51 protein-coding genes (2 of these 51 only partly in view) are annotated in these 56,886 nt (G+C 71.4%); 23 read left to right on the top strand and 28 right to left on the bottom strand.

What is annotated here, in order from left to right; genetic code table 11:
• The 5 genes from ABKA17_RS28160 to ABKA17_RS28140 form a co-directional block, all read left to right on the top strand.
• A protein-coding gene (locus ABKA17_RS28160) for a subtype B tannase (protein ID WP_353695055.1) crosses the window boundary here: on the top strand, window positions 1-104 show its final stretch. The gene continues 1,525 nt to the left of window position 1, outside the view; the window shows 104 of its 1,629 coding nt (coding positions 1,526-1,629); the start codon falls outside the window, past its left edge; the stop codon is at window positions 102-104.
• A 232-nt stretch (window positions 105-336) separates the two neighbouring features.
• Entirely contained in the window at window positions 337-1,527 is a 1,191-nt protein-coding gene (locus ABKA17_RS28155) for a flavin-containing monooxygenase (protein WP_353695054.1), read from the top strand.
• Between the two features lie 173 nt (window positions 1,528-1,700).
• Window positions 1,701-3,185 (top strand): flavin monoamine oxidase family protein, encoded by a 1,485-nt coding sequence (locus tag ABKA17_RS28150; protein ID WP_353695053.1) that lies wholly within the window; start codon window positions 1,701-1,703, stop codon window positions 3,183-3,185.
• A gap of 142 nt (window positions 3,186-3,327) precedes the next feature.
• Window positions 3,328-5,553: an acetate--CoA ligase family protein gene (locus tag ABKA17_RS28145; protein ID WP_353695052.1), complete on the top strand. Its 2,226-nt coding sequence runs from the start codon at window positions 3,328-3,330 to the stop codon at window positions 5,551-5,553.
• Window positions 5,553-6,386: an enoyl-CoA hydratase/isomerase family protein gene (locus ABKA17_RS28140; protein WP_353695051.1), complete on the top strand. Its 834-nt coding sequence runs from the start codon at window positions 5,553-5,555 to the stop codon at window positions 6,384-6,386. The genes ABKA17_RS28145 and ABKA17_RS28140 overlap by 1 nt, the downstream gene beginning before the upstream one ends.
• On the opposite strand, the gene ABKA17_RS28135 is transcribed toward ABKA17_RS28140, so the two are convergent.
• A complete protein-coding gene (locus ABKA17_RS28135; RefSeq protein ID WP_353695050.1) occupies window positions 6,373-7,275 on the bottom strand; it encodes a hypothetical protein in 903 nt (300 codons plus the stop codon). The genes ABKA17_RS28140 and ABKA17_RS28135 overlap by 14 nt on opposite strands.
• An 82-nt stretch (window positions 7,276-7,357) precedes the next feature.
• Between ABKA17_RS28135 and ABKA17_RS28130 the strand changes: the two genes are divergently transcribed.
• A complete protein-coding gene (locus ABKA17_RS28130) occupies window positions 7,358-7,975 on the top strand; it encodes a flavin reductase family protein (RefSeq protein ID WP_353695049.1) in 618 nt (205 codons plus the stop codon).
• A 243-nt stretch (window positions 7,976-8,218) separates the two neighbouring features.
• The gene (locus tag ABKA17_RS28125; protein ID WP_353695358.1) at window positions 8,219-9,622 is read left to right on the top strand and encodes an AAA family ATPase; all 1,404 of its coding nucleotides are present in this window, start codon (window positions 8,219-8,221) and stop codon (window positions 9,620-9,622) included.
• Window positions 9,623-9,679: 57 nt separating this feature from the next.
• Here ABKA17_RS28125 and ABKA17_RS28120 read toward each other — a convergent pair whose 3' ends face one another.
• Window positions 9,680-10,984, bottom strand: a complete 1,305-nt coding sequence (locus tag ABKA17_RS28120; protein ID WP_353695048.1) for an MFS transporter — start codon at window positions 10,982-10,984, stop codon at window positions 9,680-9,682.
• A gap of 71 nt (window positions 10,985-11,055) precedes the next feature.
• Here ABKA17_RS28120 and ABKA17_RS28115 point away from each other — a divergent pair, with 71 nt between their 5' ends.
• Window positions 11,056-12,072 (top strand): GlxA family transcriptional regulator, encoded by a 1,017-nt coding sequence (locus tag ABKA17_RS28115; RefSeq protein WP_353695047.1) that lies wholly within the window; start codon window positions 11,056-11,058, stop codon window positions 12,070-12,072.
• On the opposite strand, the gene ABKA17_RS28110 is transcribed toward ABKA17_RS28115, so the two are convergent.
• The 4 genes from ABKA17_RS28110 to ABKA17_RS28095 form a co-directional block, all read right to left on the bottom strand.
• Window positions 11,983-13,224, bottom strand: coding sequence for an MFS transporter (locus ABKA17_RS28110; RefSeq protein ID WP_353695046.1), 1,242 nt, complete (start codon window positions 13,222-13,224; stop codon window positions 11,983-11,985). The genes ABKA17_RS28115 and ABKA17_RS28110 overlap by 90 nt on opposite strands.
• A 111-nt stretch (window positions 13,225-13,335) precedes the next feature.
• Window positions 13,336-14,385: a Zn-dependent alcohol dehydrogenase gene (locus tag ABKA17_RS28105; protein ID WP_353695045.1), complete on the bottom strand. Its 1,050-nt coding sequence runs from the start codon at window positions 14,383-14,385 to the stop codon at window positions 13,336-13,338.
• Window positions 14,385-15,536, bottom strand: a complete 1,152-nt coding sequence (locus ABKA17_RS28100) for an acyl-CoA dehydrogenase family protein (RefSeq protein ID WP_353695044.1) — start codon at window positions 15,534-15,536, stop codon at window positions 14,385-14,387. Before ABKA17_RS28100 ends, ABKA17_RS28105 begins: the two co-directional genes overlap by 1 nt.
• Before the next feature lie 108 nt (window positions 15,537-15,644).
• Window positions 15,645-16,550 carry an SDR family oxidoreductase gene (locus ABKA17_RS28095; RefSeq protein ID WP_353695043.1) on the bottom strand — a complete coding sequence of 302 codons (906 nt, stop codon included), beginning with the start codon at window positions 16,548-16,550 and terminating at the stop codon, window positions 15,645-15,647.
• A gap of 84 nt (window positions 16,551-16,634) precedes the next feature.
• Between ABKA17_RS28095 and ABKA17_RS28090 the strand changes: the two genes are divergently transcribed.
• The gene (locus ABKA17_RS28090; RefSeq protein WP_353695042.1) at window positions 16,635-17,570 is read left to right on the top strand and encodes a cyclase family protein; all 936 of its coding nucleotides are present in this window, start codon (window positions 16,635-16,637) and stop codon (window positions 17,568-17,570) included.
• A gap of 374 nt (window positions 17,571-17,944) precedes the next feature.
• On the opposite strand, the gene ABKA17_RS28085 is transcribed toward ABKA17_RS28090, so the two are convergent.
• From ABKA17_RS28085 to ABKA17_RS28070, 4 genes are all read right to left on the bottom strand, one after another.
• A complete protein-coding gene (locus ABKA17_RS28085) occupies window positions 17,945-18,433 on the bottom strand; it encodes an ATP-binding protein (RefSeq protein ID WP_353695041.1) in 489 nt (162 codons plus the stop codon).
• Between the two features lie 493 nt (window positions 18,434-18,926).
• Window positions 18,927-19,793, bottom strand: coding sequence for an acyl-CoA dehydrogenase family protein (locus ABKA17_RS28080; RefSeq protein ID WP_353695040.1), 867 nt, complete (start codon window positions 19,791-19,793; stop codon window positions 18,927-18,929).
• 1 nt (window position 19,794) lies between these two features.
• The gene (locus ABKA17_RS28075; RefSeq protein ID WP_353695039.1) at window positions 19,795-20,928 is read right to left on the bottom strand and encodes an acyl-CoA dehydrogenase family protein; all 1,134 of its coding nucleotides are present in this window, start codon (window positions 20,926-20,928) and stop codon (window positions 19,795-19,797) included.
• Window positions 20,928-22,124: an amidohydrolase family protein gene (locus tag ABKA17_RS28070; RefSeq protein WP_353695038.1), complete on the bottom strand. Its 1,197-nt coding sequence runs from the start codon at window positions 22,122-22,124 to the stop codon at window positions 20,928-20,930. Before ABKA17_RS28070 ends, ABKA17_RS28075 begins: the two co-directional genes overlap by 1 nt.
• Window positions 22,125-22,223: 99 nt before the next feature.
• Between ABKA17_RS28070 and ABKA17_RS28065 the strand changes: the two genes are divergently transcribed.
• The gene (locus ABKA17_RS28065) at window positions 22,224-23,732 is read left to right on the top strand and encodes a class I adenylate-forming enzyme family protein (RefSeq protein ID WP_353695037.1); all 1,509 of its coding nucleotides are present in this window, start codon (window positions 22,224-22,226) and stop codon (window positions 23,730-23,732) included.
• 9 nt (window positions 23,733-23,741) lie between these two features.
• Here the strand turns inward: ABKA17_RS28065 and ABKA17_RS28060 are convergent, their stop codons facing one another.
• Window positions 23,742-24,254 (bottom strand): EF-hand domain-containing protein, encoded by a 513-nt coding sequence (locus ABKA17_RS28060; protein ID WP_353695036.1) that lies wholly within the window; start codon window positions 24,252-24,254, stop codon window positions 23,742-23,744.
• 162 nt (window positions 24,255-24,416) lie between these two features.
• Window positions 24,417-24,797 (bottom strand): STAS domain-containing protein, encoded by a 381-nt coding sequence (locus ABKA17_RS28055; protein WP_353695035.1) that lies wholly within the window; start codon window positions 24,795-24,797, stop codon window positions 24,417-24,419.
• A gap of 329 nt (window positions 24,798-25,126) precedes the next feature.
• Between ABKA17_RS28055 and ABKA17_RS28050 the strand changes: the two genes are divergently transcribed.
• Both ABKA17_RS28050 and ABKA17_RS28045 read left to right on the top strand, forming a co-directional pair.
• A complete protein-coding gene (locus ABKA17_RS28050; RefSeq protein ID WP_353695034.1) occupies window positions 25,127-25,711 on the top strand; it encodes a sigma-70 family RNA polymerase sigma factor in 585 nt (194 codons plus the stop codon).
• A complete protein-coding gene (locus ABKA17_RS28045; protein ID WP_353695033.1) occupies window positions 25,708-27,111 on the top strand; it encodes a zf-HC2 domain-containing protein in 1,404 nt (467 codons plus the stop codon). Before ABKA17_RS28050 ends, ABKA17_RS28045 begins: the two co-directional genes overlap by 4 nt.
• Window positions 27,112-27,222: 111 nt before the next feature.
• Here the strand turns inward: ABKA17_RS28045 and purU are convergent, their stop codons facing one another.
• Window positions 27,223-28,104: a formyltetrahydrofolate deformylase gene (gene purU, locus ABKA17_RS28040; protein WP_353695032.1), complete on the bottom strand. Its 882-nt coding sequence runs from the start codon at window positions 28,102-28,104 to the stop codon at window positions 27,223-27,225.
• Window positions 28,105-28,150: 46 nt separating this feature from the next.
• The gene (locus ABKA17_RS28035; RefSeq protein ID WP_353695031.1) at window positions 28,151-28,651 is read right to left on the bottom strand and encodes an SCO4402 family protein; all 501 of its coding nucleotides are present in this window, start codon (window positions 28,649-28,651) and stop codon (window positions 28,151-28,153) included.
• Window positions 28,652-28,768: 117 nt separating this feature from the next.
• Here ABKA17_RS28035 and ABKA17_RS28030 point away from each other — a divergent pair, with 117 nt between their 5' ends.
• Entirely contained in the window at window positions 28,769-30,076 is a 1,308-nt protein-coding gene (locus ABKA17_RS28030; protein WP_353695030.1) for an ABC transporter substrate-binding protein, read from the top strand.
• A 39-nt stretch (window positions 30,077-30,115) separates the two neighbouring features.
• Here ABKA17_RS28030 and ABKA17_RS28025 read toward each other — a convergent pair whose 3' ends face one another.
• On the bottom strand, window positions 30,116-31,840 hold the full coding sequence (locus ABKA17_RS28025) for a hypothetical protein (protein ID WP_353695029.1): 1,725 nt from the start codon (window positions 31,838-31,840) through the stop codon (window positions 30,116-30,118).
• A 202-nt stretch (window positions 31,841-32,042) separates the two neighbouring features.
• Window positions 32,043-33,428, bottom strand: a complete 1,386-nt coding sequence (locus tag ABKA17_RS28020) for an NsdA family TPR-like regulatory protein (RefSeq protein ID WP_353695028.1) — start codon at window positions 33,426-33,428, stop codon at window positions 32,043-32,045.
• 481 nt (window positions 33,429-33,909) lie between these two features.
• Between ABKA17_RS28020 and ABKA17_RS28015 the strand changes: the two genes are divergently transcribed.
• From ABKA17_RS28015 to ABKA17_RS28005, 3 genes are read left to right on the top strand one after another with little or no spacing between them, the layout of a single operon-like run.
• Entirely contained in the window at window positions 33,910-34,572 is a 663-nt protein-coding gene (locus tag ABKA17_RS28015) for a bifunctional DNA primase/polymerase (protein WP_353695027.1), read from the top strand.
• Between the two features lie 47 nt (window positions 34,573-34,619).
• On the top strand, window positions 34,620-35,393 hold the full coding sequence (locus ABKA17_RS28010; protein ID WP_353695026.1) for an ABC transporter ATP-binding protein: 774 nt from the start codon (window positions 34,620-34,622) through the stop codon (window positions 35,391-35,393).
• Complete coding sequence (locus ABKA17_RS28005; RefSeq protein WP_353695025.1) at window positions 35,390-36,982, top strand: transporter; 1,593 nt, start codon at window positions 35,390-35,392, stop codon at window positions 36,980-36,982. The genes ABKA17_RS28010 and ABKA17_RS28005 overlap by 4 nt, the downstream gene beginning before the upstream one ends.
• An 83-nt stretch (window positions 36,983-37,065) precedes the next feature.
• Here the strand turns inward: ABKA17_RS28005 and ABKA17_RS28000 are convergent, their stop codons facing one another.
• Window positions 37,066-38,007, bottom strand: coding sequence for an alpha/beta fold hydrolase (locus ABKA17_RS28000; RefSeq protein WP_353695024.1), 942 nt, complete (start codon window positions 38,005-38,007; stop codon window positions 37,066-37,068).
• A 573-nt stretch (window positions 38,008-38,580) separates the two neighbouring features.
• A complete protein-coding gene (locus ABKA17_RS27995) occupies window positions 38,581-39,273 on the bottom strand; it encodes an iron-dependent transcriptional repressor DtxR (protein ID WP_351683104.1) in 693 nt (230 codons plus the stop codon).
• Between the two features lie 250 nt (window positions 39,274-39,523).
• Here ABKA17_RS27995 and ABKA17_RS27990 point away from each other — a divergent pair, with 250 nt between their 5' ends.
• Window positions 39,524-40,279, top strand: a complete 756-nt coding sequence (locus ABKA17_RS27990; RefSeq protein WP_353695023.1) for an SIS domain-containing protein — start codon at window positions 39,524-39,526, stop codon at window positions 40,277-40,279.
• A gap of 239 nt (window positions 40,280-40,518) precedes the next feature.
• On the opposite strand, the gene ABKA17_RS27985 is transcribed toward ABKA17_RS27990, so the two are convergent.
• From ABKA17_RS27985 to ABKA17_RS27975, 3 genes are all read right to left on the bottom strand, one after another.
• Entirely contained in the window at window positions 40,519-41,919 is a 1,401-nt protein-coding gene (locus ABKA17_RS27985) for a PAS domain-containing protein (protein ID WP_353695022.1), read from the bottom strand.
• Window positions 41,920-42,052: 133 nt separating this feature from the next.
• Window positions 42,053-42,457: a GNAT family N-acetyltransferase gene (locus ABKA17_RS27980; protein WP_353695357.1), complete on the bottom strand. Its 405-nt coding sequence runs from the start codon at window positions 42,455-42,457 to the stop codon at window positions 42,053-42,055.
• A gap of 61 nt (window positions 42,458-42,518) precedes the next feature.
• A complete protein-coding gene (locus ABKA17_RS27975; protein WP_353695021.1) occupies window positions 42,519-42,917 on the bottom strand; it encodes a RidA family protein in 399 nt (132 codons plus the stop codon).
• Window positions 42,918-42,990: 73 nt separating this feature from the next.
• On the opposite strand from ABKA17_RS27975, the gene ABKA17_RS27970 reads away from it, so the two are divergent.
• Window positions 42,991-43,875: a LysR family transcriptional regulator gene (locus ABKA17_RS27970; RefSeq protein WP_353695020.1), complete on the top strand. Its 885-nt coding sequence runs from the start codon at window positions 42,991-42,993 to the stop codon at window positions 43,873-43,875.
• On the opposite strand, the gene ABKA17_RS27965 is transcribed toward ABKA17_RS27970, so the two are convergent.
• A complete protein-coding gene (locus tag ABKA17_RS27965) occupies window positions 43,859-44,758 on the bottom strand; it encodes a LysR family transcriptional regulator (protein WP_353695019.1) in 900 nt (299 codons plus the stop codon). The two genes, ABKA17_RS27970 and ABKA17_RS27965, sit on opposite strands and share 17 nt — an antisense overlap.
• A gap of 133 nt (window positions 44,759-44,891) precedes the next feature.
• Between ABKA17_RS27965 and ABKA17_RS27960 the strand changes: the two genes are divergently transcribed.
• The 4 genes from ABKA17_RS27960 (at window position 44,892) to ABKA17_RS27945 (ending at window position 49,790) form a co-directional block, all read left to right on the top strand.
• Window positions 44,892-45,803 (top strand): SDR family oxidoreductase, encoded by a 912-nt coding sequence (locus ABKA17_RS27960; RefSeq protein ID WP_353695018.1) that lies wholly within the window; start codon window positions 44,892-44,894, stop codon window positions 45,801-45,803.
• Window positions 45,804-45,851: 48 nt separating this feature from the next.
• Complete coding sequence (locus ABKA17_RS27955; protein WP_353695017.1) at window positions 45,852-46,421, top strand: DUF4240 domain-containing protein; 570 nt, start codon at window positions 45,852-45,854, stop codon at window positions 46,419-46,421.
• A gap of 506 nt (window positions 46,422-46,927) precedes the next feature.
• Window positions 46,928-48,283, top strand: coding sequence for an RNA-guided endonuclease IscB (gene iscB, locus ABKA17_RS27950; protein ID WP_353695016.1), 1,356 nt, complete (start codon window positions 46,928-46,930; stop codon window positions 48,281-48,283).
• Window positions 48,284-48,758: 475 nt separating this feature from the next.
• The gene (locus ABKA17_RS27945) at window positions 48,759-49,790 is read left to right on the top strand and encodes an isopenicillin N synthase family dioxygenase (protein ID WP_353695015.1); all 1,032 of its coding nucleotides are present in this window, start codon (window positions 48,759-48,761) and stop codon (window positions 49,788-49,790) included.
• Between the two features lie 80 nt (window positions 49,791-49,870).
• On the opposite strand, the gene ABKA17_RS27940 is transcribed toward ABKA17_RS27945, so the two are convergent.
• Window positions 49,871-50,983, bottom strand: coding sequence for a citrate synthase 2 (locus ABKA17_RS27940; protein WP_353695014.1), 1,113 nt, complete (start codon window positions 50,981-50,983; stop codon window positions 49,871-49,873).
• A gap of 251 nt (window positions 50,984-51,234) precedes the next feature.
• Here ABKA17_RS27940 and pdxH point away from each other — a divergent pair, with 251 nt between their 5' ends.
• Window positions 51,235-51,921, top strand: a complete 687-nt coding sequence (pdxH, locus tag ABKA17_RS27935) for a pyridoxamine 5'-phosphate oxidase (protein WP_502994402.1) — start codon at window positions 51,235-51,237, stop codon at window positions 51,919-51,921.
• Between the two features lie 6 nt (window positions 51,922-51,927).
• Here pdxH and ABKA17_RS27930 read toward each other — a convergent pair whose 3' ends face one another.
• The 5 genes from ABKA17_RS27930 to ABKA17_RS27910 form a co-directional block, all read right to left on the bottom strand.
• Window positions 51,928-52,545, bottom strand: a complete 618-nt coding sequence (locus ABKA17_RS27930; protein ID WP_353695013.1) for a TetR/AcrR family transcriptional regulator — start codon at window positions 52,543-52,545, stop codon at window positions 51,928-51,930.
• Window positions 52,533-53,267: an enoyl-CoA hydratase family protein gene (locus tag ABKA17_RS27925; RefSeq protein ID WP_353695355.1), complete on the bottom strand. Its 735-nt coding sequence runs from the start codon at window positions 53,265-53,267 to the stop codon at window positions 52,533-52,535. Before ABKA17_RS27925 ends, ABKA17_RS27930 begins: the two co-directional genes overlap by 13 nt.
• 2 nt (window positions 53,268-53,269) lie before the next feature.
• Entirely contained in the window at window positions 53,270-54,838 is a 1,569-nt protein-coding gene (locus ABKA17_RS27920) for a 4-coumarate--CoA ligase family protein (protein WP_353695012.1), read from the bottom strand.
• A gap of 27 nt (window positions 54,839-54,865) precedes the next feature.
• Complete coding sequence (locus ABKA17_RS27915; protein ID WP_353695011.1) at window positions 54,866-55,999, bottom strand: acyl-CoA dehydrogenase family protein; 1,134 nt, start codon at window positions 55,997-55,999, stop codon at window positions 54,866-54,868.
• Between the two features lie 82 nt (window positions 56,000-56,081).
• A protein-coding gene (locus ABKA17_RS27910) for an acetyl/propionyl/methylcrotonyl-CoA carboxylase subunit alpha (RefSeq protein WP_353695010.1) crosses the window boundary here: on the bottom strand, window positions 56,082-56,886 show its 3' end. 1,061 nt of this gene lie beyond the right edge of the window; 805 of the gene's 1,866 nt are visible here — the last part of the coding sequence; the start codon falls outside the window, past its right edge; its stop codon occupies window positions 56,082-56,084.

Genomic DNA, 56,886 nt, shown 5'->3' with positions numbered 1-56,886 from the left:
ACGTCAACCACCTCTACTACTGGGACCAGGGCCACGGCGCGAACACCGACCCCGGCGACTTCATCACCTGGATCGCCAAGGTGACCGGCCACAAGAAGCGGTAACCCCCCAAGAACGCGGTGCCGGTTTCCCGTCATAAGAACCTGGCCACCGCACCCACGGCGCCGAGCCCCGCGTACGCGGCCTCGGCGCCGTGGCCTTTCCGCACTCCTCCGGCACAACCAGGTGACGTACGCCACGAGTCCCACCCACTCCTCCTACAGGCGTGATCAATCCGAAACCAATTCCGGTCTTGACCGAGACCCATCAACCGGAAGCCTGATTACGCTCGCGGACATGGCCGACTCCGCCGACACCACCGCGCCCTCCGCCGCCCACCCCGTGTACGTCATCGGCGGCGGCCCCGGCGGGCTCGCCGCCGCGTACGCGCTGCGGGCCCAGGGCATCCGTGCCGTGGTGCTGGAGAAGTCCGACCGCGTCGGGGCGTCCTGGCGGCGCCACTACGACCGGCTCCATCTGCACACCACCCGCCGTCTCTCGGCCCTGCCCGGACTCGCGATGCCGCGCCGGTTCGGCCGCTGGGTGGCCCGCGACGACGTGGTGCGCTACCTGGAGAAGTACGCCGAGCACCACGAACTGGAGACGGTCACCGGCGTCGAGGTCTCCCGCGTCGAGCGCTCCCCCGACGGCACCGGCTGGCTCCTGCACGCCACCGGCGGCCGTGAACTGACCGGCGCCGCGGTGATCGTCGCGACCGGCTACAACCACACCCCGCTGATCCCCGACTGGCCGGGCCGCAAGGCGTACACCGGCGACCTCGTCCACGCCGCCGAGTACCGCAACCCCGAGCCCTACGCCGGCCGTGACGTCCTGGTCGTCGGCGTCGGCAACACCGGCGCCGAGATCGCCGTGGACCTGGTGGAGGGCGGGGCCTCCCGGGTCCGGCTGGCGGTGCGCACCGCCCCGCACATCGTCCGCCGCTCCACGGCCGGCTGGGCCGCGCAGTACACGGGGGTGCTCGTACGACGGCTCCCGGTCGGGCTCGTCGACCGCCTCGCCCGGCCCATGGCGAAGCTCAGCGTGCCGGACCTGTCCGCGCACGGTCTGCCCCGCCCCGACACCGGCCTCTACAGCCGGGTCAAGGAGGGCGCCATCCCGGTCCAGGACGTCGGTCTCATCGACGCCGTTCGCAAGGGCCGGGTCGAGGTCGTGGCCGCCGTCGACAGCTTCGACAAGGCCGAGGTGGTCCTCGCCGACGGCACCCGTGTCGACCCGGACGCGGTGATCGCGGCCACCGGCTACGCCCGCTCCCTGGAGGACCTCGTCGGCCACCTCGACGTCCTCGACGCACGAGGGCTGCCGGTCGTCAACGGGCCGCGCTGCCCCGACAACGCCCAGGGCCTGTTCTTCACCGGGTACGTCACTCCCATCAGCGGCACCTTCCGCGAAGTGGCGCTGGACGCCGAGCGGATCGCGAAGAGGATCGCCAAGGACCGGGCCGGGCAGGTCTCCAGACTCCCCGTCTGACGCAGGAACCCCCGACCGACGCAGAAACCCCCAACTCGCTGACGTGCGCCTTTCGTTACTCCTGAGTCAGAAGTGACGAGAGAGCTGTACGGCGCCACCGCATGGGGCCAGAATGTGAGCACTGTTCATGTTCTGGCTCCACTCCAACCTCTCGCTCCCGACGGAGGATGCACGTGGCACGCGAAAGACAGCTCTCCCGCCGCTCCCTGCTGGGCGGTGCCGCCGCGGCCGGCGCCGTCACCCTGACCGGCACCGCCGCCTCGCCCGCCGCCGCGGCCACCCGTGAGGCCGACGTGGTCGTCGTCGGCGCCGGGCTCGCCGGGCTCACGGCCGCCCGCGACCTGGTGGCGGCCGGCAAGTCCGTGATCGTCCTGGAGGCCCGGAACCGCGTCGGCGGCCGGGTCGTCAACCTCTCCCTCGCCAACGGCGGGGTCACCGAGGGCGGCGGCGAGTTCATCGGCCCGACCCAGGACCGTATGAAGGCGCTCGCCGACTCTCTCGGCGTGGAGACCTTCGCGACCTACAACACCGGCAAGAACCTCCTCTACAAGGACGGCAAGAAGACCGCGTACGCCACCGACGGTCTGCTCGGCTCGGTCCCTCCCATCGACGCGGCCGGTCTCGCCAACGCCGCGATCGTGCAGGCCACCCTGGACGACCTGGCCAAGCAGATACCCGTCGACGCGCCCTGGACCGCGGCGAAGGCCGACGAATGGGACCGCCAGACCTTCGAGACCTGGCTGCGCGCCAACGCCGTGATCCCGTCGGCGAAGTTCCTCTTCGACGTGGCCTGCACATCGATCTTCTCGGCCGAACCCCGCGAACTGTCCTTCCTGTTCGTGCTCTTCTACATCGCTGCCGCCGGCAACGAGACCAACGTCGGCACCCTGGAGCGGCTCACCGAGACCGCGAACGGCGCCCAGGAGCTGCGTTTCGTCGGCGGCTCCCAGCTGGTGCCGATCAAACTCGCCGCCACCCTCGGCGACCGGGTGGTACTCAACGCCCCGGTGCGCTCCATCGCCAAGTCCGGCGCCAAGTACGTCGTCACGGCCGATGGCACCACCGTCACCGCGAAGAAGGTCGTCGTCGCCGTACCCCCGCCTATCGCCGCCCGCATCACCTACGACCCGCTGCTTCCGGCCGCCCGGGACCAGCTCACCCAGCGTCTGCCGATGGCCTCGGTCGGCAAGGCGATCGCGATCTACGACACCCCGTTCTGGCGTGCCGACGGTCTCAACGGCCAGGTGGTCAGCGACACCGGCGTGGTGAGCTCCACGTTCGACAACTCCCCGCCCGACGCGTCCTACGGCGCGCTGATGGGCTTCATCGAGGCCGACGAGGCCCGCAAGTACGACGGGGCGAGCGAGGCGGAGGTCAAGGCGGCCGTCCTGAAGGACTACACGACGTACTTCGGCGCGAAAGCGGCCTCCCCCACCTCGTTCGTCCTGCAACGCTGGAACAACGAGGCCTACACCCGCGGTGGCCCGGTCTCCATCGCCGCGCCCGGCGTCCTGACCCAGTACGGCCCGGCTCTGCGCGCCCCGGTCGGCGGCATCCACTGGGCCGGCACGGAGACCTCCATCCACTGGATGGGGTTCATGGACGGTGCGGTGCGGTCGGGCGAGCGGGTGGCGAAGGAGGTCGTGGCGGTGCTGTGAGCGGTGCCGAGGCGGGCCTTCTCGCCGACCCGGTGGACGGTCCTGCCCAACTTTGTGTGCACAGCCATTCCTGACACAGCGTCAGTTCCTTTAATCTGACACTGCGTCAGTTAATCGCTGTCACACAGGAGCGGGCGGACCGATGCTTGGATCAACCCACGGCACCCTCACCACCGACTCCCGCCGGGCCCGGGTCATCGCTTGCGGCGAGCAACCCGGGCCCGCCGTCCACGGCAGGCCGGCCGACGTCGACGACCTCGACGTCAGCGGCCGCCCGCTGTACGGCGACGTCCCCGATCTGGACCGCTTCTTCCGGCCGGAGTCGGTCGCGGTCATCGGCGCCTCGGACACCGAGGGGCGCCCGAACACCGGCGTCACCCGCCAGCTCCTCGACTGGGCCGAACGCGTCGGGGCCCGGCTGCACCCGGTGCATCCCAGCCGGCCGTCCGTCTTCGGCATCCCCTGCGTACCGTCCGTCGCCGACCTGCCCGAACAGGTCGACCTCGCCGTCCTGCTGGTCTCCGATCCGCTGCCGGTGATCGAGGAACTGGCCGAGGCCAAGGTGAGGTTCGCGGTCGTCTTCGCCTCCGGCTTCGCGGAGACCGGCGAGGCGGGCGCGGCCGCACAGGCCCGACTGGCCACGGCCGTACGGCGGTCCGGGATGCGGCTGCTCGGGCCCAACACCAACCTCAACGCCTTCGAGCGGTTCCGCGACGACCTCGAAGGACCGGGAATCGCTCTGATCACCCAGTCCGGGCACCAGGGCCGCCCGGTCTTCGCCCTCCAGGAACTCGGAATCCGCCTCACCCACTGGGCGCCGACCGGCAACGAGGCCGACCTGGAGACCGCCGACTTCCTCTCGTACTTCGCCGAGCGGCCCGAGGTCGGCGCGATCGCCTGCTACGTGGAGGGCCTGAAGGACGGCCGCTCCTTCCTCCTCGCCGCCGACCGGGCCGCCCGCCGCAAGGTGCCGGTGGTCGCGGTCAAGGTGGGCCGCACCGAGACCGGCGCCCGCACGGCCGCCTCCCACACCGGCAAACTGACCGGCGCGGACGCGGTGGTGGACGCGGCGATGCGGCAGTACGGCGTGATCCGGGTCGACGGTCTCGACGAACTCCAGGACACGGCCGCCCTGTTGGCCCGCGCCCGCCCGCCGCAGGCCGACGGGGTCGTCGTCTACTCCATCTCGGGCGGCACCGGAGCGCACTTCGCCGACCTGGCGACGGGGGCGGGCCTGAGGCTGCCCACGCTCACAGCCGCCAAGCAGGCCGAGCTGCACCAGTGGATACCCGAATACCTGAACGTGGCCAACCCCGTCGACAACGGCGGCCACCCGGTCGGCGACGAACGCGGCCGGAAGATCATCGACGCCATCCTCGACGACCCCTCGGTCGGCGTGCTGATCTGCCCGGTCACCGGCCCCTTCCCACCCCTCAGCGACAAGCTGGTCCAGGACCTGGTGGACGCGGCCGAGCGCACGGACAAGCTGGTCTGCGTGGTCTGGGGCTCCCCGGTCGGCACCGAACCGGCGTACCGCGAGGTACTGCTCGGCTCCTCCCGGGTGGCCACCTTCCGCACGGCCCGCAACTGCGTCACCGCGGTCCGCGCCTATCTCGACCACCACCGCTTCGTCGCGGGCTACCGCTCCCCGCTCGACGAGGCCCCGCGCACCCCGTCCCCCTCCTACCGCAAGGCACAGGCCCTGATGCGGCCGGGCCAGCAGCTCAGCGAGCACGCGGCGAAGCAGCTGCTGCGGGCGTACGGCATCCGGGTGCCGCGCGAGCAGCTGGTGACCAGCGCGGCGGCGGCCGTCCGGGCTGCGGGACTGGTGGGCTACCCGGTGGTGATGAAGGCGTCCGGCGCGCAGATCGCCCACAAGACCGAGCTGGGCCTGGTGAAGATCGGCCTCACCTCCGCCAGCCAGGTCCGGGACGCCTACCGGGAGCTGACCGACATCGCCCGCTACGAGGGCGTCTCCCTGGACGGCGTGCTGGTCTGCCAGATGGTCGAGCGGGGCGTCGAGATGGTCGTCGGCGTCACCCACGACGAGCTCTTCGGACCGACCGTGACGGTGGGCCTCGGCGGGGTCCTGGTCGAGGTGCTGCGCGACACCGCCGTACGCGTACCGCCCTTCGGGGAGGAACAGGCCCGGGACATGTGCGGGGAACTGCGCGGGCGGGCCCTGCTGGACGGGGTCAGGGGGCGTCCACCGGCGGATCTGGACGCGCTCGTCGAGGTCGTCCTGCGGGTGCAGCGGATGGCGCTGGAACTCGGGGACGAGCTGGCCGAGTTGGACATCAACCCGCTGATGGTGCTGCCGCGCGGCCAGGGTGCCGTGGCGCTGGACGCGCTGGCGGTGTGCCGTTGATGGCGCGGGAAGGGGCACGGCAGGAGAGCGGTGTGCCGTTGGTGGCGCCGGTGGGGGTACGGCAGGAGACCCGCGACCACGTCCTGCACCTCACGCTCGACCGGCCCGAGGCCCTCAACGCCCTCGCCCCCGAGCACCGGGACCACCTCATCGCGTGGCTCGGCGAAGCCTCCGGTGACCCGGACGTACGGGCCGTGGTGCTGACCGGCACCGGCCGGGGGTTCTGCGCGGGCGCGGATCTGCGCGGCTCGGCCGCGACGGGCGACCGGGTCCCCGGTGACGTGGCCCGTACGATCCGGCTCGGCGCCCAGCGGCTGATCGCGGCCGTCCTCGACTGCGAGAAACCGGTGATCGCCGCGGTGAACGGCACCGCGGCGGGCATCGGCGCGCACCTCGCGTTCGCCTGCGACCTGGTCCTGGCGGCGGAATCGGCCCGTTTCATCGAGGTGTTCGTCCGGCGCGGTCTGGTGCCGGACGGCGGCGGCGCGTATCTGCTGCCCCGTCTGATCGGTCCGCAGCGGGCGAAGGAGCTGATGTTCTTCGGCGACGCGCTCACCGCTTCCGACGCCGAGCGGCTGGGCCTGGTCAACCGGGTCGTGCCGGACGGGGAGTTGGCGAAGACCGCCGCCGAGTGGGCGGCCCGGCTCGCCACCGGCCCCACCCGCGCCCTCGCCCTGACCAAACAGCTCGTCAACGCCTCCCTAGACACCGACCGCACCACCGCGTTCGCCGCGGAGGCCGCCGCACAGGAGATCAACATGACGACCGCGGACGCCCAGGAGGGGGTGGCGAGTTTCGTGGAGCGCAGGAGCCCGGAGTTCAGGGGCCGGTGAGGATCCAGAGCTCCCCGCCGTCCGGATCCCCGAACAGCACGAACAACTCGGGGTCGGCCACCGTTCCGCCGATCGTCCAGTACGTCGTCCTCCCGCACTCGCCGTCCAGCCGTACGACGACACCGTCCCGCTCCTCGGGACCGTCCTCGGCGTAGGGGTCCTCTCGGCCCTCCCGGTCCAGGCTCCAGGTGCCGGTGCCGTCGCACCGGTCGTAGTCCCAGCCGCCGGACCGGGCGGGCAGTGCGGTGAGTTCGGCCCGTCCGTCGGGGCGCAGGGTCAGCGCGGCGCCGTCGTCGCCGCGCCAGACGCCGGTGAGCTGCCGGGCGGACAGCACGGGAGGCTCGTACTCCCTGATCAGCCCGGCGGCCGTGGCCACGCCCGCGCCGACGAGGACCAGCACACACAGGCCGACGGTGGCGCAGGCGGAACGGAACCACACGCCGAGGAGCCCCCACGTCCGCCGCTCGGCCCGCGCCCGGCGGCGTACGTGACCGACGGCCAGGAGGGGGAGCAGGGCGAACCCGGCGACGTACAGGACGACTTGAAGCGATGCGGCCCTGAAGACGGCCGACCAGACCACGCTCAGCAGGGCCACGCCCAGCAGCGCCCACAGCCACCGCGGGCCGCCCGCGCGCCGCGCCGCCACGCGCGCGAAGACGGTCACCGGCATCGTGAAGAGAGCCGCGTACAGGGTCGCGAGGACGGGCAGCACGATCAGGAGCAGCAGGAAGAAGGCGCCGGCGAGACCGCCGCCCAGACCCCTGCCGTAGTCGTCGTCGCCGAAGGTCCCCACCCACGCGATCAACCCGAGCACCGGAACCTGCGCCGCCGCGGTCGCCGCCGCCGCGTGCACCTCGGGCCACTTCCAGCCACTGTCTTCCCACCCCATGCGCGCAGCGTACGCAGCCGCCCGCCCCGCCTCCCCGCACCCCTTCCCATCTGACGCACCGTCAGCTTCAATGAGGGATGTGATGGGACAAGCAGGCATGGCCGAGGCCGCCGTCCGCTATCTCCGGTCGGCCGGCCGGGCGGCGCCCGTGGAGGCGCTGCCCCGCCCCGAGCTGCGCTGCGTCCGCGAGGGCGAGCGCGCGCCGGTCGGACAGGCCGAGTTCCGGCGGGTGCTGGGGAGCTTCGCGACGGGCGTGGCCGTGATCACGGCACCCGCCGCCGAAGGCGAGGGCGCCCAGGACGGCCCCGCCGGCCCCGCCGGTTTCGCCTGCCAGTCCTTCTCCTCCCTCTCCCTCGACCCGCCGCTGGTCGCCTTCATGGTCGGCCGTACGTCGACGACCTGGCCGCGCATCGCCCGCGCCGGGGTCTTCTGCGTCAACGTCCTCGCCGCCCACCAGGGCGAGCTGTGCCGGGGCTTCGCGGTGAGCGGCGCGGACAAGTTCGCCGGAGTGGCCTACGACGCCGCGCCCGTCTCCGGCGCACCGCGCCTCGCGGACACGCTCGCGTGGATCGACTGCACGATCCACGCGGTGCACACCGGCGGCGACCACCTCGTCGTGGTGGGACGGGTGGACGCCCTGGGCGCGACGGACGACGAGGACCGGGCACCCCTGCTGTTCCACAAGGGGCGGTTTCTTTAGTCGTTATCCGCTCTTGCGTGACCTGCGCCTCTTCCGGGCCGGTGGACGAAGCACTCGCGCGGGATATCCTCGTTAGGACTGCACTACTAAGAAGTACAGTCCTAAGGAGCGCCGGTGCACCACGCAAAGCCCCCCAAGCCACCACGGGTCTTCGACCGCGCCCCCGAATGGGAAGCGCTCACCGCTTTCGCGAGCCGTCCCGCGCCGCACGCCATGCTCGGGATCGTCAGCGGCAGGCGGCGTATGGGCAAGACCTACCTGCTGAGGGCACTCGTCGAGCAGTACGGGGGCTTCTACTTCGGGGCCACGGCCGGGACCGAGGCGGAGTCCCTCCGTCAGTTCGGCGCCGCGCTGGCCGAGCATGCCGGTTCCCCGGTGCCCTTCGCCTTCGCCACCTGGGACCACGCGATGTCATACCTCTTCGGGCTCGCCGCTCCCGGGCAGCGGGCTCCCGGTGATCCGACGGGGGCCGACAACCACTTCCTGATCGTCATCGACGAGTTTCCCTATCTCGCCAAGGTGGCTCCCGAGCTCCCCTCACTCATCCAACGCGAGATCGACCGCTTCCAAGTGGAGGAGAGCCGCGCGCGGCTGCTCCTGTGCGGATCGGCGATGTCAGTCATGGGCGGCCTGCTGGCCAGCACCGCGCCGCTACGGGGCCGGGCCCAGCTCGAACTCGTCGTCAGGCCGTTCGGATACCGGGCGGCGGCGGACTTCTGGGGGGTGACGTCCGCTCCCGCGCTCGCCGCCCGGCTGCACGCCGTCGTCGGCGGCACCCCCGCCTACCGTCGCCAGTTCCTGGCCGACGATGTCCCCACGGGCCTGGAGGACTTCGACGACTGGGTCTGCCGGACGGTCCTCTCCCCGTACAGCCCGCTGTTCCGCGAAGCGCGCTATCTGCTCGCCGAGGAGGCGGACATCCGCGACACGGCGCTCTACCACTCCGTGCTGGCCGCCGTCGCACAGGGCAACACGACTCGGGGCGGGATCGCGGGCTACATCGGCAGGAAGTCCGTCGACATCTCCCACCCCCTCAACGTGCTGGAGGACAGTCATCTGCTGGCCCGGGAGGCCGATGTCTTCCGGGCCGGGAAATCGCAGTACCGCATCACCGAGCCGCTGATCAACTTCTACGAGGCCGTCATGCGCCCCGCATGGCCCCGGCTGGAGAGCGGCCAGGCGGCGGAGGTGTGGGCACAGGCCGCAGAGCGGTTCGCGGCGCAGGTGGCGGGTCCGCACTTCGAGGCGGTGTGCCGTGAGTACGTACTGGGTCCTGGACGGTCGCTGCTGAGCACGTCCCTCGGCGAAGTGGGCAGCGGCGTCGTGACCGACTCGAAGAACCGCCGCCAGATCCAGGTCGACGTGGCCGTCGTCGAGCGGGGATCCGGCGGAAGCCGTTCCTCGGTCTCCCTCCTGGGCGAGGTGAAGTGGGGCACGGTCATGGGCACCGCCCACCTGGAGCGCCTGGCCCGAGCCAGAGAGCTGCTCTCCGCTCGGGGCGTCGACACCTCGCACTGCGGGCTGGCGTGCTTCAGCGCGGCGGGTTTCAGCGAGGCCCTGCGGACCGAGGCGGCACGCGGCGGGGTCCTGCTGATCGGTCTCGCCGAGTTGTACGGGCGGGCGATGCCGACAGGATTCCTCGTCTGAGCGGGTCGGGCAGTGTCGGCCACGACGGTGCCGCAGCCGAACACCGTCACATCGCCGCTACGCCAGGCCCACCGCAGGAGTCGGCTTCCGCCGGATCACCAGCGCCATCAGCGCCGCCGCCGCGCACAGCGCCCCGGAGAAGTACCAGACCATGTCGTACGACCCGAAGGCGTCCCGCGCCACACCGCCGAGGAAGGCCACCAGCGCCGCCCCGACCTGGTGCGAGGCCAGCACCCAGCCGAAGACGATCGCGCTGTCCTCGCCGTACTGCTCCCGGCACAGCGCCACGGTGGGCGGGACGGTGGCGACCCAGTCCAGGCCGTAGAAGACGATGAAGAAGAGCATCGGCGGATGGACGCTGGGCGCCAGCAGCATCGGCAGGAAGAGCAGCGAGATGCCGCGCAGCGCGTAGTACATCGCGAGCAGGCGGCGCGCGTCGAAGCGGTCGGTGAACCAGCCGGAGGCGATCGTGCCGACGACGTCGAAGACGCCGATGACCGCGAGCAGCGAGGCCGCCGCCTGGACCGGCATGTGCGCGTCGTGGGCGGCGGGCACGAAGTGGGTCTGGATCAGGCCGTTGGTGGAGGCGCCGCAGATCGCGAAGGTGCCGGCGAGCAGCCAGAACGGGCCGGTGCGGGCCGCTTTGAACAGCACGGTGACCGCGCGGCGGGCGGCGCCCGGCACGGGCTCCGGCTTGGGTACGAACTCCTTCGACCCGTACGGCTTCAGGCCCACGTCGGCGGGGTGGTCGCGCAGCAGCAGCCAGACGAAGGGGACGACCGTGAGGGCGGCGAGGGCGACGGTGACGGCCGCCGGGCGCCAGTCGTGCTTCTCCACCATCCAGGACAGCACCGGCAGGAAGATCAGCTGGCCGGAGGCGGAGGCGGCGGTCAGGATGCCGGTGACCAGGCCGCGCCGCTCGGTGAACCAGCGGTTGGTGACGGTCGCCGCGAACGCCAGCGCCATCGATCCCGACCCGAGGCCGACCAGGAGACCCCAGTACAGCATCAGCTGCCAGGCCGCCGTCATCCACACCGTCAGCCCCGACCCGACCGCGATCACGGTCAGCGCGACGGCGACGACCCGGCGGATGCCGAAGCGGTCCATCAGCGCGGCCGCGAACGGGGCGGTGAGCCCGTACAGGGCGAGGTTGATGGAGACGGCGGCGCTGATGGTGCCCCGCGACCAGCCGAAGTCCTCGTGCAGCGGGTCGATGAGCAGCCCGGGAAGCGACCGGAAGGCGGCCGCGCCGATGATCGTCACGAAGGTGACGGCGGCGACGAACCACGCCCGGTGGATACGCGGCTTTCTCGGGCGCGGGGTGTCCTGGGCGGCCGCTGCGGCCTCTGTCGTCTGAGTCACGTCATAGAGCATCGCGGCCGGATCCCACCGCATCGAGTGGCCCGAAGGACAGCATTCGCTAGGATCGGGCCATGAGCGGTGAGCCGGAGTTCCGCCCGCACCGCGTCGTCGTCCTCGCCATGGACGGCCTGCTCCCCTTCGAGCTGGGCATCCCGCACCGCATCTTCGGTCGCCCGAGGGACGCCGAGGGGCGGCCTCTGTACGAGGTCGTCACCTGCTCGATCCGGCCGGCCGGCCCGGTCCGCACCGACTCCGACTTCGAGATCCTGGTCCCGAACGGCCCGGAGACCCTGGCCACCGCCGACACCGTGATCGTCCCCGCCTCCTATGAGTTCGGCCCGGTGTACGACGAGGGCGTCCTCACGCCCGAACTGGCCTCGGCCCTCGCCCACATCCGCCCCGGCACCCGGCTCGCCTCCATCTGCACGGGCGTCTACGTCCTCGCCGCCGCCGGCGCCCTCGACGGCCGCCCCGCCACCACGCACTGGGCCGACGCCGAGCGCCTCCAGCGGCTCTTCCCGCGGATCAAGGTCGACGCGGACGTCCTGTACGTCGACGACGGCGACGTCCTGACCTCCGCGGGCGTCGCCGCCGGGGTCGACCTGTGCCTGCACATGCTGCGCCGCGACCACGGCACCGCCGTCGCCAACGCCGTGGCCCGCCGCACGGTCGTACCGCCGCACCGCGAGGGCGGACAGGCACAGTTCATCCAGCGTCCGGTGCCCGAGCCGCAGCTGGCCACCACGACCACGGCCCGCGCCTGGGCGCTGGACCGGCTGCACGAGCCGATCCAGCTGCGGGACATGGCCGAGCAGGAGGCCATGTCCGTACGGACCTTCACGCGCCGCTTCCGCGAGGAGGTCGGCGTCAGCCCCGGCCAGTGGCTCACCCAGCAGCGGGTGGAGCGCGCCCGGCAGCTCCTGGAGTCCTCCGACCTGTCCGTCGACCAGGTGGCACGGGACGCCGGCTTCGGCACGGCCCAGTCGATGCGCCAGCACCTACAGACGGCGCTCGGCGTCACCCCGACCAGCTACCGGCGCACCTTCCGCGCGAGGACCGGCAACCCCGTTGCTCCGATCAGCGCCTGAGCCGTCCCGCCGCCGCTCTCCCCACCACCCGAGCGCCGTCAGCAGCAGCCCCAGCGCCACGCCGGCCAGGATGGCCGTGGACGGGGACACCACCTGAAGCAGCCCACCGGCAAGGGAGCCCGTCGCCGCGTAACCCGCCCCCGCCGCCGCGTACATCACGGAGTACCCGGCGGCCATGGCACCCGGCGGCACAGCCTCCCGAAGGGAGAGGTTGCGGGTGATCAGCGCACCCGACTGGAGCGTGCCCGCGAGCGCCAGGGCCACCGCGATCCCGGCGGCGCCCGGTATCAGCGCGGCGAGGGCCACGAACGCCGACATGCCGCCCATCAGCACCACGCTGCGGGTACGCAGTCGGCCCGGCCACGCCCGCAGCCCGTACAGAAACGCCCCGAGTCCCGCCGCCACGGCCATGCCGGCCAGCATGGGGCCGGTCCAGCCGACGCCGATGCCGCGCTGTTCGAGGAGGGCGGGCAGGGTGAGTTCGGCGAGGCCCAGCAGGGTGAGGCTGGCGGCGCCGGTGACGTACACCGGCCAGGCGCGTATCAGCACGCGGAGGCCGGCCCGACCCGTCTCCCCTTCCTGCTCCCAACGGGCGGGCAGCAGCCACAGCCCCGCAACCGAGGACGCCATGAGGGCGCCCGCCAGCAGCAGCGGCGCACGCGGCGCCAACCCGAGGGCGAGCCCGGCGACCGCGACCGGCGACACGGCCCACACCCCGGACATCAGCATCGACTCGGCGGACAGCGCCTGCGCCACGGCACGTTCCGGAACCAGCGAGGTCAGCAGCGTCCGCAGCCCACCGGTGACCGCCCCCGGCGCGAACCCCGCCACGAAGGCGAACACCCCCAACACCACGGACGGCGCGCCCGGCACCACCCCGAGCCCCGCGAACCCCACCGTCCCGACCGCCAGCCCGAGGGCCAGATGCCGACGCCCCCGCGCGGGATCCAGCCGCATCCCGAGTACCGGCGCACCGACGATCTCGCCGATCACATAGGCCGCCGCGAGCGCCGCCCCCAGCGTGTACCCACCGGGCCGCTCCCGCACCAGGAAGACCAGTGCCAACGGGGCCATGGCGACGGGCATACGGGAGCCGACGGCCGTACCGGCCCAGATCAGCACCGACTTGGAGGCGACGTCGCGATAGGTCATGCGAACGACCGTAGGCGGCGGCACCGACAACACGGCACTTGTTTTCCGGGCCTGTGGATAACCCTCCCCACCGACCCCTGCCCACCACCCCCGCCGGCCGCCCGCCGCCCCTCAGAACGTCAGCACCCCCCGGGCCACCTTCCCCGCCTCCGCGTCCGCCGCCGCCCGCTCGAACTCCTCGACCGGATACGTCTGCGTGACCAACTCGTCCAGCAGCAGCCGCCCTTGCCGGTACAGCTCGGCGTACAGCGCGATGTCCCGTTGCGGCCGCGAGGAGCCGTAACGGCACCCCAGGATCGACTTGTCCAGGAACATGGACGCCACGACGAAGGACGCCTCCGCCCCGGCGGCGGGCATCCCGAGCAGCACCGCCTGTCCGTGCCGGTCCAGCAGATCGACGGCCTGCCGTACGAGCTCCACCCGCCCGACGCACTCGAAGACATGGTCCGCACCCGTCGGCAACAGCTCCCGCACCCCTTCCACCGAGGTCAGGAAGTCGGTCGCCCCGAACTGCCGCGCCACCCCCTCCTTGGCCGGATTGGCGTCGACGGCGACGATCCGCAGCGCCCCCGCGATCCGGGCCCCCTGAAGGACGTTGAGCCCGATCCCGCCGGTCCCGATCACCACGACACTGTCGCCGCGATCCACCCTGGCCCGGTTCAGCACGGCCCCGACCCCGGTCAGCACCCCGCACCCGATGAGCGCGGCGGACGGCAGGGGGATGTCCTTCGGGATGCGTACCGCCTGCACGGCCTTCACCACGGTCCGTTCCGCGAAGGCGGAGTTGGAGGCGAACTGGAAGACCGGCCGCCCACCCAGCGAGAAGGGCTGCCCGGGCCGTCCGACGGCCTTCCGGCACATGGTGGGCCGCCCCCGGTCGCAGTCGGCGCAGGTGCCGCAGGCGGCCAGCGTGGACAGCGACACATGGTCCCCCGGCGAGACATGCGAGACGCCCTCCCCCACGGCCTCGACGACCCCGGCCCCCTCGTGCCCCAGCACCACGGGCACGGGGAACGGGATGGTCCCGTCCACCACGGACAGATCGCTGTGGCACAGCCCCGCCGCCGAGATCGCGACCAGCACCTCCCCCGGCCCCGGCCCCCGTACCTCCAGGTCGTCGACGACCTCGACCCGCTTTCCGTCGAACACCACGCCGCGCATCACACAACCCCCTTCGGTTCCTTCGGCAGCCCGAGCACCCGCTCGGCGATGATCGTGCGCTGCACCTGGTCCGAGCCGCCGTAGATCGTGTCGGCCCGGGAGAACAGGAACAGATGCTGAAACACGTCGAGTTCGTACGGCGCCGAGGCCGACCAGTCATCGGGCCCCACACCCGCCGCCACGCCCCGCACCTGCACGGCCAGCTCCCCGAGCCGCTGATGCCACCCGCCCCACAGCAGCTTGGCGACACTGGAGGCACCGGCGTCCCCCGAACCCCCGAGCGTGCGCAGGGCGTTCCACCGCATCACCCGCAGCTCGGCCCACTGCCGGACCAGCCGGTCCCGTACGACGGGATCCGCCACCGTCCCACTGTCGACGGCCGCCCGCACGACCCGCCCCAACTCCTGTGCGAACCCGACCTGCTGGGCGAGCGTGGACACCCCCCGCTCGAACCCGAGCAGACTCATCGCGACCGCCCAGCCGTTCCCCGCTCCCCCGACGACATCCTCCCTACGCGCGTGGGCCCCGTCGAAGAACACCTCGTTGAACTCACTGGTCCCGGTCATCTGCCGAATCGGCCGCACCTCGATCCGCCCCGGCTGATCCATGGGAACGAGCAGAAAACTCAACCCACGATGCCGCCGCGAACCGACCTCGGTCCGAGCGAGCACAAAACACCAGTCCGCCTCATGGGCGAGCGAGGTCCAGATCTTCTGCCCGGTGACGCGATACGTACCGTCCGCGCCCCGCTCGGCCTTCGTCCGGATCCCCGCGAGGTCCGAGCCCGCCCCGGGCTCGCTGTACCCCTGACACCACAGTTCGTCTCCGGCGGCGATGGCGGGAAGGAACCGCGCCTTCTGCTCAGCGGTGCCATGCGCGAGCAGGGTGGGGGCCAGCAGATTCTCCCCGATGTGCCCGGACCGCGGAGGCGCACCGGACCGCACGTATTCCTCGGCCCAGGCGACCTGTTGGGTAAGGCTCGCGGTCCGATTCCCGAACCCGCCCTCAGGCCACCCAAGCCCGATCCACCCGGCCTTCCCGAGCGTGCGCTCCCAGGCACGCCGCTCAAGCCCGACGGAGGCATGCTCACCGAGCCATGCCCGCGCCCCCGCCCGGAACGCCTCGTCCTCGCCAGTGAACCCGAAGTCCATGGACCTCTCCTCTGAACACCGCTGACTGGAGTCACCTAGGGGCGCGGGGAACTGCGCGACAAGCCACAACGAACCCGCAGCCGCCAACTCACAGATCCACGCACCCCACTAGGCGTTAGGACGTTCCCCTTCACGCGCGGCCCTCTCCATCGCAGCCACCCGCTCCAGCATCGGCATCGGATCCACCCCCACCGACCCCGGCAAGAACTCCGCGATCCGCTCCGGCGTCCAGGAACCCTCCGCGTAGGCCGAGCGCAGCTCTCTCGGCTGAGCCCACACCGCGATCTTCGGCCCCGCGACCGTGTACACCTGCCCGGTCACCTCCCGAGCCCGCTCCGACAGCAGATACACGACGAGCGCGGCCACATCCTCCGGCTCCCCGATCTCCGCCAACGACATCGGCACCCCCGCCGACATCCGCGTACGAGCCACCGGCGCGACCGCGTTCGCGGTCACTCCGTACTTGTTCAGGCCCAGCGCGGCGCTCCGCACCAGCGAGATGATCCCGCCCTTCGCGGCGCTGTAGTTGGCCTGCGAGACGGACCCCTGATGGTTCCCGCTGGTGAACCCGATCAACGTCCCGCTCCGCTGTCGCCGCATCACCGCGGAAGCCGCCCGGAACACGGTGAACGTGCCCTTGAGGTGCGTGGCGACCACCGGGTCCCACTCCTCCTCGGTCATGTTGAACAGCATCCGTTCGCGCAGGATCCCGGCGACGCACACCACCCCGTCGAGCCGCCCGTACGACGACAGCGCCACGTCGACGACCCGCTGCCCGCCCGCCATCGTCGAGACGTCGTCGGCCACGGCGACGGCTTCCCCGCCGGCCGACGAGATCTCCTTGACGACGGCCTCGGCGACCTCGCTGGTCGGCGACCCACCGTCCACGGACACCCCGTAGTCGTTGACGACGACGGACGCTCCCTCGGCCGCCGCGCAGAGCGCGACCGCCCGTCCGATCCCTCGCCCCGCCCCGGTCACGGCGATCACCTTGCCTGCCAAGAAGTTCCCCACGCCCGGCCCCTTCCCGCGGTTTCTGACGGACCGTTAGATTTTATGACCCGTCAGATACCCGTAGACAAGCCCCGGGGAGCACCGATGCCACAGCCCGCGATGCATCCGGCGTTTCACGACCTCGCCAAGCGCGTGAACAACTGGGGTCGTTGGGGCGCCGACGACGAGATCGGCACGCTCAACCTGATCACCGACGAGGTGGTGCGCCAGGCCGCGGCCGAGGTCAGGACCGGCCGCCGCGTGCCCCTGGCCCTCCCGCTGAGGGAGGACGGCGTGCAGACCGGGCTGATACCGGGCCGGGTCAACCCGCTGCACGCCATGGTGCAGATCAACCAGGAGATCTTCGGCCCCGGCACGGTCGCGTGCAGCGACGACGCCGTGACCATGGGGCTTCAGGCGGCCACCCACTGGGACGCGCTCACCCATGTCTCGCACTCGGGCAGGCTCTACAACGGCCGTCCGGCCGGTTCCATCACCCCGCACGGCGGCGCCGAGTTCAGCGGGATCGACAAGGCACGGCACGTCGTCTCGCGCGGGGTCCTGCTGGACGTGGCGCGCGCCCACGGCACGGCCCGGCTGGACGGGTCGCACGCCGTCACGCCGGAGGATCTGGAGGCGGCCGAGGAACTCGCGGGCACGCGCGTGCGGGCCGGCGACATCGTGCTCGTACGGACCGGGCAGGTGCAGGTATATCTGGCCGGCGACAAGCACGCGTACGGCTATCCGTCGCCGGGTCTGTCGGTCCGTACGCCGGAGTGGTTCCACGCGCGCGATGTCGCGGCGGTCGCGAACGACACGTTGACCTTCGAGATCTTCCCGCCCGAGATCGAGGACCTGTGGCTGCCCGTACACGCGCTCGACCTGGTGGAGATGGGGATGCTCCAGGGCCAGAACTGGAATCTCGAAGAGTTGTCCACAGCCTGTGGAGAAGAGGGCCGCTACACGTTCCTGCTGTCGGCCATGCCCGAACCGTTCGTCGGCGCGACGGGGACTCCGGTGGCGCCGGTCGCCATTCTCTGACACGGGCAAGGCAGGACGGCGGCGCTCCAACGCCCACCCCGAGTGCGGCATCGTGCGCCGCCGTCCGACTCCGGCGTACCCGCCCCGACTCCACTTGGCCCCGAAGGAAGCCGACGCCGAATCACGACCCACACTCGCCGAGGGCTCCCGTCACCGGAACCCTCGTCGTCCCCTCACGGCGAATCGCTGACCACAAGCGTGAGCAAACGGACACGTGGCGTCAACACCCGTTCGATGATTTATTACTTACGCACCATTTGTGATGGGCGCGCGCGGAAGCACATCACGGCGCACCACCTCTCGACCGGCCTGGACGGCCAGGTCACCGTGCGACCGTGCACCGGTCACGCGGCCGCAGACAAACTCAGGCGTCCTCAGACGGCCTCGTACGCCAGCCCCTCGTACCCCTCGAACGCCGAGGCGCCGCCGCCGAAGGACGCCGCACCCTCCTGGCCCCGGGCCGCGCAGCGGTCGAGTTCGCACCAGATGCGCTTGCCGGCCCCTTCGGGGCTCCAGCCCCACCGGTCGGCGAGGCCGTCGACCAGGGCGAGTCCGCGGCCGCCCGTCGCGTCACCGTCGACACAGCGGGGCACGGGGGCGCGGCCGCTGGCGTCGGCCACCTCGAGGCGGACGGTGGCCTGTTCGGTCGCGGCGCCGGGCAGCGACAGCCGCAGCACGGCCGGTCGGCCGGTGTGCACCACGGCGTTGGTGACCAGTTCGGACACGAGCAGGATCAGGGTCTCGGCGAGCGGCTCGTCGGCCTCTATCCCGGACCCGGCGAGCCGCGAGCGGGCCCACCGCCGGGCTCGCCCCACCTCCGCGGGGTCGGGCCGGATCTCCAGCTGCACTTGAAGCACCTGCACCGCTCACACCATCCGAACCGGCAGACACATAGCCTCGCGCCTCACGAGGGCCACGATCGTAGCCATTTTTTGCATGGCCAGAACAATGGCCAAAGCCGGGGTCACAGAACGTGAGTCCCTTACGAGACAGCATGGTTGACGTACAGTCACCTCAACAAGCGCTTCGGGCATATTCCAGCGCGAAGGAGTACCCCGGTGGCATACTGTGCGACGCTCATTGCGGGGAGTCGAACAGGTGGAGGCCCACAGCCCGCCGACCCTGCGAGAAGTGGCGCGCATCGCCGCATCCGGAGCCGCCGCAGAGGCAACACCGGCATCGCTGGCGCTCGGAACCACTCGCATCCCACAGAAGGTACCGGAGCGACGCGCCGACTCCAGGACGTGACGGGTCACGCATAGGACACAACCCGATATCAACGCTCCGTAATTCCGGTATGCCACAATCCGCGACATTCACGGGGCGCGCCTCGAAGACTCCCCAGCCCAGCACCTGTCAGGCCGTCAGTTCGGCCGCGAGCAGCTCCTCACTCTCCGTACGACCACCGCCACGCTGCGCCCGCACCCACGCCCGCTTCAGATGCAGATGCACCTCGGACTCCCAGGTGAAGCCCATGCCGCCGTGTATCTGGAGGCAGTCGCGGGCGCCCCGCACGGCGGCCTCGTCGGCGAGCAGCCGGGCGGCGGCGATGTCGCCGGGGTCCTCGGTGACGGCGGCCGCGTAGACCGCCGCCCGGGCCACCTCGGCCCGCACCAGCAGCTGTGCGCAGAGGTGCTTCACGGCCTGGAACGCCCCGATCGGCTTGCCGAACTGCTCGCGGGTCCGGGCGTGTTGCACCGCCAGCTCGCACACGCGCGTGGCCGTACCGAGCTGCTCGGCGGCGGTGAGGAGCACGGCGACGGGGTCGGTGGCGGCGACCCCGGGCACCCGGTGCAGGGGCGTCAGCGGATCGACCGACCTCAGGGGTACGGCGCCGGCGGTGTCCCCGCGTACGACGTCGGCGGCGTCCAGCCACTCCACCAGCGTGCCGTCGACGGCTGCCACCACCACCGACCCGTCGGCCGCCCCGGGCACCGACCCCGCCGCGAGCTGGGTGGCCACCAACGGGCCCGGCAACAGGGCGCGCCCCGCCTCCTCGAAGGCCAACACCGCCTCGGGCACCCCGAGTCCGACCCCGCCGTCCGCCTCCGGCAGCCGCAACGCGAAGAACCCGGCCGCCCCGAGCTCCCGCCACAGCGCCCGGTCCAGACGCCCCGGGACCTCGACGGCCGCCCGCAGCGCCTGCCCGTCGAAGCGCCGGGCCAGCATCTCCCGGACGCCGTCCCGCAACGCCCGCTGATCTTCAGTGAGTTGAAAGCGCACCTCAGGATCCTTTCGGCAGCCCCAGAATCCGCTCGGCCACGATGTTTTGCTGGATCTGCGAGGTACCCGCGGCGATGGTGTACGACAGCGAGGAGAGCCGGTCGAGGACCCACGACCGGTCCAGGTCCAGGGCGTCGGGGCCGAGGACGTCGGCGGCGGTGTCGTAGAGCTCCTGCCGTGCGTGCGAGTAGCTCAGTTTGAAAACCGAACCCCCGACGCCGGGCACTCCCCCGGAGGCCTCCGCCTCGCTCACGTTCCACTGGGTGAGCCGCCACAGGGCCCGGAACTCGGCGTTGAGCCGCCCGAGCCGCCGTCCGACCTCCGGTTCGTCCCACCGCCCGTTCTTGCGCGCCTCGGCGGCGAGGTCACGCAACACGCGCCTGCACGCGACCACTTCGCCGACGAAGGCGGTGCCGCGCTCGAAGGACAGCGTCACCATGGTCACGCGCCAGCCGTCGTTCTCGTCCCCGACCCGGTTGCCGACCGGCACCCGCACCTCGTCGAGGAACACCTCGGCGAACTCGGCCGACCCGGCGAGGGTCTTCAGCGGCCGTACCGTGATCCCCGGCGCGTCCATGGGCATGGCGAGCCAGGTGATGCCCTTGTGCTTCGCAGCCTTCGGGTCGGTCCGCACCAACAGCTCGCACCAGTCGGCCACTTCGGCGTGCGAGGTCCAGATCTTGGACCCGCTCACCACGTACTCGTCGCCCTCCCTGCGCGCGCGTGTCCGCAGTGCCGCGAGGTCGGACCCGGCGTCCGGTTCGCTGAACCCCTGGCACCAGACCTCCTCCCCGCGCAGGATCGGCGGCAGCCAGCGCGCCCGCTGCTCCTCGGTCCCCTCGGCGGCGATCGTGGGCCCGGCGTGCAGCAGCCCGACGAACCCGGCGCCCACATAGGGCGCGCCGGCCTTCTCGGTCTCCTCCAGGAAGATCAGCCGCAGGGTCGGTGAGGCGTCCCAGTGCACGTCCGCGTACCCGGCGTCGTACAGCATCCGCTGCCAGCCCATGTCGTAGGCGCGCCGCCCGGGCCAGTCGTCGGGGGACGGCTTGGCGGGGAGCGTGGGCAGCACGCGGCCCAGCCACTGCCTCAACAGCGCCCGGAACTCCTCCTCTTCGGGGGTGTACGACAGGTCCATTACTTGTCGAGGTCCAGACCGAGCATGCGGATGGCGTTGCCCCGCATCAGCTTGTGGACGGTCTCGTCGTCGAGGCCCTTCACATGGTCGAGGGCGACCTCCTTGGTGTGCGGGAAGGTCGAGTCGACGTGCGGGTAGTCGGTCTCGAAGGTGGCGTTGTCCCGGCCGACGACGTCCAGGGACGCCACCCCGTGCTTGTCGCGGAAGAAGCAGCAGAACATCTGCCGGTAGTAGTACGTCGACGGCGGCTCGGGGACGATGTCGCGCACCCCGCCCCAGGCCCGGTGCTCCTCCCACACGTCGTCGGCGCGTTCGAGGGCGTACGGGATCCAGCCCATCTGGCCCTCGCTGTAGGCGAGTTTGAGCGTCGGGAACTTCACGAGCACCCCGCTGAACAGGAAGTCCATCATCGAGGCCATGGCGTTGTTGAAGCTGAGCGAGGCCTGGACGGCGGGCGGGGCGTCGGGGGAGGCGGCGGGCATCTGGGAGGACGACCCGATGTGCATGTTCACCACGGTCCCGGTCTCCTGGCAGGCCGCGAAGAACGGGTCCCAGTAGCCGGAGTGGATGGACGGCAGACCGAGGTAGGTGGGGATCTCGGAGAAGGTCACTGCCCGCACGCCGCGCGCCGCGTTCCGCCGGATCTCGGCGACCGCCAACTCCACGTCCCACAAAGGGATCAGGCACAGCGGGATGAGGCGTCCGCCGCTGTCCCCGCACCACTCCTCGACCATCCAGTCGTTGTAGGCGCGCACGCAGGCGAGGGCGACCTCCTTGTCGTGCGCCTCGGCGAAGGTCTGGCCGCAGAAGCGCGGGAAGGTGGGGAAGCACAGCGAGCCCTCGACGTGGTTGAGGTCCATGTCCTTGAGGCGTGCGACGGGATCCCAGCATCCCCGCCGCATCTCCTCGCGGGTGATCCCCTCCAGGGTCATCTCGTCGCGGTCGAAGCCGACGGCGGCGATGTTGCGCTTGTACGGGAACTTCAGGTCCTCGTAGATCCACCAGTCGGTGGGGGGACCGTCCGGGTCCATCGTGATCTGGTACTTGCCGCCGACGTAGGCGAGTTCACCGATCCCGGCGGTGAGCGGCTGCGGTCCCCGCTCCCGGTACTTGGCGGGCAGCCAGGTCTTGAACAGGTGCGCGGGCTCGATCACATGATCGTCGACGCTGATGATGCGGGGCAGTTCGGTCGGCATGATCCCCTCCGCCGGACGGTGTTCACCTGACAGGCACTATCTGATGGATCGTCAGATAGCATGTCACCTGACGAGTCGTCAGCCAAGCAGGGGGCACACGTGAACGAGAGCCCGCACTCCCTGAGCTCCTCCCGCACCCTCTGGGAACTGGTCGCCCGCCGCGCCGACCTCACCCCCGACCGCCCGGTCCTCCTCCAGGACGACCGCTCCCTGAGCTTCGGCGAGCTGCGCGCGCGTGCCGAGCGGGTGGCGGCGGGCCTGTACGACATGGGCGTACGCCCCGGCACCGTCGTCGCCTGGCAGCTGCCCACCCGCATCGAGACGGCGGTGCTCTCCTTCGCGCTGGCCCGCCTGGGCGCGGTGCAGTCGCCGATCATCCCCTTCTACCGGGACCGCGAAGTCGGCTTCGCACTGCGGGAGTCGAAGGCGGAGTACTTCGCGGTACCGGGCGAGTGGAAGGGCTACGACTACCCGGGCATGGCCCGCCGACTGGGCGCGAAGGGCGTCTTCGAGGCGTACGACCACCTCCCCGACGGCGACCCGGACCTGCTGCCCGCCCCTCCCTCCGAGGGCACCTCGGTCCGCTGGATCTACTGGACCTCGGGCACCACCTCCGACCCCAAGGGCGTACTGCACACGGACCGTTCCTTGATCGCGGGCGGCTCCTGCCTCGCCCACGCGCTGCGTCTGAGGCCCGACGACGTGGGCTCGATGGCCTTCCCGTACGCCCACATCGCGGGCCCCGACTACACGGTGATGCTGCTGCTGTACGGCTTCCCGGCGGTGATGTTCGAGCAGTTCGCGCTGCCGGACGCGCTGGAGGAGTACCGCAGGCACGGGGTGACGGTGGCGGGCGGGTCGACGGCGTTCTACTCGATGTTCCTGGCGGAGCAGCGGAAGCGGCCGGAGGAAAAGGTGATACCGACCCTGCGGCTCCTGGCGGGCGGCGGGGCGCCGAAGCCGCCGGAGGTGTACCACTCCGTCGTACGGGAGATGCGGGTCCAGCTCACGCACGGATACGGCATGACCGAGGTGCCGATGATCACCATGGGGTCGCCGGACGACACCGTGGAGAACCTCGCGACGACCGAGGGCCGGCCCCCGGAGGGGATGGAGATACGGATCGTGGACGGGGAGGTGCGGTTGCGCGGGGAGGCGGTCTGCCAGGGGTACCTGGACGCGGGTCAGACGGCGGAGGCCTTCGACGAGCAGGGCTTCCTGCGCACGGGCGACCTGGGACATCTGACCGGCACCGGGCACCTCGTCCTCACGGGCCGCCTCAAGGACGTGATCATCCGCAAGGGCGAGAACATCTCCGCGAAGGAGATCGAGGACCTGCTGGCCGCGCACCCGGCGGTCGGCGACGTGGCGGTGATCGGGCTGCCGGACCAGGAGCGCGGGGAGCGGGTGTGCGCGGTGGTGGAACAGCCGCCCGGCGCCGCGGAGTTGACCCTGGAGGCACTGGTCGCCCACCTCCGCGCGGAAGGGCTGTCGGTCCACAAGCTGCCGGAGCAGCTGGAGGTGGTGGACGCCCTCCCGCGCAACGAGACGCTCAGGAAGGTACTGAAGTACAAGCTCCGGGAGCGCTTCTCGGAGACGGTGAAGTAAGGGGCCGGCCTACTCGGGAACCGTGAAGTAGCGGGCGAAGGCGGAGACGATCTCCTCCTCGCCGACCCGGCCGTCGCCGTCGGTGTCGAGCGCACCGGCGGCCGCGGCGGCGATGTCCTGGGCGACCCCGAGGATCCTCAGCACGCGCGCGGTGTCCTCCACGGTGGCCGCGCCGTCCCCGTCCGGGTCGGCGACGGCGAGGGCCGCGTGCAGGAAGGGGCGGGCGATCTCGGCGAACCGGTCGGGGTTGTCGCGCAGCCGCTTGACCGCGCCGTTGACGAACTCGTCCCGGGTGATCCGCTGGTCGCCGTCCCGGTCCGCGATCCCCGCCATGCCCTGCCAGAACGCCTCCGCGCCGAGATACAGGGCCTGTCCCTTGTCGGACCGTGCCGCCGTACCGAACTCCGCGAGCAGCGCCTTGGCCGCCACGCTGAAGTCCGCCCGGTCGATATAGCCGTTGCCGTCCTGGTCGAAGGTGGCGAACCGGCCGGCGATCCTGCGCTCGTACTCGCTGCTGACCATGTCTCTTCGGGCCGCCTTACGTCACGTGGGGTACATCTCGATCGGAGCGTACGACGCCGGACCGGACCGGGGAGCGGGAAAGCGGCGGTTGTGCCAAGACCGGGGGAATTTCGGGACAACGGCGTGGCACATCCGTGAGGTGATCCACATGCGATCCGCCGGTCACGCCGACAGTGGACCCGCCTCGTCCTCCGTCGCCGACTCCAGGTCCGCGTGGACGTCGAAGAGGCGCCGTACCCCCAGCGCGCCCAGCACCCGGTTGACATGGGAGCCGTCCACCGCGCCCTGGGCCGGGAGGATCAGGCGCAGCCGGCCCTGGCAGGAGCGGATGAGGCGACGCGAGGCTATGAGGACGCCGACGCCGCTGGAGTCGCAGAAGAAGACCTCGGAGAGGTCGAGGACGAGACTGTGGCGGCCCTCGGCCACCGCGTCGTGCACCCGCTGACGCAGCACCGGCGACGTCACCAGGTCCAGCTCGCCCGACACCCGCAGCACGGTCCAGTCGCCGTGCTCGTCGTCGGTCACGTTGAACGCCACCACCACGCCTTTCGCTCGCCGGGACTTGCCGGAACGACCCACAAACGGAAGGCGTTCCTACGTTTCCTTGCAGCGCGGCTGCCCAGCGGCGGTTCCCTGAAACCAGACACAGGAAACGGAAACTGATCAAAAGAGGCTTGTTTTAGTCGTCTTCGATCCTGTTCGATCGAGGATGGACGCACAGTGGAGGGGTAGGCGAAGGTCCACTATCACCGGCCGCTCTCCCGGGGGCGCACAATGCGACAAAGGGGCGTGCGCTGTCGGACGTGCCGACTACATTCGAGGAGACGGTGGGTTCAGGCTTGACGAGCACGCGAACAGGGTGAGGGGGCCGCATGGCGAAGAAGGACGCACCGCCCCGCTGGGACCGCAAGATGCAACAGCGGCTCGCACGCGGTGAGGCGGCCGCCCTCGGCGAGCTCTACGACCGGTTCGCCTCGCTCGTGCACGGCCTCGCCCACCGCGTCCTCGGCGACGAACGCGCCGCCGACGGCGTCACCCGCGAGGTCTTCGCCCACGTCTGGCAGCACCCCGACGCCTACGACCCCAAACAGGGCCCCCTGCGCTCCTGGGTCGCCGGCCTGACCCACCGCCTCGCCGTGCAGCGTCTGCGCGCCACCGAGACCGCCGCCCTCGCCCAGGGCGGCCGCGGTTCCACCGAGGACCTGGAGCGCAAAGTCCGCCACGCCTCCGTCGCCGCCCGCGCCGACTACATCGTCCAGTCCATGCCGTCCCCGCTGCGCGCCGCCCTGGAGCTGGCCTACTTCCAGCGCCGCGACTACCGCCAGACCGCCGCCGACCTCGGCGTCACCGAGGACGAGGCCCGCCGCCGCCTCCGCCTCGGCCTCCAGCTCCTCGCCACCGCCCACGACGCCGGCGCCGCCCCCGGAGCACCCCCCGGATACGGAGGTGCGGCGTGAACGAGCCCAACCGGTTCGAGGCGTACGACGAGCACGAAGAGCAGGACGGCCAGGACGGCCAGGAGTACGAGCCCTCCGGCGACTCGGAGAAGAAGGGCACGGACGAGAAGGACGAGGCCGCGACCCCCGGCAGCCCCGGAGCCCCCGGCGGTCCGGCCGACGGCGACCGTCCCACCCCCGACCCCTCCGACGGCCCGCCCCGCATACCGCTCCCCCGCGCCTCCGTCGAGGACACCGGGCACCCCCTGCCCTCGCTGGACCCGCCACCGCCGCTTCCACCGGCCCCCTTGGTCCTGGAGCACCCCGTACTGAAGGCCCTCCTCGGCGCGTGGGCCCTCGCCGCCTGCTCCCCGGAGGAGACGGCCGCCGTCGAGGAGCACCTCGGCGACTGCGGCTCCTGCGCGGACGAGGCGCTGCGGCTGCGCGGCGCGGTCGGCCTGCTGCACCCGCCGGAGAGCCTCGACCTGGACCCGGGCCTGCGCACCCGCGTCCTGGAGGGCTGCCTGGACCGCCGCCCGCCGCGCATCCCGGTACCCGAGTGGGCGACGCCGTACGACGCCGAGACCGCCCGTCTCGACGCGCTGCTGCGGGACATGGGCGACGCGGAGTGGCACGCGCCCGTGCGGCTGCGCTGGTTCGAGTCCGACGAGGCGACGAGCCGCCGTACGACGGTCGCCGGTGTCATCGCGCACCTGCTGACGGTCGACGGCCTGGTGGCCCTCGCGCTGGGCCTGGACGACCCCCTCGGCGACACCGGCGCGCACTCCCCGACCCCCGCGGCCCGCACCGAGGCGTACTGGCGCGGCTCGCACTACCCGCCGACCCGCTCGGTCCGGTCCCCCTGGCGCGAACAGAGCCACGACCTGGTCCGCACGGTCTCCTTCACGGGCGGCGGCGCCGGCAAGCTCGCCGTGTCGTACGGCGACTTCGAACTCCCCCTGCACGACGCCATGCTGGACCGCGCCTTCGAGTGCTGGGTCCACGCGGAGGACATCGCCGAGGCGGTCGACTACCCCTACGAGCCCCCGTCACCCCGCCATCTGAACCGCATGATCGACCTCGCGGCCCGCATGCTCCCCACCGCGCTCGCGGTGCGCCGGCGGTCGGGACTGTCCGCACCGGCCCAGGGCCGCCACCTCGTCCCCGCGGGCGAGCCGGGCCGTAGCCTCCGGCTGGAGATCGAGGGCCTCGGCGGCGGCGACTGGCTGATCCCCCTCGACTCCCCCGCGGCCATCGGCTCCGCCGATCTCGAGATCGCCCACATCGCCCTGGACGGCGTGGAGTTCTGCCAACTGGCCGCGGGCCACGTGTCTCCTGCGGAGGCTGCGGCAGGTCAGCTCGGCGACCGGGAGGCGATCAAGGACGTACTGTTCGCGGCGGCGAGCTTGAGCCGGATGTAGGGGCGGGGTACGGATCAACCGGCGGAAGTGGAGAAACCCAGGGGCGCGGGGAACTGCGCGACCAGCCCCCACTCATCCGCAGTCGCCGTACGACCCAAAGGCCCCGTGCTGCTAGGCGAAGACGACCGTACGGCGACCGTTCAGCAGGATCCGCCGCTCCGCATGCCACTTCACGGCCCGCGCCAGCGCCTGGCACTCCACGTCCCGCCCGATCGCGACCAGCTGGTCCGGGGTCACGTCGTGCCCGACCCGCTCGACCTCCTGCTCGATGATCGGCCCCTCGTCCAGGTCCGCCGTCACATAGTGCGCCGTCGCGCCGATCAGCTTCACACCGCGCGCATGAGCCTGGTGATACGGCTTCGCACCCTTGAAGCTCGGCAGGAACGAGTGGTGGATGTTGATGATCCGCCCACTGAGCTGCTTGCAGAGGTCGTCGGAGAGCACCTGCATGTACCGGGCGAGCACGACCAGTTCGACGTTCTCCTCGCGCACCAGCTCCAGCAGCCGCGCCTCGGACTCCGCCTTGTTCTCCCTCGTCACCGGGATGTGGTGGAAGGGAATGTCGTACGAGCCCACGAGCTCGGCGAAGTCGGTGTGGTTGGACACCACGGCCGCGATCTCCACCGGCAGCGCGCCGATCCGGGCCCGGAACAGCAGGTCGTTCAGGCAGTGCCCGAACTTGCTGACCATGAGGACGACCCGCATCCTCTGCTCGGGCTGGTGGATCTGCCAGTCCATGTGGAAGGCGTCACCGATCGCCGCGAAGGACGCCCGCAGCTTGTCCACCGTGACCGGCGCCTCCGCCGAGAAGTGGACGCGCATGAAGAACAGACCCGTGTCGTGGTCGCCGAACTGCTGGCTGTCCTCGATGTTGCAGCCGGTCATGAAGAGGTAGCTCGACACGGCGTGCACGATGCCCTGCTTGTCGGGGCAGGACAGCGTGAGGACGTACTGCTCGGCGGGGGCCGCGGCCCGGGTGGACTGCTCGTTCATGCAGGACAGGGTCCCATATCCACCTCGGTGGCAAGGACCCCGTCCGTCACGCGGACCGGGTCATGATCTGGAGCACCTGGAGCGAACGCGGCGCCGCGTCCGGATCGTCACCGTCCGCCGTCGCCATCCGTACATGGGCGTCGCGCGCGGCCCGTACCGCGTCCGGCCAGCCCTGGTGGTCGACGTAGGCGGAGACGGGGGCGTCCGGACCGACCTGGTGCATGATCCGCAGCACCCTGAGGACGGCGGAGTCGACGAGGGCCGCCTCCTGGGAGTCCCGGAAGATCGTGCCGACGTATTTCTCGGCGGACCAGTTGTCCAGCCAGGTGTCCTCGACGAGGCGGTACACGGCGTCGGTGACGTCCCCGTACCCCTCGACACCGGCCAGCCAGACGTCCCGCTGGAACCCTGGGTCGGAGAGCATGTGCAGCGCGGAGCGCACATTGCTGCGCCAGCGCCACCACGGCATGTCGTTCAGTGGCATGCCGCCCATGGTGGAGGAGCGACGGCCGCGACGGGAAGAGTTCTCCGAACCTTGCACGGTCATCGATCGTACGTTCCGCGTCACACGAGCCGCACCGACCCCCGTAATTCACCTTCGCGTCACCGTTCGTTGACCGTAAGTCACTCCCGGGTTGTCCATGTGGCGGAAGCGTGTGTGCCCATGACCGGCAGGCGACGCATCCGCAGCACCTTCCTCCCCAGGCTCCACCGGCCCGTCAGAGCCACCGCCCTCGCGGCGGGGGCACTGGCCGCGTGTGCGTCGCTGACCGTCGGTTGCGGGGTGGTTCCCGGGGCCACGGGGGGCTCCGGGAACGACCCGATCAAGGTCATGACCTGGGCCTCGATGGACACCGACGCCACCAACAAACCCGGCATGCCCGCCTTCGCGCAGGCCTACGCCCGCTGGATCAACGCGCAGGGCGGCATCAACGGCCGCAAGATCACCGTCCTGGTCTGCAACGACCGCAACGACACCATCACCGCCGCCAAGTGCGCCCAGCGCGCCGCCGACGAGAAGGTCGCCGCGGTGGTCGGCTCCTACAGCCAGTTCGGCGACACGTTCTTCTCCACGCTGGAGAGCGCCGACATCCCCTACATAGGCGGCTACGGCATCACCAACGCCGAGTTCGACAGCCCCCTGTCCTACCCCGTCAACGGCGGCCAGCCGAGCCTGCTGGCCGGGCTCGGCAAGGAGCTCGGCGGCAGCTGCGGACCGGTCGCGCTGGTCCGCCCCGACAGCATCGCGGGTGACGAACTCCACGTCATGCTGGACTCCGGGCTCAAGGCCGCCGGGCACCCCGCGGCGACCGACCAGCTGGCCGCGGAGGACGCCACCGAGTACGCGGCGCAGTCCGAGCGCGCGCTGGGCCGCTCGACCGGCGACCCGGCGAGGAAGGGGTGCGTGGTGCCCGCCCTCGGGGACCGCACCAGCACCTTCATGGACTCCTTCCGCCGCGCCCGCGAGGACTACCCCGACGTACGCACCGCCACCGTCCTCGGCAGCGTCGACCAGACGGTGATCAACGCCACGGGCGGGGCGTCGGGTCCGTACGAGGGCTCGTACGTCGCCGGCTGGTACCCGGTCGCGACCGATCCGCGCTGGGACCCGATGAAGCAGGTGATCAAGGAGCAGGCCTTCGGCGACAACCGCATCGACCCCGCGGACGCCGGTGTGCAGACCACCTGGCTCGCGTACACCGTCTTCAAGGCCGCCGTCGAGTCGCTCGGCGGCGGCGAGGTGACGTCGACCACCGTGCGCCAGGCCCTCGACGACGGCCTGAAGGTCGACACCGGCGGCCTGACACCGACCCTCAGCTGGCAGTACGAGGGCGGCCTCGCGGCCGTCGGCCTGCCACGCCTGTTCAACACCGAGGTGACCCTCCAGGCCGTACGCAAGGGCCGCCTGGTGACCGCCCGGAAGGGCTTCACCGACGTACGCAGGACCCTGGAGAACGCCGACGTGAGCTAGGGCCTGGGCGGGGGGCCGCCGTGGGCGGTCCCCCGTCCGTCACAGCTGGGTGCGGGTGCGTTCGGTCAGGCCGTACTGCTTGGCGATCGCGTTCCACAGCTTGGCCGCGGTGATCTTCTGCGTGCTGGCCTCACCGCTGGCCTGGTTGCCGGCCTGGGTCTGCGGGGTGTTGCGCGCCTGGCCCTTCTTGCAGCCCTTCTTGCCGGCGGTCTGGTCGGCCCACGCCGCGTAGTGGTTGTCGGCCGACGCGGACGCCTCCCACGCCTTGGTGAGGGCGGTGGTCAGCTGGGCGTGGTTCGGGAGCTTGTCGACGGTCAGGCCGGACAGACGGGTCACGAGGTCGTTGCGCTGGGTCGCCGCGTCCCGCAGGTCCTTGGCCGCCTGGCCGAGGTTCTTGCAGGCCTTGACGTCCTCCACCGCGCTGATCACCGAGGCCCGGCTGTCACCGCTGTCGGCCAGCAGCTTGTCCAGCTCGACGGCCTGCGCCTCGGCCGGGTCGGCGGACGGCGACGCGGACTCCGACGCCGGAGCGGTCGCGGCGACGGTCTTGTTCCCGTCCCCGCCGTCGTCCCCGCCCCCACTGGCGAGCAGGGCCCCCGCACCGATCCCGAGCACGGCGATACCGATCCCGACCGCGGCGATGACAGGGACCCGCGACCGACGCCGCCCCCCACGGCCACCGTCGTCGTCGTCGTGGCGGTCGTGCTGCCCGTACGACGGCTGCGGGTGCCCCATGCCCGGCTGCGGCCCCGGCTCGAAGCGCGGCAGCTGCTGCGTGGCGCCGGCCGGGCTCTCCGCGCCGGGCCCGCTGCGGAAGAGGTTGTCGAACTCGGCGGGCGGCTGCCGCTCCCCGCCGTGCTGCCCGGGCACGGGCGGGATGTACTGCGTGGCCTCGGAGTCCGGCCCGGACACGGGCGGCAGCGGCCCCGCGCCCTGCGGGGAGCGCCCGAGGAACTGCGTCTGCTCCGCACCCCCCTGCATGGGCACCTCGGGCGGCAGCGCCCCGGGCGCGATGGGCGGGATGTACTGCGTCGCGCCCTCGTCGGGGGCCGCGGCGACGGGCGGGATGTGCGGGATGTACTGCGTGGCGCCCTCGTCGGCGGGCGGCAGCGGGGCGGCGGGGTAGCCGTACGCGTCCGTGCGCGCCTCGGGCATGGGCCCGCTCGGCGCGGCGGGCGGCTGGGGTGCGGCCGGGGGGTTCTGGTTCACCGGCGGCAGGTAGTACGAGGTGGGCTGGTCGGTGTCCTGGCCGGCGGGCGGCAGCGGCGCACCGGGGCCGCCACCGTGACCGGCGTGCGGGGCCGCGGGCGAGCCGTAGGCGTCGTAGCCCGTGGGTGGCTGCGGCGGGTTCTGGTTGACCGGCGGCAGGTAGTAGGAGGTCGGCTGGTCGCTGTCGTAGCCGCCGGACGGGGCCGGGGCCCCTTCCTGCGGCAGCGGCTGCGACGGGTCCTGGGCGGTCCACCCGGCCTGCGCCTGGTACGGGTCCTGCGCGCCCCACTGCTGCCCCTGCGGCGCGCCCCAGCCCTCGCCCTGCTGCGGCGCCGGGCTCTGCTGTTCGGGCCCCCACGGGGTGCCCCAGGCCTGGCCGCCGGGCGGGGCCGACGGGGGCGGGGCGGCGGGGGTCGGGATGTGCGGGGCGGACTGGTGACCGCCGGGTCCGCCCGTCTGACCCGGCAGCAGCGGTTCGCCACCGTCGGAGGGCAGCACGATGCCTTCGCGCGCCACACGCGGCGAGGGCTCCTCGCCCTGTCCACTCTGCGTCACCGGGACTCCTACTAATGGGGGACCTTGTGAATCGTCGGCTCACGCTACCGGGTCCCCCGAGCCCGGTGCCACGCAGCACGGAACGCGACCTGCGTCCCTGTGACCGCGGTAACAAAACCGGGCCCGCATCCGCTATATACGCCCTCCCTTCCCCTTCGGAGCCTTCGTTTCCTGCGCGTTCACGTCCTCGTACCCAGGGGTTTCACGCCGCCGCCTGCAAGTCCAGGCGCGCCCCGAACTCCCTTACCACCGGCTCGTCCCGGAACGGCTCCAGCCGCTGCTGGAAGTCCTCCAGGTACTCGGCACCCCGGTTGGAACGGACGGTCTCCAGCAACTCCACGGCCTTCAGCCCGGTGTGGCAGGCCTGTTCGATCTCCCGCTGCTGCACCTGCGCGGTGGCGAGCAGCACATAGCCGATGGCCCGGCGCCGCGCCTTGGTGTCCGGGAGCCCGTCCAGCGACTCCTGGGCCCGCCGCGCCGCCGCCTCGGCCTGTCCCAGGTCGCGGTGGCAGTGCGCCAACTCGTCGGCCAGATAGGCCTCGTCGAAGTGCGCGATCCACGCCGGGTCGTCCCCGGACGACGGATCCGCCGCCTCCAGCGCGCTCACCGCCCGCCCGGACGCCGTCTGCGCCGCCCGCGCGTCGCCCATCAGCGCGTGTCCGCGCGCCTCCGCCGCGAGGAACATCGCCTCCGCACGCGGTGTCACACGCCCCCGCGCCCCTTCCTGCGCCGCGCGCGCCAACTGGGCGATCTCCCGCGGGTTCCCGAGCTGCGCGGCGAGGTGGCTCATGGACGCGGCGAGCACATACCCGCCGTAGCCCCGGTCCCCGGCGGCCTGCGCGAGCCGCAGCGCCTGGATGTAGTACCGCTGGGCCAGGCCCGGTTGGCCGGTGTCGATGGCCATGTACCCGGCGAGCTCCGTCAACCGCGCGACCGCGGCGAACAGTTCGCGCCCGACGGCCTCCCGGTACGAGCCGGCCAGCAGTCCGGAGACGACGCTGTTGAGGTAGTGCACGACCACCGGCCGCACATGCCCGCTGCCGTACTGGTGGTCGAGGTCCACGAGGGCCTGGGTCATCGCCTTCACGGCCGCGACATCGGACTGTCCCACCCGGGGCCCCGCCTGCCGCGCCACCTGCGAGTCGGGCGAGGAGATCAGCCAGTCCCGGCTCGGCTCGACGAGCGCGGAGGCGGCGACGGACGAGCCGGACAGGAAGTCCCGCCGCCCCACGTCACTGCGCCACAGCTCGCAGACCTGCTCGATGGCGCCCAGCACGGTCGGCGAGAACTGGAGACCCACGCCCGAGGCGAGGTTCTTGCCGTTGGCCATGCCGATCTCGTCGATCGTGACCGTACGGCCGAGCTTGCGGCCCAGCGCCTCCGCGATGATCGCAGGGGCGCGTCCCCTCGGTTGCTGCCCGCGCAGCCAACGGGCCACGGACGTCTTGTCGTAGCGCAGGTCGAGGCCGTGCTCGGCGCCGCACATGTTGACCCGGCGGGCCAGCCCGGCGTTCGAGCAACCCGCTTCCTGGATGAGCGCCTGCAACCGTTCGTTCGGCTGCCGCGCGACGAGAGGCCTTGCGGCCATGGCATACCCCCTGGGAACAACCCCTGAAGCGAAAAGATCCGGCCGTGAAGATCAATGCCCCACGGACATACCGAAAATGCGAGGCATGTGAGGATTGCCGGGGTAAAAGACAGAAGCCACCCCGCATGTGGCTACCCAGCACCGCCCGCGGATCCTCCTGCGCGCCCCCACACATGCATCCATGCGCCCCAGATGCGGAATCGATGCGCTTCCCCCGCGCGCGCAGGCCCTGGCGCCGGACTGGCTTCGTCCGCCCGTAGGGCGGGCCTCGCGGCGTCTGGTGCTCCCCCAGAGGGGGTACCCCCAGATCGCAAGGCGCGGAAAGGTCCTAGTAGCGGGGCTACTCGGGCCTTTCCGCAACGCCGCTGGGGGTCCCCCCGCGCGAGCGCAGCCGAGCGTGGGGGAGTGCGGGCCAGCGCCGCGAGGCAGAAGTCAGTCCGGCGCCAGGGCCTGGCCGTAACTCCAGGTGGGTGCGGGAGTTGTGTTGGGCGTGGAAGAGACGATCGCGAGCACCGAAGCCGCCCAGATTCCGAAGCAGCGCGGGGAATCCCTGCTGGAGACAGCCGTACGGTATGCCGAGGAACGCCACTGGGACGTCTTCCCCGGCGCCTGGCTGGAAGCCGTCGACGGGGTGCAGCAGTGCTCCTGCGGCGACTCGGCGTGCGCCGCCCCCGGCGCGCACCCCTCGCGCGAGGACTGGGCGACGCAGGCCACGGGCAGTGCGACCGTCGCGCGCCGGTTGTGGTCGAAGCAGCCGCTCGCGTCGATCCTGCTGCCGACGGGGCGGACGTTCGACGCGATCTCCGTGCCGGAGACGGCCGGTTTCCTGGCGCTCGCGCGCATGGAGCGCATGGAGTTGACGCTGGGACCGGTGACCCTGTCGCCGGATCGCCGTATGCACTTCTTCGTGCTGCCGGGCGCTTCGGTGAAGGTGCCGGACCTGGTGCGCAAGCTCGGCTGGACGCCCTCGTCGCTGGACCTGGTCGCGCTCGGCGAGGGGGCGTACGTGGCGGCGCCGCCCACCCGGTACGGCTCGCGCGGCGCCGTCCAGTGGGCCTGCCGCCCCACCCCCGCGAACCGATGGCTCCCGGACGCGGAGGAGTTGATCTCGCCCCTCGCCTACGCGTGCGGACGGGACCGCTAGAAGATGCTCCTCGTGTAAAGGCTCTTCGTGCCCCTAGGTTGGCTCCCATGACGTCGGCCGTAAGTGTGCGCGGGCTCTGGAAGCGATTCGGGCAGCAGATTGCCGTCGCCGGGATCGATCTGGAGTTGCCCGCCGGGAAGTTCATCGGACTGGTCGGACCCAACGGGGCCGGGAAGACCACCACCCTCTCCATGATCACCGGGCTGCTGCGCCCCGATCAGGGCACCGTCGAGGTCGTCGGGCACGACGTCTGGCGGGACCCGGTGGAGGTGAAGGCACGGATCGGGGTCCTCCCGGAGGGGCTGCGGCTGTTCGAGCGGCTGTCCGGGCGGGAACTGCTGGCCTACTCCGGGCGGTTGCGGGGGCTGCCCGGCGCCGAGGTCGACAAGCGCGCCACCCAGCTGCTGGACGTACTCGATCTGGCGGGAGCGCAGCACAAACTCGTCGTCGACTACTCGACCGGGATGCGGAAGAAGATCGGGCTCGCGGCGGCCCTGCTCCACAATCCCGAAGTGCTGTTCCTCGACGAGCCGTTCGAGGGCGTCGACCCGGTGTCCGCGCAGACCATCCGCGGGGTGCTGGAGCGGTACACGACCTCCGGCGCCACGGTCGTCTTCTCCTCCCACGTCATGGAGCTCGTCGAGTCGCTGTGCGACTGGGTGGCCGTGATGGCCGCGGGGCGCATCCGGGCGCACGGCCCCCTCGCCGAGGTCCGCGGGGCCGCGCCCTCGCTCCAGCAGGCCTTCCTGGAGCTCGTCGGGGCGGGCGGCCGGGACACCGGGTCCGATCTGGACTGGCTGGGCGGCGGGGCGGCGCGATGAGTGCCGACGTCACCGCCGTCGTCGTACGGCTGAAGCTGTCGCTGCTCAGGAACGGGCTCAGGCAGTCCGGTGGTCGGCGGGCCGCGTATGTCGCGTCGGTCGTGATCACGCTGCTGTTCGCCGCGCTCCAGCTGCTCGGGCTGATCGCGCTGCGCGGCGACGAGCACGCCGAGTCCGTCGTGGTGCTGCTGGTGGCGGTGCTGGCGCTGGGGTGGGCGGTGATGCCGCTGTTCTTCCCCGGCGGGGACGAGACGCTAGATCCGACGCGTCTGGTGATGCTGCCGCTGCGCCCCCGCCCGCTGGTACGGGCGCTGCTCGCGGCCTCCCTGGTCGGGATCGGCCCGCTGTTCACCCTGTGTCTGCTCGCCGGGTCGGTGATCTCGGTGGCGCACGGCGCGTCGGCGTACGTCGTGGGTGTCGTCGCGGTCGTGCTCGCGCTGCTGGTGTGCGTGGCGCTCGCGCGGGCCGTGGCCGCCGCCAACCTCCGGCTGCTGACCAGCCGTAAGGGCCGCGATCTGGCCGTACTGAGCGGGCTGGTCATCGCGATCGGGGCGCAGCTCGTCAACTTCGGGGCGCAGCGGCTGGGTTCGAACGGGCTGGGCGAGCTCGATCCGGCGGCCCAGGTGCTGAAGTGGGTGCCGCCGGCGTCCGCGATCGGAGCCGTGCGCTCGGTGAGCGAGGGGTCGTACGGCTTCGCCGTGGTCCAACTCGCGCTGAGCGCGGGGGCGCTGGTGGGGCTGATCGTGGTCTGGTCCCGGCATCTGACACGGCTGATGACCGCGCCCGACGGCTCCACCCTCCAGGCCGCCGGCGAGTCGGGCACGCGCGAGCGGACGTCGACGGGGCTCGGGCGGCTGCTGCCCGCCGGGCGTACGGGGACGGTCGTGGAGCGCAGCCTGCGGTACATCTGGCGTGATCCCAAGACCAAGGCCGCGTGGGTGACCTCGCTGGCGATCGGGCTGATCGTGCCGGTGTTCAACGCCTTGCAGGGCACCGGGTCGATCTACTTCGCCTGTTTCGCCGCGGGGATGCTCGGCATCCAGATGTACAACCAGTTCGGCCAGGACACCTCCGCGTTCTGGATGGTCGCCCTGACCATTTCCTCGCCCCGGGACGCCTACGTCGAGCTGCGCGGCCGGGCACTGGCGCTGCTGGTGATCACCCTGCCGTACGCGGCGTTCGTGACCGTCCTGACGACGGCCATGCTCGACGACTGGGCCCGGCTGCCCGAGGCGCTCGGGCTGTCCTTCGCGCTGCTCGGCGCGATGCTGGCGACGGGCGCGTGGACCTCGGCCCGCTTTCCGTACTCCATCCCTCAGGAGGGCTACAAGAACGTGGCCCCCGGGCAGACCGGGCTCGCCTGGATCTCGATCTTCGGGGGCATGATCGGCGCCGCGCTGCTGTGCGCGCCCGTCATCGCCCTGGTGATCTGGCTGAACGTGAGCGCGGGCGGGGACGAGTGGAGCGGGCTGCTGCTGCCGGTGGGGTCGGCCTACGGGGCGCTGCTCACCTGGCTGGGGCTGCGGCTGGCGGCGCCGCGGACGGCGGCTCGGCTACCGGAGATCCTGGCGGCGGTGAGCAAGGGCTGAGCCGCGTCCACGGCACTGCACCCACGGCCTCGTGTCCACGGCCTCGCACCCACGGCACGAGAGCCCGGGTTTCCAGGCGCCCCTCACCCCGTGATCCCGTCGATGAACGGCTCGATCGCCGCCCGCCACGCCTCCGGCTGGTCGTAGTGCACCAGATGCCCGGCGTCGGCGACCTCGGCGTACTCCCCCCGGGGCAGCACCCGCACCATCTCCTGCGCCTCCGCCCGGCCCAGCTCCCCGTCGAGCCCGCGCACCACCAGTGCGGGGCAGCGCACCTGGGCCAGTTCCTCCCAGTGCGCGTCGAACACCCACGGTTCCCGGGACTTCAGCATCTGCTCGTGCTCGAAGACCGGCCGCCAGCCGTCCGGGGACTCGGCCATCACCTCGGCGTAGAACTCACCCCGCGCCGGATTGGGACGCTCCACCCACGGGTCGTCCTCCCCGAACCACTTGCGTACGTCGGCGAGGGTGGCGAAGGGGACGGGCCAGGCCTTGAACCAGTCCGCCCACTCCCGCTGCGAGGCGGCTCCGAGCGCGGAGGCCCGCATGTCACAGATGATCACGCCGGACACCAGGTCCGGGCGCTTGGCGGCGAGCTGCCAGGCGGTCAGCGCGCCCATGGCATGGCCGACGAGGACCGCCGGGCCGAGGCCGAGCTGTTCGACGGCCGCCTCGGCGTCGTCGACGTAGGCCTCGCGTGTGAAGGAGGCCTGCGGGGGCTTGTCGCTGCGGCCGTGGCCGCGCTGGTCGAGGGCGACGGCCCGGTGGCGTTCGGACAGCCAGCGGGCGGTGGAGGCCCAGTGGGAGGCGCGGCCCATGAGGCCGTGCAGTAAGAGCACGCCGGGGGAACGGTCGAGGGCGCCCTGGGCGGTGCGGTGGCCGAGGTGCCGGCCGGCCGTCTCGCCGCTCTCCCGGACACCCTGTTCCGCCGCGTCCCTCGCCGGGTCGGTCTTGGGTGGGTCGCCGAACTCCCAGGCCGCGAGACGTACGCCGCCCGCCCCGGTCACGTCGATGCGCCGCGCCATTGGTCCTGGCACCCCCCTCAACGGGTCCGTCGAAGTCCGATCCGGCACCGCACCCCTGAGGACGCCGAGCCGGCCGGTCCTGTGAACCGTGTGCTGCCTTGCCCTGTCTGACGTGCCTGCTGTCGTGCCGCCCCCTCCCTGAAGCGCACGTTCCGCCCGACGTGTCACCCCGAGGCTATCGAATGCCTATTCGAGAATGCGGGTTCCGCCGGCAACACCCCTCGTTTGAGTGACCTTGCTCAAGGATTGATCGCCACGGCCGAGGGGAGATCTTCAGCGGGAGGCGGACCGGCCGGGGAAACCGGTCCGAGGGGAATGACCCTGGGAGCTCGGGGCTCCGGGTCAGCACAGGGGAGGACAGGCCCCGGCGCCACACGGCGCCGGGGCTTTCCACACGTCTGCGGCACATCCTCCCGCCCCCTCAGGTCATATGCCTCACGCGACAGCCTCGCACGCGGGGCGTCCGAGCGCTGCGATTCGGCACATTGAATCTTGGAATCGACGACATCGCCGCGATGCCACAACTACCCCTGATGTTCCGGCATTTGAGACGGGATCAGGCCGGTCGGCGGCTTACCGCTTGGCGACGAACACATGCGACGCGACATCCGACTCCAGCTCGGCCGCCTCGCCCCCGCTGCCCACCAGCACCCCGCCGGCCGACTCCGTCACGCTCACCACCGAACCGGGCTGCACGCCCGCCCGACGCAGTGTGTACATCAGCTGCGCGTCGGTCTGGATCGGCTCACCGATCCGGCGCACGACGACCGTCTTGCCCTCCGGGCCCGGGTCCAGGTCGGCCAGCGACACCATGCCCTCGTCGAGGAAGGGGTCGGCGCCGTCCTTCTCGCCGAGCTCCTCCAGACCGGGGATGGGGTTGCCGTACGGCGACTCGGTGGGGTGCCGGAGCAGCTCGAGCACCCGTCGCTCGACGGCCTCGCTCATCACGTGCTCCCAGCGACACGCCTCGGCGTGCACCTGCTCCCACTCCAGGCCGATGACGTCGACGAGCAGGCACTCGGCGAGCCGGTGCTTGCGCATCACGCGCGTCGCCAGCCGGCGTCCCTCGTCCGTCAGCTCCAGGTGCCGGTCGCTCGCCACGGACACCAGTCCGTCGCGCTCCATCCGCGCCACCGTCTGGCTGACGGTCGGCCCGCTCTGGTCGAGCCGCTCGGCGATCCGGGCGCGCATGGGGACCACACCTTCCTCCTCCAGCTCGAGGATGGTGCGGAGATACATCTCCGTGGTGTCGATCAGTCCGGACATACGTGCCCCTCGATGAGATCTGCCGGAAGCGCGACGACTTCGCGGCGCGTGCGCTGGCCCTGGCACCAATTCTGACGCATACCACTGACAACCGTGCCGCGCCGGTGAAACGAGCTGGTTTCGACCACCTTCCGACCACACCCGCGGGCCCCCGCCAAGGCCGTCAAGGGGTGTCCTGGCGGCCGTATTGACACCGGACTGGTCCAGACCGCACGGTGATCCGCGACACAGCCGACCCGAAGGGGCCCGTATGAGCGACGGCACGCCCGCCGACCGGTTCTTCGACGCCGCGATCGGCCTGCTCCAGCGGGTCCGCGACGAGGAGGCCGAGAGCATCGACGCGGCCGGGACCCTCCTCGCCGACACCGTCGCCGCCGGGGGCCGGCTGTTCGCCTTCGGCGCCGGGCACTCCTCGCTCGCCGCGCAGGACGTCGTCTACCGCGCCGGCGGGCTCGCGCTGATGAACCTGCTCACCGTCCCCGGAGTCGTCGGCGTCGACGTCATGCCCGCCACGCTGGGCTCCGCCCTGGAGCGCGTCGACGGGCTCGCCAGCGCCGTCCTGGACTCCTCCCCGCTCCGCGCGGGCGACACCCTGGTGATCATCTCCCTCTCCGGCCGCAACGCGCTCCCCGTGGAGATGGCGATGAGCGCACGCGCGCGTGGCATCAAGGTCATCGGCGTGACCTCGGTGGCCTACGCCTCGCAGACCACTCCCCGGCACTCCTCCGGCACCTACCTCAAGGACCACTGCGACGTCGTCCTCGACTCCAAGATCGCCATCGGCGACGCCGAGCTCACCCTCGACACCGTCCCGGCCCCCTTCGCCCCGGCGTCCACGGTCGTGACCTCGGCCCTGCTCCAGTCGATCGTGGCCACGGCGGCGGCCGACCTGGCGGGGCGAGGCGTGGAGCCCCCAATGCTGCGGTCGGGGAACGTGGACGGCGGCCTGGAGTGGAACGCGCGGGTCTTCGAGGAGTACGGGGACCGGATCTTCTACCGGTACTGAGCGCTCCGCCGGAAGTGCGGTGGCCGGGTTGTTGTTCGTCTGCGGCGCCGTCGCGGCCGGTCGCGCCCACGCGGCGGAACCGCATAGCGATACGGCCCCGCGCCCCTTGAGGCCGCTGCCGAACCGAAGTGGACTTCACCCGGCCCGCTGAGGGCGAGACGGGGGTGCGGGCCGGACGGCGAGGGCCGACAGGGCTGCGTGCGGCCGGGTGCGGGGCGGCTCTCGCGGCCGCGCTCGCCTCACCCCCGTAGGGCCCCCGCCAGGTCCAGTGCCGTGGCGATACGGACCGCCACGTCCTCCGCGTACACCGCGTCGGAACGCTCGAACTGGCTGCGGCCGGCGCCCCGCAGAAACGTCACGACACCGAGCGTGCGCCCCCGGCAGCGCAGCACCGCGCACAGCGCGTGCACGGCGTCGCCCGGCCACTGCCGGTCCAGGGCCCACTGCCGGGCCTTCTCCGCCGGCACCGAGCCCACACTCGCCCGCACCGAGCCCCTGCGGTCCACGCACTGGAACGCCGGATGCCCCTCGGCGTACCGCACGGGCAGCCCCGCCTGCCCGGTCAGCGGGCTCGGCCCCGGCGCCCCGGCGGGTGTCGAGGCGACCCGGACCAGTCGTACGGGCCCGTCCGAGTCGGTGGTCGGATCGCCCGCCACCCGGTCGATCAGGGCATGGTCGGCGAACCCGGCGAGCGCGAAGTCCAGGTGGATCGTCGCCGCCTCGGCCGGGTCCTCGCACTCGGCGGCCGCCCGGGCCGCGCGATGCAGCTGGTTGGTGCGGAAGCGCAGCAGGGACGCCTCCTGCTCGGCCTGCTTGGCCTCCGTGACGTCGTTGAAGAGCCAGCCGACGCCCAGCGGCACCGGCTCCTCCGCCAGCGGCGAGGCCAGCCGTACGAAGCCGCAGCGCCAGCAGCGCCGCTGCTCGCCCTCCGGAGTCCGCACGCTCACCCAGATCTCGGCGGGCGCGGGCGGCGCGCCCTCGGCCAGCACATGCTGGAGCGCGCTCTCCAGCTCCTCCACACCCTGCGCGAGCAGCTCCCCGAGGGGCCGGCCCAGGACGGCGGTGCGGCCGATGCCCAGGGCGCGGGCGGCATGGGCGTTGACGACGGCGGGCCGCAGATCCGCGTCCACCAGCACCACACCCCAGCTGGCGTCCTCGAACAGTGCCTCGCTCAGCGCGATGGACCGCTCCAGGTCGATCTGCGCGTGCACCTCGCTGAAGGCGCAGTACACCCCGGCCGGCTTCCCGTCCGGTCCGCGTACGGCCGCGGACTGGGTCCGGACGAGGACCCGGCCGCCCTCCTTGGTCAGCAGCGCGAACTCGTGCACCTGGCGCCCGGGAGCCCGCATGGCGGACAGCAGCCGCCCCTCGACCTCCTGGGCGTCCGCGCTGCGCACCGCCCAGCCGGCGAACCCCTGCCGTCCCACCGCCTCGGCGGCGGTCCAGCCGAGGATCCGCTCGGCCTCGCGGTTCCAGTGGGTGACCACACCGTCCGCGTCGAAGGCGCACAGCGCCGCGTCCATCCCGTCGAGCAGGGCGGCGAGCAGATCCGCGCCGTCGGGCTGATCGGGCTGCTCTGGCTGTTCGGGCTCGTTCGGCCCCAGCTCGTCGGTGGTCCCACTACGCCGGGAAGCACTCACCTGGACCCCCTGCCGGCTGCGTCCGTCCTTACGGCACGTCGGTTCGCTCACTTGCAATCATCTAACTGGAACGTGACGCAGCACACACCGAGTTCCCGCAAGTTGGGGGAATCGTTGTACGCCGCTCCCGCATCTATGCCGCCCGATTCAGCCGGAGGTCGACCCACAGGTCGCTCTCCCCGGGCAGCACATAGCGCTCGACCTCGACAAATCCCTGTTTCACGGCGAAGCGCAGCCCGTCCTCGTTGACCGCGAGCACACAGGTCTCGATCGCCGTGGCACCGAGCACGCGCGCGTGGGCGAGCCCGTTCTCGTACAGGGCCGTCCCGAAGCCCCGGCGCCGGTACTCGGGCAGCACGCGCGCGATCACCGTCACCGCCCCCTCCTCCGGCGGCCGCACGGTCGAACACCCGACGAGCAGCTCACCGACGTACGCGTTCTCCAGCCGGTACCGCGTACTCCGCTCCCGCACCGCGTCGAGGGACAGCTCGTCCGCCGGGACGATCACGTTGTGCACGTACCGCCACTGCTCCAGCATGGCGTCGCCGACGGCCGGCTCGATCCGGAGCTCGGCGGCCGGAAGGCCAGATGTTCGAAGATCAGACACAAGACCCACCTCCCCGCCGCGCGTACACCTCAATCTCGATCTTCATACGAGGATCCGCGAGCCCGCACATCATCATCGTCGCCGCGGGCCGCACCTCCCCGAAGGTCCGCCGCAGCGCAGGCCAGCACGGCTCGAAGTCCGCCCGGTCAGGGAGGAGATACCGCACCCGTACGACATCGGCGAACCCGCAGCCGGCCTCCGCCAGCGCCGCCCCGATGTTCCGCAGACACTGCTCGGCCTGCTCGACGACGTCGTCGGAGATCGTCATCGTCGAGTAGTCGAACCCGGTGGTCCCCGAGACATGCACCCAGTCCCCGTCGACCACCGCCCGGGCGTACCCGATCCGCTCCTCGAACACCGAACCGCTGAGAATCGCGCGTCGCTTCGTCATGTGCCGGAACGCTAGGTGAGCAGGGGATATACGTCTAATAGGCGACGAGGGATGAAGTGATATCCATGGCGATATGGAGCAGCGACCCGAACTCCCCCTCCCCCAACTCCACGCCTTCATCGTCCTCGCCGAGGAACTGCACTTCGGGCGGGCCGCCGCGCGGCTCGGCATCGCCCAACCACCCCTCAGCCAGCAGATCCGACGCCTGGAGGACAAGGTCGGCGCACCTCTCTTCGTACGGCCACCGGGCCCCGTCGCCCTCACCCCGGCCGGACGCGAACTGCTCCCCGCCGCCCGCCAGGCCCTCGCCACCCTCACCGACGGCCTGGCGGCGGCCCGCGCGGCGGCGGGCGGCCGGACCGGCAACCTGCGCCTCGGCTTCGCCGCGTCACTCGCCCTGACGCTGCTGCCGGGGCTCCTGCGGACGTACGTGGACCACTATCCGCAAGTACGCCTGGACATCCGGGAGATGACCACCGCACCACAGCTGACCGCCCTGCGCGAGGGAAGCCTCGACATCGGCCTCCTCCGCGAACCGCCCTCCACCGACCCGGACCTGTCCTTCCGTACGGTCCTGACGGAGCCGTTCGTGGCCGTGCTACCCCGGGCCCACCCGCTCGCGGTCCAACGCACGGTGGACCCGGCCCAGTTGGCCGAGCACCCGTTCGTCCTCCTGCCGCGCGAGGCGGGCCCCGGCCTCCACGATCGCATCACCGCCCTCTGCGCCCCGCGCATCGCCCAGCACGCCACCGAGTGGCAGACCGTCTGCGCCCTCGTCGAGGCGGGCCTCGGGGTCTCGGTCGCACCGGCGAGCATCCGCCGTATCCGGCTGGGAGGCGTCGCCTTCCGTCCTCTCACCGCGCCGCACGCGCGGACCGTGGTCGCGGTGGCCTGGCGGACCGGAGACGACAGTCCGCTGGTGGCGAATCTGCTGGAGACGATCACGCGTTCGGGGTGATGTGGTCCTTCGCGGCCTTGTGGAACGCCGTCACCAGGCGGCTGCGGTCGTCCGCGCGGGTCGCCACGACGACATGGCTCGGCTCGACGCCCTCCAGCGGGACCATGGTCAGATCGGGCCGCAGAACCCGCCCCACGGAGTGCGCGGCAACGGCCAACGACTCGCCGGAGGCAACGAGTTCGAACTTGTCCTCGACCGCCTCGATGAGCGGCCCGTCCGGCGCCGGGCGCCCGTCCGGACGAGGCTCGAACCGCCAGAACGCGCTGCGCACCGGGTCCGCCGTACGCGGCAGCCGCTCGTCGGCGATGTCGTCCAGCGTGACGGACTCCTTGCCGGCCAGCCGATGGTCGAGCGGGACGATCAGGACGCGCGGCTCGTCGTAGAGGACCGTCACCCGCAGCCGGTCGGTCGGGAACGGCAGCCGGGTCACCACCGCGTCGACACGGTGGTCGAGCAGCGCGTGGTGCACGTCGTCCCAGTTCAGGTGGGCGGTCTGGACGTCGGCGTCCGGGTGCCGGTGCCGTACCGCCCGGACCGCCGGGGTGACGATGATGCCCGAGGTGAAACCGACCGTCATCCGATGCGGCTGAGCGGCGGCACGCGCGCGTACGCCCGCCTGAGCCGCCGCACGCAACAACTCCCGCGCCTCCGGCAGGAAGACCTCCCCCGCCTCGGTCAACCGCGTCCCCTGCGGCGTCCGGTCCAGCAACCGCGCCCCCAACTCCCGCTCCAGGCGCTGCACCTGACGGCTCAGGGACGGCTGAGTGATGTGCAGGGCGGCGGCGGCACGACCGAAGTGACGGTGCTCGGCGACGACGGTGAAGTACCGGACGAGGCGGAGATCGAGGTCGGCGGAGACGGGGATCGGCTGAGAGTCGGCCATACAGCGAGCCTAGCTGCGGTGATGCCCGGATCGCATTGCCGTATACGAAAGAGGCTTTGGACGCGGGGCCGCTGCGGCACGGACGCTGAAGTCATCCCGAACCCCGCATCCCATCCCTCTGGAGGGCATCGACATGCGCGTATTCGTCACCGGCGCCAGCGGCTTCGTAGGCACCGCGGTCGTACGTGAACTCATCGGCGCGGGACACGAGGTCCTGGGCCTGGCCCGCTCCGACTCCTCCGCGGCGGCGCTGCGGACGACAGGGGCGGAGGTGCACCGCGGCGACCTGGACGACCTGGACAGCCTGCGCCGGGGAGCCGAGTCGGCCGACGGTGTCATCCACACCGCCTTCAAGCACGACTTCTCCGACATCGCCGCCTCGGGCGTGATCGACCTGCACGCCATCGAGGCGATGGGCTCGGTGCTCGAAGGCACCGAAAAGCCCTTCGTGACGACGTCGGCGTTCCTGGTCGAGCCCGGCATCTTCGCCACGGAGGAGGACGCGGCCCACCCGGACTCCGTGGCCCCCTTCCGCGTCCCCTCCGAGCAGGCCACGCTCGCCCTCGCCGACCACGGCGTACGCGCCACGGTCGTCCGCCTGCCCCCGTCCGTCCACGGCCCCGACGACGGCGGCTTCATCCCCAAGCTCATCGACATCGCCCGCGAGAAGGGCGCGTCCGCGATGATCGCCGAAGGCACCAACCACTGGCCGGCCGTCCACCGCGACGACGCGGCCCGCCTCTACCGACTGGCCCTCGAGAAGGCCACGGCAGGCACCCGCCTCCACGCGATCGACGACGAGGGCGTACCCCTCCACGCCATCGCCACCGCGATAGGCCAAGGCCTGGACGTACCGGTGGTACGGGTGACCGCCGCCGAAGCCCCCGCCCACTTCGGCTGGATAGCCCACTTCGCCTCCCTCGACCTCCGCGCATCCAGCACCCTCACGCAGCAGCGTCTGGGCTGGAAGCCGGAGCACCCGAACCTGCTCGCGGACCTGGCGGAGGGCCACTACTTCGGGGAGGGGCGCAGGAGCATGCTCTGAGGGCTTGGCGACGGCGATTGTCAGACCCGGCCGGCACAGTGCGGTGCCGTGGACACGAAAGAGTTCTGGCACCTCATCAATGCGGCACGCTTCGCCATGACAGACGAAGTCCCCTTCCACGAGGCACTGGCCACCCTTCTGGCAGCCTGCCCCAAGCGACAGATCCTGGAGTACCAGGACCACTTCGACACCCTCCACAACGCCCTCTACCGCTGGGACGTCTGGGCCGCCGCCTACCTCGTCGGCGGCGGCTGCTCCGACGACAGCTTCATGGACTTCCGCGCGGGCCTGATAGCCCAGGGCCGCCACTGGTACGAGCGAGCCGCCACATCCCCGGACGCCCTCGCCGACCACCCCGACGTCGTCGCGGCAGCCGCCGACTTCGAGGACCGCACCCTCTTCTACGAGGACGCCAACTACTGCGCCTCTGAAGCCTACGAGCGGATCACCGGGGACACCGAGATCTTCTGGGAGGACTGGAAGCAGTACGCAGCCGACCATCCGTCTTCGGACTCCCCCACCGAGCCACTGGGCGAGGACTTCGACTTCGACGACGAGGACGAGATACGTCGACGACTGCCTCGGCTGGCCGGGCTGTTCCTCTCGGAGGGGACCTGAGTAGCAGCGAGATCGGCTGCGCGCCGGAGAAGCCCGCGATATTCGCACGAATGAGCCACTTCCGAAGAAGTGATCCATCGGGGTAGCCCGTAGCAACTAGCTTCAGCTGCACTTCAGAAGGGAGGCCACTCGCTCCCCGGCCGTGATGCCGCCGAGTGGCCAGCCCCAGTCATCACGATCCGCAGGATCAGGGAGGTGCCCCGATGACTACGTTTCCTGTGGGCGAGCAGACCCACCAGGCTGTGCTTCCTCAGCAGCCTGCTCTGGAATCCGTGGGAGCAGACACCCCTGGGAGCAGGGACGAAACGGCTCACGGACACCCCGCCACCGCGCGGGGCACCGGCAGGGAACATGGGCGAGGGGAGACCGTCGGGCACGGCATCAAGGCCCGACGGCGTCACGCCAAGAGCGCCGCTCCGGCGGCGAAGGCGGCAGAGAACGGGAGCGGTGACGCTCCCCCGCACAATCCGCCGTACGACGGTGGAATCGGCGCGAGCAGAGTCTTCGTGCTGTCCAAGGAAGGGCAGCCCCTCATGCCCTGCCACCCCGCCCGCGCCCGCGAACTCCTCGGCAAAGGGCGAGCAGTCATCGCACGGCAAGTCCCCTTCACCATCCGTCTCAAGGACCGCACGCGAGTCGAATCAGCCGTCGACGGCGTCCAGTTACGCATCGACCCCGGTTCCAAGGGCACCGGTCTGGCTCTCACAGACGAGAAGCAGGAAGCCGATGGCCGCGGGACCACCGTCACAGTCCGGCGCGGACTCGTCTCCATCGAACTCCAGCACCGCGGCGACCAGATCCACTCCTGCATGCAACAACGCGCCGGTTACCGGCACAGACGGCGCTCGGCCAACTGCCGTTACCGGGCTCCCCGCTCCCACAACCGCACCAAACCGGCAGGCTGGCTGCCCCCGTCCCTGCGCCACCGCGTCGACACCACCTTCTCCATGGCTAACCGACTGTGCCGCTACGCACCCGTCACCGAAATCCACGTGGAACAGGTCGCCTTCGACACCCACTCCATGAGCGCGGACAGGCCCCTCAGAGGAGCCGAGTACGCGCAAGGCACGCTCGCGGGGACCACCGCTCGCGACTATCTGCGCGCCAGGTGGGACAACGGCTGCGCCTACTGCGACGCCATCGGCGTCTCCCTGAACATCGAGCACGTCAGGCCCCGCAGCCGAGGAGGCTCGGATCGGATCGCCAACCTCGTCCCAGCCTGCGTCCCCTGCAACACCGCCAAAGGCGCCAAATCCGTTGCGGCGTACCTCGCCGACCGACCTGACCGGCTCGCGCAGATCCTCCGCCAGATCAAGGCACCCCTCCGCGACGCCGCCGCCATGAACTCAACCCGATGGCTGCTCACGGAGGCACTCGCCGACCTCGGCATCCCCGTCCACACCTTGCCGGGGCAGACCACGAAGGAAAACCGCAGCGCCATGGGACTGGCCAAGACCCACACTCTGGACGCCCTGTCAGTAGGTCAGCTGGATCACGAAGCCGGGGACGCGATCGTGCGATACCCGAGGCAAGTCCTCGTCGCCAAGGCCACCGGACGCGGATCGTACGCACGCACCACTCCGGACCGGTTCGGATTCCCACGGCTGCGGAGGACCCGTGCCAAGCAGCACTTCGGGTACATCACCGGAGATCTCGTACGCGCCAACGTCCCGGCCGGGAAATGGGAGGGCGTCTGGACGGGCCGCATCTCGGTCCGGGCCAGGGGACAGCACAGCCTCCAGACGCTGACGGGCAGACTCAACGTGTCCCACTGGAATCTGGAGCTCCTGCAACGAGGCGACGGCTATGGGTACAGCAGCAGCCCGGAAGCCGCTGCGTCAACATCTCGAAAAACCGGTTGATCGACGACTTGGCGGTTCTTAGGGTGGGGGTCATCGCTGAAAGGAGGTGATCCGGTACATGTATGAATCCCGGACGCGCGAGGTGGCTGCGGGCTAGCGGCCCGTCACCACATTCAGTGCGGTGCCGGACCAGCGTGTGTGAGAAACACGCAGCCGGCCAATACAACGCAGTCACCCGACCCGCGAGCTCGCCGGTACGTCCGGCCGGCTCCCCCGCTGAGGCGGTGGGAACCCGAGCTCGCGGGTCGTCTGCGTTTTCGTGTGGGTGGAGGATTTTCGGGGGTGATCTGCGCCACCCGCGCTTCTTGCGGCACGCAGTACCCTGAGCTCATGCTTTCGCTCGTTCGACGCCGCCACGTGGACTACGTCCGCGTCACGAGCATGGGCTGTCGACGCTCCGTCTGAGCCTCCGGTCCTTCGCGCAGCCAGCCCTACGCTGCCGCCTTTTCTCCCTCTCACCCTTTGTGGACGCACCATGACCACCAACGTGTCGACGACTCCGTCGTACCAGCAGCTCCCGATCATCGATCTCTCGGCCGCCGACCGCGGTCCCCAGGCCCGTGCGCTGCTCCATGCCCAGCTGCACAGTGCCGCGCATGACGTGGGGTTCTTCCAGCTCGTCGGGCATGGGGTCCCGGCAGCCGAGGTCGGCGCCCTTCTCTCCGCCATGCGGAGGTTCTTCGCGCTGCCCGAGGGGGAGCGGCTGGCCATCGACAATGTGCGGTCGCCGCACTTCCGGGGGTACACCCGGACCGGTGACGAGCGGACGGGCGGTAGCCGGGACTGGCGGGATCAGCTCGACATCGGGGCGGAGCGGCCCGCGCGGATACCCGGGGCCGGTGAGCCTGCCTACTGGTGGCTGGAGGGGCCCAATCAGTGGCCCGATTCCCTTCCCGAGCTGCGTGCCGCCGCGCTCCGCTGGGTCGAGCGGCTGAGCTCCGTCGCCGAGCGGCTGCTGCACGAGCTGCTGGCGTCGATCGGGGCGCCGGCGGACTTCTACGACCCGATCTTCGGGGAGCGTGCCCATCCGCATCTGAAGCTCGTGCGGTACCCGGGGAGTGCCGGTGACGGGGCCGATCAGGGGGTCGGGGCCCACAAGGACTACGGGTTCCTCACGCTGCTTCTCCAGGACAAGGTCGGTGGGCTTCAGGTGCAGCGGGAGGACGGGGTCTTCCATGACGTGCCGCCGCTGGAGGGGGCCTTCGTCGTGAATCTCGGGGAGCTGCTCGAGGTGGCGACGAATGGGTATTTCGTCGCCACCAATCACCGGGTCGTCTCCCCGCCGGGTGCCACCGAGCGGTTCTCCGTGCCGTTCTTCTACAACCCGCGGCTGGATGCGCGGGTGGAGCCGCTGGTCTTCCCACACGCCTCCACCGCGCCGGGCATCACCGACGACCCGTCGAATCCGCTCTTCGCCGAGTACGGCTACAACGAGCTCAAGGGCAAGCTGCGGGCGCACCCGCTCGTGGCGGAGCGTCATCACGGGAATCTCTTGACTCCGGCGTAATAACGCCCCTCAGGGGCGCGGGGAACTGCGCGACCAGCCACAATCCGGCCCGCAGTCGCCCGCGCTCCTCACGCACCCTGTCAGTGGGCGATGTCCTCGTATCCCGCGACATCCTGCGGACCGCGCACGCCCGGCCCCACATACCGCGCCGACGGCCGCACCAGCCTCCCGGTCCGCTTCTGTTCCAGGATGTGCGCCGACCAGCCGGCGGTACGGGCGCAGGTGAACATGGACGTGAACATGTGCGCCGGGACCTCGGCGAAGTCGAGGACGATCGCCGCCCAGAACTCGACGTTCGTGGCCAGGACGCGGTCCGGGCGGCGGGCGTGGAGTTCGGCCAGGGCCGCCTTCTCCAACGCCTCCGCCACCTCGAAGCGCGGCGCGCCCAGCTCGCGCGCCGTGCGGCGCAGTACGCGGGCGCGCGGGTCCTCGGCGCGGTAGACGCGGTGGCCGAAGCCCATGAGGCGTTCGCCCTTGTCGAGGGCCTGCTTGACGTAGGCCTCGGCGTCGCCCGTGCGTTCGATCTCCTCGATCATGTGGAGGACGCGGGAGGGGGCGCCGCCGTGGAGCGGGCCGGACATGGCTCCTACGGCGCCGGAGAGGGCCGCCGCCACGTCCGCGCCCGTGGAGGCGATCACCCGCGCGGTGAAGGTGGAGGCGTTCATGCCGTGCTCGGCGGCGGAGGTCCAGTACGCGTCGACCGCGGCGACGTGCTTGGGGTCGGGCTCGCCGCGCCAGCGGATCATGAAGCGCTCGACGACGGACTGGGCCTTGTCGATCTCGCTCTGCGGGACCATGGGGCGGCCCTGGCCGCGGGCGGACTGGGCGACGTAGGAGAGGGCCATGACGGCGGCTCGGGCGAGGTCGTCGCGGGCCTGGGCCTCGTCGATGTCCAGCAGCGGCTTGAGACCCCAGACCGGGGCCAGCATCGCCAGCGCGGACTGGACGTCGACGCGGATGTCGCCGGAGTGGACGGGGATCGGGAAGGGCTCGGCGGGGGGCAGGCCGGGGCGGAAGGCGCCGTCGACGAGCAGGCCCCAGACGTTGCCGAACGAGACGTGGCCGACCAGGTCCTCGATGTCGACGCCCCGGTACCTCAGGGCGCCGCCCTCCTTGTCCGGTTCGGCGATCTCCGTCTCGAACGCGACGACTCCTTCGAGGCCAGGTACAAAGCCGGGGTCGAAGTCGGACATCAGGCGGCTCCTCGTGACGTGTGCGACAGGTCCTGTCGGGGGTGGTGTGGGGGACGACCTTCGGAGGGGACGGCTCCGGGGGGTCGGTTGGCCCAGTGATGCCCCGTTCGGCGAGTGGTCACCCCACCGCGGCGGCATCTGCACCATATCCCCGAGTGCCACCTTTGGGGAGTCTTGCGGCACTGAGTGCCACCCCGCGCGTGATGGCCCCGACCGGCCCTCCAGCGGATCCCATACGGCAAGATGACCGCGTGACCGACGCAGACGCCGTCTCCGGCGAGCCCGCCTCCTTCCCGGACCCGGCCGCCATGCGCAAGCAGTACCGGGCCGAGGGCCTCGCCGAGAGCGAGCTGGCGGCGACGCCCGTGGCACAGTTCGCGCGCTGGTTCAAGCAGGCCGCGACGGAGGCCCATCTTTTCGAGCCGAACGCCATGGTGGTGTCGACCGCGGACGCGGAGGGCCGGCCCGCCTCCCGCACGGTGCTGCTGAAGCAGTTCGACGAGCAGGGGTTCGTCTTCTACACGAACTACGACTCCCGCAAGGCGCGTGACCTGGCCGAGAACCCGTATGTCTCGCTGCTCTTCCCGTGGCATCCGATGGGCCGGCAGGTCATCGTCACGGGCGTCGCGCGCCGTACCGGCAGAGACGAGACCGCCGGGTACTTCCGCACCCGGCCGCACGGTTCGCAGCTCGGCGCGTGGGCCAGTGCGCAGTCCTCGGTGATCGCCACGCGTGCCGAGCTGGAGGCCTCGTACGCGCAGCTGGAGGCCCGCTATCCGGAGGGCGAGCAGGTGCCGGTGCCGCCGCACTGGGGTGGTTTCCGGGTGGCTCCGCAGGCGGTGGAGTTCTGGCAGGGCCGGGAGAACCGGCTGCACGACCGGTTGCGTTACGTGGCGGAGCCGGACGGGAGCTGGCGCGTGGAGCGGCTCAGTCCTTGAGGGCGGTCAGACCTTGAGGGCGGTCTCCACCAGCACGGTCCATTGGGCGACCACCTTGTCGCGCCGTGTCCCGTCGTCCGTGAGCAGGTTGGCCAGGCCCAGACCGCGAGCCATGTCCAGCAGGCCCTGGACCGTCTCCCGTACGCCTGGTCCGGACTCGTCCGCGCCCAGCAGCTCGACCGCGATCCGGTGCGTCTCCCTGCCTACGCGGGCCTCCAGTTCCGTCACGCGCGGGCGTAGTTGCTCCTCGTTGGAGGCGGCGACCCACAGGTGGAGGGCGGCCCGGAACAGCGGGCCGGTGTAGAGGTCGACGAGCGCCGAGACGACCGCGCGCCGGTCGCCTGCCGCGCCTTCGGGGAACAGGTCTCTGAGCGCTGTGGAGCGTTCCTCGGCGACGTACTCCACCGCCGCCGTGAAGAGGTCCTCGCGGGTCGGGAAGTGGTGCTGGGCGGCGCCCCGGGAGACGCCGGCGCGTTCGGCGACCACCGACACCGTGGAGCCCGCCCAGCCGTGCTCGGCGAGGCAGGCCACGGCGGCTTCCAGGAGCCGCTGCCGGGTGGCCCGGCTGCGGTCCTGTTTGGGAGTGCGTTCCGCCCGGTCGCCGACCGTGCTCACAGCGCCCATGCGGGGTCCCGTCGTTCTAGGAAGGCTGTCATCCCCTCGCGGGCCTGTTCGGAGGCGAACAGGCGGGCCGAGAGCGCGGTGAGGTGGGCCGCGTCCCGGTCGAAGGCTTCCAGCACCCTAGCGGTGAGCAGCTGTTTCGTCTCCGCGAGGGCTTCAGGGGCGGACTTGCGGAGCCCGTCCAGGAGGGGTTCGAGTACGGCGTCCACGTCGTCGCCGGTCGCCGTCAGCAGGCCGATGCGGGCGGCCTCGGGGGCGTCGAAGCGTTCGCCGGTGAGGTAGTAGCGGGCGAGGGCGCGGGGGTCGGTGCGGGGGAGCAACGGCAGGGAGATCACGGCGGGGGCCACTCCGATCCGGACCTCGGTGAAGGCGAAGGTCGCCGCCGCCGAGGCCACGCCGATGTCGCAGGCCGCCAGCAGGCCGAGGCCGCCCGCGCGGACGTGACCCGTCACCCGGGCGAGCACCGGCTTGGGGAGTCCCACGATCTGCCGCAGCAGACCGACCAGTGCGGCCGGGTCGGGCGGGTCCTTCAGGTCGGCGCCGGCGCTGAACGTGTTCCCGGTGTGGGTGAGGACGACGGCGCGTACGTCGCCGTCCTTGCCGCAGTCGCTCAGCGCGTCCGCGAGCTCGCCCACCAGCGCCGCCGACAGGGCGTTGCGGTTGTGGGGCGAGTCGAGGGTGAGGGTCTCGACGCCACGCGCGCGTGTGCGGCCGATCAGGGTCACGGTCACTGGGGCTCCCTCAGCTGCCGGCGCAGGATCTTCCCGGAGGCGGCCCGTGGCACTCCGTCGATGAAGGTGACCTGGCGGACGCGTTTGTACGGGGCGACGCGTTCGGCGACGTACATCCTCACCTCTCCTTCGGAGAGGTCGGTGGCGTCCGGTTGGCGGACCACGTAGGCGTGCGGGACCTCGTTGCCGTCGTCGTCGTAGGCGCCGATGACGGCGGCGTCGGCGATGCCGGGGTGGGTGAGCAGGAGCGCCTCCAGTTCGGCCGGGGCGACCTGGAAGCCCTTGTACTTGATGAGCTCCTTCACCCGGTCGACGACGAAGAGCCAGCCGTCGGCGTCGGTGTGGCCGACGTCGCCGGTGTGCAGCCAGCCGTCGGGGTCGATCATCGCGGCGGTGGCGTCGGGCTTGCCGAGGTAGCCCTTCATGATCTGGGGGCCGCGGATGAGGATCTCGCCGTCCTCGCCGATGCCGACGTCCTTGTCGGGGTCGTCGAGGGAGACGATCCGCATCTCGGTGCCGGCGATGAGCCGGCCGACCGTGCCGGGGGGCGCCTCGCGCATCGCGTCCAGGGGGACGATGTGGGTGCCGGGCGAGAGTTCCGTCATGCCGTACGCCTGGCCCACGGGCGGCAGGTTCAGACGCCGCGAGCAGGCGTCCGCGAGCCGGGCGTCCAGGGGCGCGGCGGCGCTGAGGATGTACTGGAGCGACGAGAGGTCGTACTCGGCGACCAGCGGGTGCTTGGCGAGGGCCAGGACGATCGGCGGGGCGACGTACAGGCCGGTGATGCGGTGGTTCTGGATGGCGGCGAGGAAGGTCTCCAGGTCGAAGCGGGGCAGGACGACGACCGTGACGCCCCTGCGCAGGGGGGCGTTCATGAGGGCCGTCAGGCCGTAGATGTGGAAGAACGGCAGGACGGCGAGGATGCGGTCGCCGGGGCCGGCGTCTATGGCGGACTGGAGCTGCGCGAGGTTGGTCGCCATCTGGCGGTGGGTGAGCATGACGCCCTTGGGGAGACCGGTCGTGCCGGAGGAGTACGGCAGCGCCGCCACGTCTTCCACGGGGTCGATGTCGATCACCGGTTCGGGGGCCGTCGAACCGAGCATGTCGAGGAGCGAACGATGTCCCGGAGCGCTGTCGCAGACGAAGATCTCCTCGACGCCGCCCGCGAGTTCGGACGCCCGGCGGGCCGTCTCCAGGAGCGGGGAGACGGTGACGATCCAGCGGGCCGCCGAGTCCTTCAGCTGCTTGGCGAACTCCTCCGCCGTGGCCAGCGGGTGCACGGTGGTGACGGAGGCTCCCGCGCGCGTGGCGGCGTAGAACGCCGTGGGGAACGCGATCGTGTTGGGGCTGTGCAGCGCGAGCACGTCCCCCTTGCTCACCCCCGCCTCGGCGAGTCCGGCGGCCACCCGTCGGTGGAACCGGTCCAGTTGGTCGTAGGTGAGGGTGGTGCCGTCCACGCCGTCGACGAGCGCGGGATGCTCGCCGAACTCGGCGGCCCGGCCCAGGACGGCCTCGTGGATGGGGAGTTCGACGGGTGGGACGTCTGCGTACTCGCTGCGGAACACGGTTCCTCCAAGACGGCCGAGAGGGGCCTAGTACGACTTGGGCAGACCCAGGGTCTGGTGGGAGACGTAGTTGAGAATCATCTCCCTGCTCACCGGAGCAATACGAGCCACGCGCGCGGCGGTTATCAACGAGGCGAGTCCGAATTCCCGGGTGAGGCCGTTGCCGCCGAGGGTGTGCACGGACTGGTCGACCGCCTTCACGCAGGCCTCCCCCGCCGCGTACTTCGCCATGTTGGCGGCCTCGCCCGCGCCGACGTCGTCGCCCGCGTCGTACAGATGGGCCGCCTTCTGCATCATCAGACGGGCCAGTTCGAGGTCGATGTGCGCCTGCGCCAGGGGGTGGGCGATGGCCTGGTGGGCGCCGATGGGGGCGTTCCAGACGGTACGGTCGCGCGCGTACTCGACGGCTTTCGACAGGGCGTACCTGCCCATGCCGATCGCGAAGGCGGCCGTCATGATGCGTTCGGGGTTGAGGCCGGCGAAGAGCTGGAGGAGCCCGGCGTCCTCGTCTCCGACGAGCGCGTCCGCGGGGAGGCGCACGTCGTCGAGAGTCAGCTCGAACTGCTTCTCCACGGCGCCGAGTTCCATGTCGATCTGGCGGCGGGTGAAGCCGGGCGCGTCCCGCGGGACGATGAAGAGGCAGGGCTTGAGGCGGCCTGTTCGGGCGTCCTCGGTGCGGCCGACTATGAGGGTGGCGTCGGCTATGTCCACGCCGCTGATGAAGACCTTGCGGCCGGTGAGGAGCCAGTCGGTGCCGTCCTTGCGGGCCGTGGTGGTGATGCGGTGGCTGTTGGAGCCGGCGTCGGGTTCGGTGATGCCGAAGGCCATGGTGCGGGTGCCGTCCGCCAACCCTGGGAGCCACTCCTGCTTCTGGGCGTCCATGCCGAAGCGGGCGATCACTGTGCCGCAGATCGCCGGTGAGACGACCATCATGAGCAGGGGGCAGCCGGCAGCGCCCAGCTCTTCGAGGACGATGGAGAGTTCGGAGATGCCGCCGCCTCCACCGCCGTATGCCTCCGGCAGGTTGACGCCGAGGTAGCCGAGTTTGGCGGCCTCGGACCAGAGTTGTTCGCGGTCGTAGGTGCGGCCGTGGCGTTTGCCGAGGGCGGCTACGGCTTTGCGGAGGGCTGTGTGTTCTTCGGAATCGATCGTGGATGGCATGGGACTCCTCCCGGGTGCGGGTTGTAGGTGGCTGGTCGCGCTCGCGCGGCGGTAGCCGCAAATTGATGCGGCCCCGCGCCCCTTAGGTGGGTTCCACGACCGCCAGTAGAGAGCCGACCGTCACCTGGTGGCCGACAGCGGCATGCAGAGTTGTCAGCGTTCCCGTGACGGGTGCTGCGATCCGATGCTCCATCTTCATCGCCTCCAGCCACACCAGCGGCTGTCCGGCCGTAACAGCAGCCCCCTCGCCCAACCCCTCCGCGATCCTGACCACCGTTCCCGGCATCGGGGCCACCAAGGAACCCGGGGCCAGCTGGGTCGCGGGGTCGGAGAAGCGGGGCAGCGCCCTGAGTCGCGTCGCGTTGACGTACACCTCGTCGGCGTACCTCGTCACCTCGAACTTGCGCTGCACGCCCTCCACTTCGAGTACGACCAGAGCCGCGTCCGCGTGCACGATCCGTGCCCCGTCCGCCTCCAGGCCGGCGCGTGTGTGGCGGTAGCGGACCTCGATCTCCTCGCCTGCCGTCTCGTAGCGCTTGAGCTGGGGCTGGGAGGGCACGTTGCGCCAGCCGCCGCCGAAGCGGGAACGGCCGTGGGCGTCGGCGAGGGCCGCGGCCAAGGGGGCGTACGGGTCGGGGGTTGAGCCGGTGAGGTCGGTGAGGTGGTGGTCGTAGAAGGAGGTCGTCATCGCCGCCGAGGTGAACTCCTCGTGGCGCAGGCTGCGTACCAGGAGGTCCCTGTTGGTCGTCGGGCCGTGGATGGTGGCCCGCTCCAGTGCGCCCGCCAGCTTGCGGAGGGCCTCCGCGCGCGTGGGGGCGTGGGCGACGGCCTTGGCGAGCAGGGGGTCGTAGTGGACGCCGATCTCGGTGCCGTCGTCGTAGCCGGTG

The sequence above is a fragment of the Streptomyces sp. RG80 genome, assembly GCF_040446465.1.
Taxonomy (GTDB): Bacteria; Actinomycetota; Actinomycetes; order Streptomycetales; family Streptomycetaceae; genus Streptomyces.
This window is presented reverse-complemented; position numbering and strand designations above follow the sequence as displayed.

Coding starts and splice junctions, on each gene's coding strand:
- ABKA17_RS27965 (WP_353695019.1), bottom strand. CDS start 44,758: ATGGCCGACTCTCAGCCGATCCCCGTCTCCGCCGACCTCGATCTCCGC.
- ABKA17_RS28105 (WP_353695045.1), bottom strand. CDS start 14,385: ATGCGCGGCGTGGTGTTCGACGGAAAGCGGGTCGAGGTCGTCGACGAC.
- ABKA17_RS27990 (WP_353695023.1), top strand. CDS start 39,524: ATGAGCGACGGCACGCCCGCCGACCGGTTCTTCGACGCCGCGATCGGC.
- ABKA17_RS28020 (WP_353695028.1), bottom strand. CDS start 33,428: ATGGCCGCAAGGCCTCTCGTCGCGCGGCAGCCGAACGAACGGTTGCAG.
- ABKA17_RS28070 (WP_353695038.1), bottom strand. CDS start 22,124: ATGCCGACCGAACTGCCCCGCATCATCAGCGTCGACGATCATGTGATC.
- purU (WP_353695032.1), bottom strand. CDS start 28,104: ATGAACGAGCAGTCCACCCGGGCCGCGGCCCCCGCCGAGCAGTACGTC.
- ABKA17_RS27970 (WP_353695020.1), top strand. CDS start 42,991: ATGGAGCAGCGACCCGAACTCCCCCTCCCCCAACTCCACGCCTTCATC.
- ABKA17_RS28125 (WP_353695358.1), top strand. CDS start 8,219: ATGGGCAAGACCTACCTGCTGAGGGCACTCGTCGAGCAGTACGGGGGC.
- ABKA17_RS27980 (WP_353695357.1), bottom strand. CDS start 42,457: ATGCTGGAGCAGTGGCGGTACGTGCACAACGTGATCGTCCCGGCGGAC.
- ABKA17_RS28030 (WP_353695030.1), top strand. CDS start 28,769: ATGACCGGCAGGCGACGCATCCGCAGCACCTTCCTCCCCAGGCTCCAC.
- ABKA17_RS28010 (WP_353695026.1), top strand. CDS start 34,620: ATGACGTCGGCCGTAAGTGTGCGCGGGCTCTGGAAGCGATTCGGGCAG.
- ABKA17_RS27960 (WP_353695018.1), top strand. CDS start 44,892: ATGCGCGTATTCGTCACCGGCGCCAGCGGCTTCGTAGGCACCGCGGTC.
- ABKA17_RS28155 (WP_353695054.1), top strand. CDS start 337: ATGGCCGACTCCGCCGACACCACCGCGCCCTCCGCCGCCCACCCCGTG.
- ABKA17_RS28000 (WP_353695024.1), bottom strand. CDS start 38,007: ATGGCGCGGCGCATCGACGTGACCGGGGCGGGCGGCGTACGTCTCGCG.
- ABKA17_RS28100 (WP_353695044.1), bottom strand. CDS start 15,536: ATGGACTTCGGGTTCACTGGCGAGGACGAGGCGTTCCGGGCGGGGGCG.
- ABKA17_RS28130 (WP_353695049.1), top strand. CDS start 7,358: ATGGGACAAGCAGGCATGGCCGAGGCCGCCGTCCGCTATCTCCGGTCG.
- ABKA17_RS28075 (WP_353695039.1), bottom strand. CDS start 20,928: ATGGACCTGTCGTACACCCCCGAAGAGGAGGAGTTCCGGGCGCTGTTG.
- ABKA17_RS28140 (WP_353695051.1), top strand. CDS start 5,553: ATGGCGCGGGAAGGGGCACGGCAGGAGAGCGGTGTGCCGTTGGTGGCG.
- ABKA17_RS27945 (WP_353695015.1), top strand. CDS start 48,759: ATGACCACCAACGTGTCGACGACTCCGTCGTACCAGCAGCTCCCGATC.
- ABKA17_RS27930 (WP_353695013.1), bottom strand. CDS start 52,545: ATGGGCGCTGTGAGCACGGTCGGCGACCGGGCGGAACGCACTCCCAAA.
- ABKA17_RS28115 (WP_353695047.1), top strand. CDS start 11,056: ATGAGCGGTGAGCCGGAGTTCCGCCCGCACCGCGTCGTCGTCCTCGCC.
- ABKA17_RS28145 (WP_353695052.1), top strand. CDS start 3,328: ATGCTTGGATCAACCCACGGCACCCTCACCACCGACTCCCGCCGGGCC.
- ABKA17_RS28135 (WP_353695050.1), bottom strand. CDS start 7,275: ATGGGGTGGGAAGACAGTGGCTGGAAGTGGCCCGAGGTGCACGCGGCG.
- ABKA17_RS28060 (WP_353695036.1), bottom strand. CDS start 24,254: ATGGTCAGCAGCGAGTACGAGCGCAGGATCGCCGGCCGGTTCGCCACC.
- ABKA17_RS28035 (WP_353695031.1), bottom strand. CDS start 28,651: ATGACCGTGCAAGGTTCGGAGAACTCTTCCCGTCGCGGCCGTCGCTCC.
- ABKA17_RS27915 (WP_353695011.1), bottom strand. CDS start 55,999: ATGCCATCCACGATCGATTCCGAAGAACACACAGCCCTCCGCAAAGCC.
- ABKA17_RS27940 (WP_353695014.1), bottom strand. CDS start 50,983: ATGTCCGACTTCGACCCCGGCTTTGTACCTGGCCTCGAAGGAGTCGTC.
- ABKA17_RS28050 (WP_353695034.1), top strand. CDS start 25,127: ATGGCGAAGAAGGACGCACCGCCCCGCTGGGACCGCAAGATGCAACAG.
- ABKA17_RS28090 (WP_353695042.1), top strand. CDS start 16,635: ATGCCACAGCCCGCGATGCATCCGGCGTTTCACGACCTCGCCAAGCGC.
- ABKA17_RS27995 (WP_351683104.1), bottom strand. CDS start 39,273: ATGTCCGGACTGATCGACACCACGGAGATGTATCTCCGCACCATCCTC.
- ABKA17_RS27975 (WP_353695021.1), bottom strand. CDS start 42,917: ATGACGAAGCGACGCGCGATTCTCAGCGGTTCGGTGTTCGAGGAGCGG.
- ABKA17_RS28005 (WP_353695025.1), top strand. CDS start 35,390: ATGAGTGCCGACGTCACCGCCGTCGTCGTACGGCTGAAGCTGTCGCTG.
- ABKA17_RS28110 (WP_353695046.1), bottom strand. CDS start 13,224: ATGACCTATCGCGACGTCGCCTCCAAGTCGGTGCTGATCTGGGCCGGT.